Genomic DNA, 57,671 nt, shown 5'->3' with positions numbered 1-57,671 from the left:
TCAGGGCGATAACGAGAAGCTCCCTTTCCAGAGCTCGAGCCAAAACGGCCTGCCATTTGGACACGGGAAGATAGACCAGCACGGCCCCGACCGACGTGCGCTCAAGGGCTTGGGCAAGGGCCTTGCGAACGGCACTTTCCGAAAGCCACCCGTCCAGGAACCGCAGCGCGATCATTTCCCTTTCCTCCGATGTGGCCATCGCCGTTTTCATGCCACGCTGCAGGGCTTTTCCTTCGGCCGCAAAGGGACCCGAAAGGGGCAGCACGGCCACCGCTTCGAGCCGGCTCTGGGCACCGTCCGTGCCCATAGCCGCCGGCTCCTTCCCTTCACCGCCTTCCTTGTCGCCAGGGGCCGTCGCTTTCTCGTTAATGGCCGACTGCGCCCGGTCGGTCCTGTTCACCGAGGAACGCTCGTCCCTTGTGGACAGGCGCCAGTTCACGGCCCACCCCACGCCCACGGCTAGAAGCACAACCACTGCGAGGATGCGGCGTCTTCGACGCCGTCGCCGGATTCTTTCCCATTCCATCCAGGTGCGTCCCGTCATCGGCTTTCGTCGTTTCGGCGGGATCGTTCTCGAAACACCAGTCGTACGGGGGTCTTGTCCATGCCAAAGGCTTCCCGAAACTGGTTGGTGAGAAACCGCTCATAGGAAAAATGAATCTTTTGCGGTTCATTACAAAAAAGCACAAAAGTGGGAGGCCGTGTGGATGCCTGCGTGGCATAGTAGAATTTCAGACGGCGTCCCGACACCAGGGGCGGCTCATGTTTGGCCGTGACGTTCACGAGGACGCGATTCACCATGCCCGTGGTCACCCTTTTATTGAACTGGTCAAAGATTTCCCAAACCATGGGAAACACTCGAGACACCCTCTTTTTCTGCAAGGCGCTCATGGTCACAATGGGCGCATGAGGAAGGAACCGAAACCGTTCCCGCACATCCTCAAGGAACCGGCGCACGGTTCTGGGTTCTTTGGGCATGGCATCCCATTTGTTCACGGCGATGAGGCACCCTCGACCCCGTTCCTGCACGTAGCCGCCAATGTGCAGATCCTGGTCTGTGACGCCTTCCAAAGCGTCCACCATGAGGATGACCACATGGCTTCGATCGATACTTTCCAGTGCCTTGATCACACTAATTTTTTCCAGTTTTTGGCGCGTACGCCCTTTCCGCCGAATCCCTGCCGTATCGATGAGAAGAAACCGCCGCCCCTGAACTTCAACGGGCGTGTCCACGGCATCGCGGGTCGTTCCCGGCACGGGACTCACAATAACCCGCTCTTCTCCCAAGAGCGCGTTGACCAGCGTGGACTTTCCCGTGTTCGGGCGGCCGACCACGGCCACGCGAATTTCCGGGTTTTCGTCCTGGGCATCATCTTCCCAAGCAGGGGGCAGAGATGCGGTCACATCGTCCATGAGATCGTAGACGCCCAGCCCGTGGGCGGCGCTTAGGGGATAGATTTTCTCCACGCCCAGAGCGTAGAATTCGGCGATGTGCTTTTCTTGTTCCCGCCCGTCCACTTTGTTGACGGCATAAAAGACGGGCTTTTGGGACTTTCGAAGAAGCCCCACCAGTTCTTGATCCCCGGGATGCAAGCCCGTTCGCGCATCGGCAAGAAAGATAACGGCGTCGGCTTCTTCCAGGGCCAGAAGCACTTGACGCCGGGTTTCTTCGGCAAAGGTGCCCGCATCGGGGTCCGTGAAGCCGCCGGTGTCCATGAGAAGAAACCTTCGGTTGCCGTATTCTATGGAAGCCGACAACCGATCTCGGGTCACTCCGGGAAGGTCGTCCACCAGGGCGTGCCGTTTTCGACACAGACGGTTGAACAGTGTGGATTTGCCCACGTTGGGTCGTCCCACGATGGCCACCACGGCCATGAGCGCTCACTCCTCGTGCGGCAGCAGGCGAAAGCCTCGGCCGGTTTTCACGGCGCGCCCCATGAAGCGGCCGATTCGCGCACTGAATCGGAGCGGACGGCCCCGGGTACGCGCCAGTTCGTCTTTGAGTTCGGTTTTCACGGTCCGGCATTCGTCTTCTTCAAAAATGCGACATGGGTTGGGCCGATGCGGATGAATGGCACAAAAACTGCGGCCTTCGCGCCGATTCTGCATAAGAAACGGGCAGAACCGATGGCCGTAGCCCAAGCCCTGACCGAAGGCGAACTGCCAGGCTTGGGGAGGGTTTTCTGGATCGGGAAAATCGGGAAACCCACTGCAGATTTCGCAGCACAGCCCGCAATGATCGCAGTAGCTTTCGATGCGGGATCGATCCGGGCTGTCATTCAGGCCATGCAGCGCCGAAGCTGAGTTCTCGGGCCCTGAAGCGCCGTTCTGGGCGCCGATAAGTTCCTGGAACCATTGAATCCGTTCCCAAATCACCGTGACCCACCTGGCCGCACGGCGCGCTAAAGGGCCGCGTGATCCGTTTTCATGCAAAAGCATGCCCAGGTTGCGCTCAAGGGCATAAAGCGGAAAAAGGGGATGGCGAAGGCACCGTACAAGGCGGCGCCCGTGGCGTGGTGTCAACCCTTTGCTCATGTTCCCCGCCCGTTTCACCTCATCGTGCCTTCCTGAGCCATGAAAAAAGCCCCTCAACCTTGTGCCTTCGTGGATCCGCGCTGGGCGGTTTTACCATGAACGATCTGGGTCATTGAACCCTGCCCTGCAGCACGTCTCGCACTTCATGACCCGGCGGTTCCCGAATGGATCTCCGCTTCCGATGGACGCACATAGAGCGGCATGACGTGCATGGGATCGGTGTCCGTGCCGTCTTGAAGACGACGCAGGGCGCATCGGCCCACAAATCCTGCACGAACCGCATGAAAACCGGGTCCCGCATCCACCACATGGTGTCCCGCACTTTGAAAGAAAATGTGGCGATATAGAAGAAAGCCGTCTCCGCAACACAGGGTCTTTTCCGTGATCCACCCGGCCACCTTGTCGGGACCGAGTACGCCCGGAGCCCGTTCTTCCTGCAAGGCCCCTTGCCCATCGGGACGATACAGCGCTGCGTAAACTTCGTGCTTTCGTGCATCAACCACGGCGCACACGGGGCATGAGGCCACGGCCAAAGGCATGGCGAGGGCTTCCAGGGACGGCACACCGATCAGGGGTTTTCCCATGGCCCACGCCATGGCTTTCAGCGTGCTCAAGCCGATGCGAATTCCGGTAAAGCTTCCCGGCCCCGTGGTCACGGCAAAGGCTTCCACGTCTTCCAGATTCCAAGCGGCATCCGCAAGGATGCGGTCCACGCTCTGCAAAAGACGTCGGTTATGGGTGCGTTCCGAAAGCACCGTCCATTCCGCCACAAGGACGTCACCGTCCAGCAACGCCACACTCCCAGATGCCGTGGAGGTGTCCACTGCAAGCACTTTCATCCCAAAGCCTTTCGCCGTCCACCGGGCTTCGACGCCATGTCGAACACCAACACATCCTGCGCTTTTCCTATCCCTTGTCTGTCACACGCAAAAGCATGAATTCGGCGCATTCCCGCATCCCCCTCATCCTTTGGATACTCCTGCGGCCGCTTTAAAAGTCATCCCCGCGACAGCGGGGATTTAGGTTTACCATCGGATTATCGACTGCCGCTCCCTGTTGGAACCGGGGGCAAGCCTAGAGGAAGCAAGGCCGCTGCGTGCACTCGGACGCCGATTTAGGGAGCGGGCACGCCGAGGCCTGTGGGAATCAGGCGCATGATGTCGTTATAGAAGACAAACACCATGAGGGCGATGAGCACGGCCATGCCCACCTTTTGGGCCATTTCCAGCTGGCGCAGGCTGAGCGGCCGCCGCCGCACCGCTTCCAGGAGAAGGAAAAACACGTGGCCTCCGTCCAGCACGGGAATGGGCAAAAGATTCAATACGGCCAAATTGATGCTGATGAGCCCCATGAAGTGCAGAAAATTCATAAGGCCTTCTTGCGCTTGCTGGCCCGCCATCTGGGCGATGAGAATCGGCCCGCCGAGGGTTTCCATGGGCAGGACGCGCTGAATGAGCTTGACCACGGTAAGGAAAAACAGCTTGGTGAGACTCCAGGTCTGCTTCATACTGTAAACGACGGCCATAAACGGGCTGACTTTTTCCACTTCAAAGGACCCGGAGGCCGTGATGCCGATGACCGGTCTTTGAATGGTTTCCCCAAAGATGTTTTTCACTTCGCGAACTTCCGGGGTCACGCGAAAATGCAGCCGTTGGCCTTCCCGTTCCACGACAAGGACCAGGGGCTCCAGCCCTTCCCGCTGAATGGTCTCGGACAGATCGTCCCAGGCCTTGAGTTGACGGCCGTTGATTTCCAGCACCTTGTCATTGGGCAGAAGACCCGCGCGCTCGGCGGGAGAATCTCTGGTCACCGTGCCGATTTCCGTGTTCAGGCGGGGAAGGCCGTAGACGGCAAAGACCACCGTGAAAAGCACGATGCCGAGAACCATGTTGGCCAAAGGGCCCGCAAGAACGATGGCCAGCCTTTTCCTTACGGACTGGTGTGCAAAACTTTGGGCTCGGTCTCCATCGTCCACCGCCTCTTCGGGATCTTCGCCCAGCATTTTCACGTAGCCGCCCAAAGGCACCGCGGACAGGCAGTAGTCCGTTTCGCCGCGCTGTACCCCGAACAGGCGAGGACCAAACCCCAGAGAGAATCGCAGCACGGTGACCCCGAGCTTTCGCGCCGCCAGAAAATGCCCCAATTCGTGGATAAAAATCAGGACTCCAAGGACGATGACCGTGGAGACGATCGTGGTGGCCACAACAGATTCCTCCTTCAACATTTCTTTGGCGCCCTCAAGCCACGCCTCGTTCTTTCAAGCTTTTCCTGGCTTTAAACATCCTGCCTGTGCGTGGCCTGGAGCGTTCTGAGCGTCGCGCCGTTTCAGGCGTTCTGGAACGCTTCGTAAACTTTCTCGGCTCCGTTCACCAGGGCCTTCGCCGTTTCGCGAGCCCATCGGTCGGCTTCCTGAATCCGCTGCACCGTATCCGCCGGCATGACGTCATGGGCGTCCATGACTCGAGCGATGAGAGCCGCAATGTCCGTAAAAGCCAAACGTCCGGATAGGAACGCGTCCACGGCCGTTTCGTTGGCGGCGTTGAGCACCGCGGGCATGGTGCCGCCCATGCGGGCCGCTCGATAAGCCAAATTCAGGCACGGAAAGGTTTCCACGTCCGGGGGATAAAAGGTGAGCGACCGCAGCGCCAACAGATCGAGACTGGGCACCTGCACGGGCAGCCGTTCCGGATAAGAAAGCGCGTAGGCAATGGGAATTTTCATGTCCGGAACCCCCAGCTGCGCTATGACGGACCCGTCCACGTATTCGACCATGGAATGGACAATACTTTCCGGATGAATGTGCACGGCCACGGCATCCACGGGCACCTGAAACAGCCAGTGCGCTTCGATGACTTCCAGACCCTTGTTCATGAGCGTCGCCGAATCGATGGTGATCTTGGGACCCATGGACCAGTTGGGATGGCGCAGGGCCGCCTGAGGCGTGACTGTCGCCAGGTCCTCAAGCGTTTTTCCGAAAAAGGGCCCGCCGGAAGCCGTGAGCAGCAGCCGTTTGACGGCCGTTCGAGGATTGCCCTGAAGAGCTTGAAAAATAGCGCTGTGTTCACTGTCTACGGGAAGCAGGCGGCCGCCGGTCGATTCCAGCATGCGGGTCACCACTTCGCCGGCAATCACCAAGGTTTCCTTGTTGGCCAAAGCCACGTCTTTTCCCGCCGCCACGGCGGCCAGCGTGGGCAAAAGGCCGGCGGCTCCCACGATGGCCGAAACCACCATGTCCACGTCGTCCTGCGACGCCACACGGCAGTATCCTTCCTGGCCCCAGAAAATCTCCAATTTCCCATGCCCTGCGGGAAGTTGTCTTTCCAGGGCGGAGGCCGCGTCCCGGTCCTGCACGGCCACCCAACGGGGTTTAACCCTTTGAATTTGATGGGCCAGCCGTTCCACGTTGCGCCCGGCCGCGAGGCCGACGATTTCAAACCGATCGGGAAAACCGCAGGCCACTTCCATCGTGTTCACGCCGATGGATCCCGTGCTCCCGAGAATGCTCAGTCTCTTTCGACGTCGTGCCATAGAAAACGTCAGTTCAACCCCTGCGCGTACATCCATACGGTGGGAAACGCAAAAAGCAGGCTGTCCAGGCGATCCAGCAACCCGCCGTGACCCGGCAGGAGGGCGCTAGAATCCTTACATCCCGCCATGCGTTTGAGGAGCGATTCCATGAGGTCTCCTGCCTGTGCCACCAGTTCCGTCAGAATCGAGACCATGAGCAGGGCCGGAACCGAAGCCCCCGTGTCTCGAAGAAACGTTATGCCAAACGCCGTACCCATGACGGCCGAGGCCATGAGGCCTCCCAGAGCCCCTTCCACCGTTTTCTTGGGGCTCACCGCTTCGTAGAGCTTTCGCCGCCCCATGGTCTTGCCTGTATAATAAGCGCCCACATCGCCAAAGACGATGACAAAGAGCACAAAAAAAACCCACTCTCGGCCATGGGGCAAGGCTCCCAGAAGCAGGACGAAGCTCGTGGGCATGGCCACATAAAGCCACCCGCTCAGGCTGATGAGGGCTCGCTGCAGGGCGTCCCGGTTCAAAGGGGGGTGGGCCAACTGTTTTGCCCAGGTAGCAAACACCGCGGCGACCGCCGAAACCCCAAGGCCCGCGACACCGTGAATCCAGGCCGCCAAGGGAAACACGGCGCCGACGGCAAGGGAGAAGACCAGTTCCCACCGAGTTAACGCCGGCCGCTGGATCATGGTCTCGTATTCCCAAAGGCCCACCAAAGCCGCGGCAGTTACGACCACCGTCCAGAGCCAAAGTGGTCCGTACGCCAACAAGAGCACCAAAGGAACGGCCAGGGCCAATCCCGTGACCCATCGCTTCGCGTGAGAGCTCCACTGCCCGTCGGCCATTCACCTGCCTCTTTTCAAGACGCGCAGCGCTTCCGCAGCGCGTATCGCGCCTTTAAGCGCTCCTTCACCAACATGGCGCCGCGTATTTGGCTTTACACGGGCGGCGCAAGCCTTTCTTCGCTTAATTGCTCGCTGGTTTTCCCGAAACGCCGCTCCCGTCTTTGGTATTCTCGAAGCGCCTCAACAAATTCCGCTTCTCGAAAATCCGGCCACAAAGTGTCCGTAATGTATAATTCGGCATAGGCAATCTGCCACAACAGAAAATTGCTCACCCGGCATTCACCGCTGGTGCGAATGACCAGGTCGGGATCAGGCATGTCGGCCGTCATGAGGTACGAGCCCAGCACCTCGGGGGTCATCTCTTCGGGAGCGCGCAGCCCAGCCCGCACCTCTTCAGCAAACCGGCGTGCGGCCTGAGCGATCTCATGCCGGCCGCCGTAGTTCAAAGCGAGGTTAACGGTCAGCTTGTCAAAATGCGCCGTGTCACGAATGAGGGCTTGAAATTCGGCGTAGACATCTTGGGGAATGCCGTCGGAATCCCCCATATGACGCACGCGGATTTCGTTTTCTATCATGCGGGGCCGCTCCGAACGCACAAAGCGACGGAACAACTGCCACAGAGCCTGGATTTCCTTTTCCGGCCTTTGCCAGTTTTCCTTTGAAAAGGCGTAAAGGGTCAGGTAGGAGAGACCGATTTTACGAGCGGTTTCGATGACGGCCCGGACGGATTCCGCCCCCGCCTCATGGCCCGCCACGCGGTTGAGCAACCTCTTTTTGGCCCAGCGGCCGTTGCCGTCCATGATGATGGCCACGTGGCGAGGCAATCTTTCCGGATCAAGTCCTTCCATGACATTTTCTTAGATCTCGAGGATTTCTTTTTCCTTGGCGGCGGTCAGCTCATCGATTTTTTTGATGAAATCGTCCGTAATTTTCTGAACTTTTTCCTGCCCTTTGAACTGTTCATCCTCGGAGATCTCTTTATCCTTTTTTAAATCCTTGATCATTTCATTGGCATCGCGCCGAATGTTGCGCACGGCCACCTTGGCTTCTTCCGCCATTTTTTTAACAAGCTTGACCAGATCCCGGCGGCGTTCTTCCGTCAAGGGCGGCACGTGGATGCGGATGACCTTGCCATCGTTCATGGGCGTGAGCCCCAGTTCGGATTTCATGATGGCCTTTTCCACGTCCCCAAGGCAGCTCTGATCCCATGGCTGAATCATGATGGTTCGAGGTTCCGGAACGGTCAGTGTGGCCAGTTGGTTAAGCGGGGTGGGCGTGCCGTAGTATTCAACGCGAATGCCGTCCACCAACGACACCGACGCTCGACCCGTTCGTAGCCTTTTGAATTCCTTTTCTAGGGTCGCAACGGCTTTCTGCATGCGGTCTTTGGCGTCTTCAAAAACTTCGTTAAGCATTCGAGCCTCCCTGCACCAGCGTTCCCACGGGCTCCCCTGCGACAACCTTGAGAATATTGCCGCTCTTTCTCAGGTTAAACACGATCACGGGCAGTTTGTTGTCTCGAGCCATGGAAATGGCCGTAGCGTCCATGACCTTGAGGTCCTTGTGCAGGACTTCATCGAAAGTTACGCGATCGTACTTGCGCGCGTCCGGTACCTTGACGGGGTCCGCATCGTAGACCCCGTCTACCTTGGTAGCCTTGAGAAGCACAGACGCGCCGATTTCCACCGCCCGCAACGCCGCCGCCGTGTCCGTGGTAAAGAAAGGCAGGCCCGTGCCTGCCGCAAAGATGACGATGCGGCCTTTTTCCAAGTGCCGAATGGCGCGGCGGCGAATGAACGGCTCTGCCACTTCCTTCATGTCAATGGCGGACTGCACCCGCGTCGCCACCCCGCGCTTTTCCAAAGCCTGCTGCAGCGCCAACGCGTTCATCACGGTGGCAAGCATGCCCACATAGTCGGCCGTCGCGCGGTCCATGCCCTGGGACGCGGCGGAAACCCCTCGAAAAATGTTGCCGCCTCCAATCACCAGGGCCATTTCCACTCCTAAACGGTGCACTTGAACGATCTCCTCGGCAAATTCTTCCATCAATCGTGGGTCGATGCCGTAAGAGCCATCCCCCATGAGGGCTTCGCCGCTCAGTTTCAGCAGCACGCGACGGTAAATGGGACGCGGCGTGTCGGCCATCGTTTTACGCTCCGAGCTGGTAACGGACGAAACGGCGAATGACAATCCGTTCGCCGGTTTTGGCAACGAGTTCGTTGAGGTAGTCGGCGATGGTCTTGTCCGGGTCCTTCACGAAGGCTTGTTCCATGAGGACGTTTTCTTCGTAGAACTTGCGCATCTTGCCTTCCACCATCTTTTCCACGATGTTGGCAGGCTTTCCCGATTCTTTGGCCTGCTCCACAAAGATGGCCCTTTCCCGATCCACCACGTCCTGCGGCACGTCTTCACGCTGAATCCCCAGAGGGTTCATGGCCGCAATGTGCATGGCCAGGTCCTTAATGAAAGTCTGAAAATCTTCGCTGCGGGCCGCAAAGTCCGTCTCGCAGTTCACTTCCACCAGCACTCCGATTTTGCCGCCGGCATGAATGTAAGCGTGCACCGCCCCTTCTGTGACTTCACGGCCCGCCCGTTTCATCGCCACGGCAAGGCCCTTTTTTCGAAGCAGATCCACGGCCTTTTCCATATCGCCGCCGGTTTCCTGGAGCGCCTTTTTGCAGTCCATCATGCCGGCATTGGTTTTTTCCCTCAGTTCCCGCACCATACTGGATGTGATTTCCACGGACTTCTCCTCCTCATCTTCTTGCGTCGCAACGGCGAATGGATCATCCGCCGCCGTGTTGTGCGCCATGCAGCGCCAATGTTCTCTTCGTGCACGCAGCCTGGACCTGGCCGCATCGAAATCTTTCCCGATCATCCTCTCCGGACCGAAAGCGGCCAAATCCTTCACGCGATAGCTCAATGTCCCCGAGAGCTTATCCCGATTGATTCCCTTTTTTGAGCGGGCCAGAGAGAGGCTCGGGTTTCCGCGAAGGGCCTCTTTCAAGCCCGGCTGCCGACAAGCACCCCTGCGTTCTGTGCCCTCACCTGAAGGAGCGCCGCACGGCGCAAGACCGCATCCCGCGCCGTGCGGCGCTTTCATGCGAGGATTCCACAAAGCCGTTGCGGCACAGGCTTCTACGCGCGATCGTCTTGCGGGGTGTTTTCCATAGGGTTGATGATTTCTACCTCGGGCCCCCCCTCTTCTTCCTGCAGCAGCATGCCCGCCGGCACCTCTTCCAAGGACTCCATGTCCTTGTCGCCCATGGCCTGGCGCGATTCTTCATAACGCGCTCGGCCTTCCACGCAGGCGTCGGCAATGCGGTCCGTGATGAGCTTGATGGATCGAATGGCGTCGTCGTTTCCCGGAATGGGATAGTCGATGACGTCCGGATCACAGTTGGTGTCGACGATGGCCACCACCGGAATGCCTAAACGGTTGGCTTCCTGAACGGCGATCCGTTCCTTTTGAGGATCCACCACGTAAACGGCCCCGGGCAATCGCGTCATGGTCTTGATACCGCCGAGGTTCCGTTCCAGCTTGTCCCGTTCTCGAGCCAGTTTGAGAACTTCCTTTTTAGGAAACCGGTTCACGCTGCCGTCTTCAAACATGGCGTCCAGTTCATTGAGGCGGTCGACTCGCAGCTTGATGGTCTTGAAGTTGGTGAGCATACCGCCAAGCCATCGATGGTTGACGTAATACATGCCGCAGCGTTCCGCCTGTTCTCGAATGATGTCCTGAGCCTGCCGTTTGGTGCCCACAAAAAGCACATTCTCGCCGGCCGAGGTCACATCAACCACAAATTGGTAGGCCGTGCGGAAAAGCTTGACCGTACGCTGCAGGTCGATAATGTAAATGCCGTTGCGAGCCCCGAAGATGTAGGGTTTCATCTTGGGATTCCATCGGCGGGTCTGGTGCCCGAAATGGACACCGGCTTCTAGAAGTTGCTTCATGGAAATGGTGGACATGCGATATCTCCTCCTTTTGGTTTGGCCGCCACCCCGCGCAAAAACCTCGGACGTCAAAGGTCCGGGCACCAAAAGGGACGGGGTGTGTGGGCTGAGCTGAACCGAGGTTCTTTATCACAAGGGTTTTTTCAGGCGCAACCAAAATCCTTTCACGAAAGGGGCGTTCCCCATGCATTTTCCGCTTTCCGACTTGGAAGATCTCATTCGTGCCGCCGGCGACGCCGTCCTGGATGTGTACCACTCCTCGTTTGCTGTCACCACCAAGGAAGACCGCACCCCTCTCACCCTTGCGGACCAAAGGTCCCATGCCCTTCTTGTGAAAGGACTGGAGCGGATCGCTCCCGACATTCCGGTGGTCTCGGAAGAAGGGGCTCACATTCCCTATGAAGAACGCCGGCACTGGCGCCGGTTTTGGCTGGTGGATCCTTTGGACGGCACCAAGGAATTCATTCGAAGAAACGGCGAATTTACCATCAACGTGGCTTTGATCGACAACGGCCGCCCGGTGTTGGGACTCGTGTTGGTGCCCGATCAGAACCGGTTGTTTATCGGCGATGTGCATGACGGCTGCTTGGAAAAGCGCGGCCAGGACACTCGACACGTGGTCATCAAGGATCCCGGCATGGTCGAGCCCCTCGTGGTCGTCGCCACTCGGTCCCATCCCACGCCGCAAATGGAAGCCTTTTTTCGTCACCTTCCGGCCCACAAAAGGCTTCCTCGAGGCAGCGCCCTCAAGTTTTGCGCCGTCGCCGCCGGCGAAGCCCACTGTTACGCGCGGTTCGGGCCCACATGGGAATGGGACACGGCGGCCGGCCATGCGGTGGTGGAAGCCGCCGGCGGCGTGGTGGTGGATCCTCGAGGCCAGCCTTTGCGCTACAACAAACCGGATTTGCTCAACGGATACTTTCTGGCGGGCCCGAGCCGTGCGTGGATGCAAGCCGTCGGGGTTCTTTCCGCCGCTTCCAAGGCCCTCGCCGAATGAACGCCAGGCCGTTTCGGCCCAAAGGATGACAGGATGAATCCGCAAGAGCTGGCCCGAATCGGCGATCTGGCTTAGAAGCCGCTACACGGGACAACGCGGTTTCGAAACTTCTGGGCGTGGATGTGCTCGGCTCGAGGGTTCAAGGAACGGCACAACCCAATTCAAATCTGGATCTCGGCGTCTTGTTTCGGCAGCCCAGCTCTGTGAAGGATTCGCGGCATGGTTTCGCTGCGGATCGGTAAATCGAGGCCCATATCGGCCGCGCTCTGGAATTGGGCACGCATGTTCTGGTTCTCAACAGTGGTTCCTGGAAGCGGCCTACGAAGTCATCTCTCAGGGCGTCTGGTGCTGTTCGCCGGACCCCAACGCGCGTCTTCAAGGGGAAGTGGTTCTTCGAGGAATGTCTTTCGACTTCATGCCGTTTCTGACAAAGCTGCGACGTCGCTATTGGGAACGCCAAAAGGTAGAGGTTGTCGCATGAAATCCATCACCAGGAAAATCGGCGCCCTTCTCCAACGATTGAACCGTCTCGAACACGTCGCCGGGTCCGTTACCACATGGGCCGCCTCTGCCCCATCGCCAGAGCCACGGACATTGTGGAACGCAACCTGCGTCTCGCCATGGAAGCTTGAATGGAAGAAGGCAAGATCATCCGCCGTCAGGGCCCCTAAGAGAACCCAAAGATACAAGGGACGTTTTCTTCGTCTTGGCGAAAGCGGGAATTCTTGATGACGAGAGCCTCGATGTTCTCATCTCCATGGCCGGCGTTTGAAACGTCCTAGCCCATGGCTACGACAAAATGGACAACGCCGTGGTGGACGGCATTTTGAAAAAGCACGTGGGTGACTTTCGACAGTCTTTGGATCAACCGAAACGCTTTGCCGATGTGGTCGGCAAACCGTGAAGGATTCTTTCTTGACATCCCTCGAAAGCCCATGGTATCGAGATTGCACCTTCTTTCTTAAGCGGGTTTTGGCTCGGAACTTAAAAGCGTGGCAAGAGGATGTGCCGTGCAGCGTGAGGTGACAACGATTCGGTGGTCATGGTGGTGGCAGGCCTGGTGATGCGCCTGCCCACCGAGGATCTTTGACGACGCACAAGATCGAGAGCCGTGGGTGAGGCCACCTCCCCATGGCTCTTTTCGTTTTGCAAACAAAGGCCATGGGGCGAACGCCTCATGGCCTTTGTTGTTTTTCAGACGATGTCACAACTCACATCAAGGAGGCGGTATGGAACAGATCAAGGTGTTTTTGGACGAAAGCGAAATGCCTCGGCAGTGGTACAACATTCAGGCGGACCTTCCCACGCCCCTTCGCCCACCGCTGCATCCTGGGACGGGGCAGCCCATCAAGGCGGAGGATTTGGCCCCCGTTTTCCCCATGAACCTTATTGAGCAGGAAGTGTCCACGGAGCGATGGATTTCCATTCCGGAACCGGTCCTGGAAAAATACGCCCTGTGGCGTCCCACGCCTCTGTACCGAGCGCGAGGTCTGGAAAAGGCCTTGGGCACCCCGGCAAAGATCTTCTACAAGAACGAGGGGGTGAGCCCGCCCGGATCCCACAAGCCCAACACGGCCGTGGCGCAGGCCTATTACAACAAGGTCTTCGGTATCAAGAGGTTGTCCACGGAAACCGGCGCCGGCCAGTGGGGCAGTGCATTGAGCATGGCCTGCCAGATGTTCGGGTTGCAATGCCGCGTCTTTATGGTCAAGGTGAGCTACAACCAAAAACCTTATCGACGCAGCATGATGGAAACCTGGGGTGCGGAATGCATTCCCAGCCCCAGTGACCGGACGCAGACGGGCCGAAAAATCTTGGCGGAACACCCCGATTCTCCGGGAAGCCTGGGCATCGCCATTAGCGAAGCCATCGAAGACGCTGTGGGAGACCCGCACGCTCGGTATTCTTTGGGCAGCGTCCTCAACCATGTGCTCCTGCACCAGACCATCATCGGGTTGGAAGCGCAAAAACAGATGGAAAAGCTCGGCCTGTACCCGGACGTGGTCATGGGCTGCGCGGGAGGGGGCAGCAACTTTGCGGGGCTGTGTCTGCCCTTTGTGCGGGACAAGATTCACGGCCGCAACGTCACCATCGTAGCGGCCGAACCCACCAGTTGCCCGACTCTCACCAAGGGCCCATTTCGCTACGATTTCGGGGATACGGCCATGACCACGCCGCTTCTGGCCATGCACACCCTGGGGCACGACTTCGTGCCGGCCCCAATCCACGCAGGAGGCTTGCGCTACCACGGCATGGCGCCCATCGTGAGTCATCTTCTGGAGGAAAAGCTCATCGAAGCCCGCGCCTTTGACCAGGTGGAAACCTTTACCGCCGGAGTGCAGTGGGCTCGCGCCGAAGGCTTCGTTCCGGCTCCGGAAACCAACCATGCCATCGCCGCCGTGGTTCAGGAAGCTCTGCGAGCCAAGGAAGAAGGCAAGGAAAAGGTCATTCTTTTCAACTGGAGCGGGCATGGGTACGTGGACATGAGCGCCTACGACGCTTTTCTTTCGGGAAAACTCACGCGCTACGAACTGCCGGAAGAAGAGATTCGACGGGCTCTGGCTGCCACCGACGCCTTCCCCAAACCTTAAGGTTGGATCCACAACAGGCCTCATTATGGAAAACCACGATATTCTGGTTCGAATGGATGCCCTGGAAACCCGGTGCCCCAAACTGGGGCACCAGGTGCCCTTCGGCTATTGTCGCAAGGAATCCGGGGCTCTGCCCTGTTCCAAGGCGCTGGTGTGCTGGAGCCATCGGCTTCCTGTGGAACTGGTTTTACGAAAATTTCTCGGAGATGAAGCCTATGAGGCGGTTTTTAACGGGACGCCGAAAAGCCGGATTCAGGTCCTTTTGGAAGCCATCGAAGCCGCCAAGGAACGCTGCGGCACCGCATCGGATCGGCCGTAACCGGGCAGCCTGCACGAGCATGGTTGTTCGATGTCCTTTGCGATGTCTTGTGCAGGAGCGCCGCACGGCGCAATGGGACCGAGCGACCCCGTGAGGATTGGCGGCATGCTCCGCCAAAGGTCGACGAGCGGCTCTTAGATGCTCAAAGAATCAACTTTTTCAGCGCTCTTGACCGGGAACGAACCTGAACTCAGAAGAGGAGCCTTGTATGCGCGGAAGAAATTTTATCCAGAAAAAAACGGTCATCACCGTGCAGATCTGCCTTCTGTGTTGGATCGGCGCCATGGCGCCCGCCTCCTCTTTCGCTTACGATCTACCTCCCGTAAACCTTGGATTCACCAGCTTTCTGGACGGTGGGCCTCCTGCCGGCCCCGGGTTTTATTTCACTCAGTATATCCAGTATTGGAGGTCCGATTCCTTTCGCGACAAGGATGGAGACCGTCTGTTTCCCAAGGTGGTGAATGAAGACTTGCGTGTCTGGATCAGCCTCACGCAGTTCATTTACCAAAGCAATCAGCCCATCCTTTTCGGAGGCAAATGGGGATTGGACGTCATCATTCCATATGTTTCCGCCGATCTCGACTACGACATCGACGCTCCGCTACCTCAAGCCAACAGTTCGGGGATCGGAGACGTTCTCGTGGGCCCATTTCTTCAGTGGGATCCCATCATGGGCCCGGCAGGACCTCGATTCATGCACCGCGTGGAATTTCAACTCATCTTTCCCACGGGGAAATATGACGCAGACCGAGAAATCAATCCCGGAAGCCATTTTTTCAGCTTCAACCCCTACTGGGCCTCGACTCTATTCATCACGCCGCGCTGGACGCTCAGCACCCGCATTCATTACCTGTGGAACGCCAAGAACAACGATCCCAATCGCGCCTTTGGGGATGCCGACGACACGCAGGCAGGTCAGGCCATGCACGTGAATTTCGCTTCAGCCTTTGAGGTCATCCCCATGAAATTGCGCCTTGGCCTCAACGGCTATTACCTCAAACAACTCACCGACACGAAGGTGGACGGCAAGGCCCTAAACGGCCGCAAAGAACAGGTGCTGGCTCTGGGACCCGGGTTTGTGCTGCATTTGTCCAAGGACACACATTTCTTTTTCAACCTGTACTTTGAAACGGCCGCGGAAAACCGGCCCGAAGGCGAACGGCTGAACTTCCGCCTCGTCCACCACTTCTAGCACATTGTTTGACAAGGCCGGATTTGCCTTGCGCAGCGTTCCTAGGTCATCCCCGCGCAAGCTACATGTCATCCTCCAAAAACCATGGGGGCATCCCCAAAAAACCCCTGACATCCCCGCGAAAGCGGGAATTCAAACGGGGGAACCATGCTCGCCCATTGATCAGTTTGCGTTATCCCCGCGGGGCTTGTCCCAGCCCCAGCGGGGAGCGGGGATTCAAGACGCTTGGCAACTTATGGGCTCCCGGGTGCGCGGGAGCGACAAAATGTGGAAGGCCGACAATGGCGCCCGATAGCCCACCCTGTAGGAGTGGTGCCCGCCGCGCCCGTCTTTCATGGATCAAGGCCGAGGCGCCCGCAAACCAGCTTTTCGTTTAAGGCATCGACGACCCTACCCCGTTGTGGAAGCCATTCGGCGTTTTTCCGGGGGCACGTACTCGCAGTCCAGCTTGCCGCAATAATCACCCACGTATTCCGCCTGAGGGCGGTAGAGGGCGGGTTTGCCTTGAGCGTCCCCGTATTTTTCTTCGATGATGTGCGCGCACCAGCCGGCAATGCGCGATGCGGCAAAAATGCAGGTCATGAGATCCCCGGGAAAACCCAGAATGTGGTAAACGGAAGCGCTGTAAAAATCCACGTTGGGCTGAATGTTGGTTTTGCCTCGAGCGCTCAATTCCGCCATGGCCGCCTCTTCAATGGCTTGGGTGAGGTCCGGCCAGATGCGCTGTCCGGCCTTTTCTCCCAGATCAAACGCCAAGCGCTTGAGAATCTTCGCTCGAGGATCCATGGTCTTGTAGACGGCATGGCCCATGCCCATAATGCGCTCCTTGCGTTCCAGCCGGTCGCGCACCCAGCCTCGAATGTCCGTGACCCCATCCTGAACGATTTTTTGCAGCATTTCCATGACACGAGCGTTGGCGCCCCCGTGCAGTTCTCCTGAAAGCGCTCCCACCCCCGCGGCCACACCGGCGTACATGTGCGCCCGCGTCGACGCCACTTCCCGACAGGCAAAGGTGGAAGCATTGAAAGTGTGATCGGCGTGCAAAATGAGGCAAACGTCCATCACGCGGGCTGCTTCCGAATCCGGCACGCGGCCGAAGGTTTGCCATAAGAAATTGGCGGCGTGGGATAGGGATTCGTCAGGTGGCAGCACGTCCAAACCTTGCCGAACACGATGCCAAGCGGCCACCACAGCCGGAACGCGAGCCATGAGGCGCACAGCCTTTCGAAGGTTGGCCTGGCGGCTTTCATCAAAGAGTTCCGGATCGGCCATGGCCAAAAGGGGCACCGCCGCCTGCAGCGCGTCCATGGGATGCGCGTTTTTAGGCCATTCTTTCATGCTGTCCACAATGAACGAAGGAAGATGGCTTGCGGCTCGAAGTTCTTTTTCAAAGCCGGCCAATTGCTCCGGCGTGGGCAGGTTCTCATATAAGAGGAGAAAAGCCGTTTCGGGAAAGGTGGAATTGTGGGCCAGATCTTCGATGCGGTAACCTCGATAGATGAGCACGCCGCGTTCACCGTCGATGTAGCTGATTTTGGTGTCGGCAACCGCAATGCCGCGCAGCCCGATGTTTTTGGTGCGGACGGTCCTTTCAGCCATGGAAATCCTCCTGTGTAGGTGGGGTCCAAAGGGTTGACGTAACCGAAACAAATTCGGGTCTGAATCGTTGGCGGCCGTCCGTTGCGCCGCCACCCCGTGGCCGAGACTTTTAAGAGAAGATAAAACGTTCGGCCCACACGGCAAGGAGTTCCCCTACATAGCGAGCATCTCTTTTGTCGGAAAGCAGATGGTCCGCACCAGCCAAGGCCACAAAGCTCTTGGGGTGCCGTGCTGCATGAAAAAGCCGCTCTCCGTTTTCCACGGAAACGACGGTATCTTCCGGAGCGTGCAGAACAAGAAGGGGCCGACGCAGCGCGGCCACACGACGGGTCACCTCATCATCGGGAATTTCCTCTAAGAAGCCACGCCCTACACGAACCGTTTTCCCTCCGAGGACAATCTCCACGGCACCCTGCCGCTGAAGGGTGTCCCGATGAGGGCGCAGCAGGCGCGCCACGTGTGTGGGGTTGAACGGCGCGCCGATGACGGCCACCGCTCGACACGAAGGCACTCTAGGAGCTGCGTGCACCACGGCGGCACCTCCAAGGGAATGGCCCACGAGGATATGGGGAGCCAGCCCTCGCTGCGCAAGAAATTGGGCCGAAGCCTCCACGTCGTCCACATGAGAAACGAAGTCCGTTTGCGAAAAATCGCCTTCGCTTTCGCCAAGGCCCGTGAAATCGAACCGAAACACGGCGTATCCGGCCTCGGTCAAAGCCCGGGAAATGTGCACGACGGCGCTCAGGTTCTTGGAGCAGGTAAAGCAATGAGCAAAAAGCAGCACGGCCCGCGGGGTAACCTCAGAAGGCGTGTCCAAACGTCCGGAAAGCTTTTGCCCAAATGCGTTGGTAAAAGTCAGGGATTCAACCCGCATGGATTCTCCTTATAGCGCCGTTTCAGCACTTTCGGCTTCTATTCTGGCATCGCGGCCCCATGAACATCCATGCATGGAAACCTCCTAGGCCGAAGGTACGGGCCTACCTTTGCATTTCCTTCCGGTTCAGGACCTCGCGCATCACGGCCGCGACGAGTTGTTGCAGGCCCGGGTTTTCGCTTTCGCGAGGGCCTGCCACATTGAGCACGCGAATTCCGTGGCTTTCTCCCCAGCTTCGAATATGGCGGGCCATGGCCTTCAGATCGAGAGCGCCATCGAGGGAAATCACAAGGCACGGCTTGTGGTGCTGGTGTGCCAGGCGAATAGTCAAAGCTGTGCCTCCCGAGGGCTTCCCTCGACAAAAGACCAGCGTGCCGTCCGAATCCAACACATTGGCTTCCGTGCGTGCCCGATAGGCCGAAGAGGCGTGCTCTTGAAGAGGGTACCGGTCGGGAATGCGCCCATCTTCCGCCCGGCGCCCTCGAGGGCACCAGCCACCGCAGGGGTGCCCCAGATCCAAAGCCGCGTCCAGAGCTCCTCGGTCCACGCCGGTTTGTCCTCCGGAGACGACCTTTTCAAAAATGGTGTCGCGATTATCACTCACTGTGTTTCTCTCTCGCTGCGTGGCACACCCGGTCCCAGGACCACTCGAGCCACCGTGACGGCACCGACCCAGGCGGCTCCGGCGTCCTTGAGGGCATCAGCACATTCACTGAGCGTGGTGCCGGTGGTCAAGACATCGTCCACAAGGACGATCCTTTTGCCGCGCACCGCGCTTTCATCGATCACTTCAAAGGCCCCACGCACATTGCGCAATCGTTCCCGACGCGAAAGGCGGGTCTGCGGCCGCGTGGAACGGATTCGTCGAAGGACGGTCACCTTCACCTGCACAGGCCGGGAACAGCTTCGCGCGGCAAACTGGGCCAGCAGCGCGGCCTGATTATACCCTCGCCGCTGCACTCGACGCCGATGCATGGGCACGGGAACCAGCAGTTCGCACTGGTCCAATAGATCCCTTGTAGGGCTATGATACCCAATGAGGCGTCCCAGAGCTGAAGCCCAGTGGAGTCGGGCGCCGAATTTGAGCTGCACGATGCCACGGCGCACCGCGCCTTCATAAAAAGCTGCGGAACGGGCCACATCAAAACGATAATGGCTATAAAGGCATTCCCCGCACAGGTGATCCGGCATGGCTTCCGAAGCGGCGTAAGGGCGGCCGCAGGTGGGGCACAGGGGCGAAGAGACGAACCGCACCTGCTGCAGGCATTGGGAACACCAGCCCAGGGTCGAACCATGCCCGCAGATTGTGCCGCAAGCGGCGCACCGCGGCGGAAACATGACATCGGCCAGCCATTCCAGAATCCATGAAAACACTTTGAGGGAACGCCAAACACTTGACACGTTGCCCCCTTTGAAGACTTTACGGGGCCAGGCGCTCGATGACGGCATCGGCGAATTGGGAACACTTCACTTCACGAGCGCCATCCATCATGCGCGCCAGATCATAGGTGACGATCTTGTCCGAAACGGTGCGTTCCAGAGCTCGTTCCACAAGGCGCGCCGCTTCGTTCCAGCCCAAATGGTCCAGCATCATGGCTCCGGAGAGCAGGACGGAACTGGGGTTCACTTTGTCCAGACCCGCGTATTTGGGAGCCGTGCCATGCGTGGCTTCAAATAGGGCGCATCGGTCTCCGATGTTGGCTCCCGGAGCCATGCCCAAACCGCCAACCTGGGCGGCCAGGGCATCCGAAAGGTAGTCTCCGTTCAGGTTGGGTGTGGCCAGCACGTGGTATTCTTCAGGGCGCAGCAGGGCCTGCTGAAACATGGCGTCGGCGATGCGATCCTTGAGGACGACTGTGCCCTGAGGTGCCTGGCCGTTCCATCGGTTTTCCAATTCTTCTTCCGTGACCGTCTTATCTGGGAATTCTCGAGCCGCCAGTTCATAGCCCCATTGGCGAAAAGCCCCTTCGGTGTATTTCATGATGTTTCCCTTGTGCACCAGAGTCACCGAGGGCAAGCCATGCTGCAGGGCATAACGAATGGCTCGCCGCACCAGCCGTTCCGTGCCGAATCGGCTGATAGGCTTAATGCCGATGCCGGCCTGTTCCCGCACACATACGCCCAATTCTTCACATAAAAAGGCGCGCACCTTCTCCGCTTCACGGCTTCCGGCCGGCCATTCAATGCCGGCATACACATCTTCCGTATTTTCGCGAAACACCACCATGTTCACCCGTTCCGGGTGTTTCATGGGAGACGGCACGCCGCGCACCCATCGCACCGGGCGCACGCAAGCATAGAGGTCCAGCACCTGGCGAAGGGTGACATTAAGGCTGCGCATGCCGCCACCAACCGGCGTGGTCAGCGGTCCTTTGATGGCCACCACGCACTTCCGTATGTCTTCGACGGTTTGGTCCGGTAGCCATTGACCGGTGCGCGCAAAGGCCTTTTCGCCGGCCAAGAGTTCTTTCCACACAATCTCGCGAGACCCTTGATAGGCGGCTCGCACCGCCGCATCCAACACCCGTTGAGCCGCCCTCCAAATGTCCGGGCCCGTGCCATCCCCTTCGATGAACCCGATCACGGGTCGTGACGGCACGCACAGGCGCCCCTGATCATCCACGGTGATCCATTGTCCTTGATTTCCTGTCATCTGCACTCTTTGCATCCTTTCCGTCTTCACACCGCCGACTTACGCGCGGCACCTCATGGCGACCAAAACCCATGGTCCCGCCTGCCGGTGCCTTTCCTTGCCAAAGCCTAAAGCCTCATACCGACGTGTCACTTCCGAAACCTGTTCTTCCAACAATCCGCATAGGCCCAGCCGTCCTCCGGGCTCAACCTTTTGGGCCAGCACGTCCGCCATGGCCATCAGAGGTCCCGCCTGAATATTGGCCACCACCACGGCGAAACGGCCGGGAACGTTTTCCGCCGTGCCCATAAAAAATTGCACGGAGGCCGCCTTGGGATTCAGGATTTGGTTTTTCTGGGCAATCTCGATGGCGTCCGCATCGTTGTCTACGGCCATCACGGGACGAAATCCGAGAAGTGCTCCGGCCAGGGCCAAAATACCGGAACCTGTCCCCACATCCAGCAAAGAGGGCGCCGGCGCACTCGACCATGTGGCCATGACGTCTTCAAGCCATTCCAGACACAACCGCGTGGTTTCGTGATGGCCGGTACCAAAAGCCATGCCGGGATCCAGGGTCAGCACCACATCGTGGGCTTGCGGCGTGTAAGACTCCCACGTGGGTGTAATCACCAATCGCCGTCCCACTCGAAGCGGTTTGAAACCCTCCTTCCACCGGGCGTTCCAGTCGGCGTCCTCGCAGAACCCATAGTTTACGGCCCCGGCCCACGGCAACCCCAAGGACGCATGAAAGTTTTCCACCACCTTTTCCAAGACGGTCTTCCAGTCCGAAGCCGCTTTTTCCGCGGAAAGATAGAGCCGCACCGCATTGTCCTGCACCTGAACGCCAACGCCAAAAAGGTCCGCCAGGACCGCAGCCAACTCATCGCATACCGACTCTGGGCACGGCACGTCTGCCATCCACCATCCCTTACCCACATTCACCTCCTTGAAGGAAAAACATTCCCCGCTTTTCATTAAACCCTTTCGATGCTAACGATCCCCTCGATGTCCGTCACCCTCGCCTGGGGTGAAGAACGCAGCGGGCGATGCCTTTTCGGAAAGCAAAGGGCCTCCTTAGGGTTTGATCCACAGGGTAAGCGCTGTGCCGCCACGCCGGTGAATCCCCGGCTCCTGGATCCTCATGGGCGACGGCGCGGCTCAGGCAAGAGGCAACATAACAAAACAGAGAAACATGTGGGAGGGATTCATGGCTGTCACGGCAATTGTTCCGGCTCGCTACGCTTCCAGCCGATTTCCCGGAAAACCTTTGGCCCTCATCCTGGGAAAGCCCATGATTCAATGGGTGGTGGAGCGGCTTGTGGTCTGTTCGGCACTGGATCGCATCGCGGTGGCTTCCGATGATGAGCGGATTTTGAGCCTCGTGCGTTCGTTGGGTGTGGAAGCCGTGCCCACATGCTCGAATCATGCCAGCGGTACGGATCGACTGGCCGAAGCGGCCAACAAGCTCGCTCTGGCCCCCTCTGACTGGGTCGTGAACGTGCAGGGAGATGAGCCCGAGGTGGATGCGACCATTGTGGAATCTCTGGTTCGCACAGCTTGGGAACATCCCGTCGCACCCATGGCCACCCTGGCCTACGCCACGGACGACATGAAAGCTTATCTGGATCCCAATGTGGTCAAGGTGGTGACGGACCAAAGTGGAAAAGCTCTTTATTTTTCTCGAGCGCCCATTCCCCATCGGCGCGAGGCGGGGCCAAAGCCTATTCCGTTTCTTAAGCACCTGGGGTATTACATCTATCGAGCCGATTTTCTGCACCACTTTGCCTCCCTGCCCCCAACGCCTTTGGAAATGTCGGAAAAACTCGAACAACTGAGGGCTCTGGAACACGGCTATGCGATAGCCGTGGGCCTCTCCCCCAAGGATACCTGCGGCATCGACACGCCGGAAGACCTCATTCGTTTGGAAAACCGGTGGCGGTCACACGAGGGCTGAAGGGCCACCTGGCAATAAATCCGCTCTCGATCGTGGGTGGGTTGGAACACGTTTTTAACGCCTTTTGTCGTCGCGACCGGGCAGAAGAAACGCTTCGCCGTAGGGTTTTTCGGGGGCCTTTGGACGGCCGAAGGCGTCGATGTCTTCCAGAAATTCTAGGTAGGTCATCACGTTTCGAGCGACTCGCGGAAGGCGAAGGGCTTTTTCATGCGCGCGCCACGAACCGGAAGGCCATTCATCTTGCAGCCGAAGCCGTTCGAGCGGATCACGACACGAGCTGCTCATAGCGTTCCTCCAAGCCGTAGTACGAAAAGATTTTTTAGACTTCCTCGAGATCAATGCCTTCCTAGCGAACCAAGGATTCCAGATCGGCCATTTCACAAAACGTTCTGGAGGGATCGTTTTTCATGGCAAAAAACCTTAAGGGCAATCAAGTGCTCGGGCTTGACCACCGGAAGGTCCTTTCTGCCAAAAGCGGCCATGCGTCGAACCGTCGAAAAGATTTCTTCGGCCGCCTCAGGGCCGACATTCACGAAATCCATTCTGTCCAGCCCCTCTAAGAGATGCACGCGATTGAAAAACCCTTAGGACTCGGCGGTGGTTTCATAGGCCAAAGATTCCAAAAACGAGACAATCGCCTCTCGACTTTCGCTTCTTGCAATAAGATCAAGGTCAGCCGTCGCCGCACATAACCGTAGTTTTAAAGGGCAAACGCGCCGATCAGCGCGTAATCCATTCCGCGCTTATCAAAGAACTCCACGAGAAGCTCATGTATTTGCCGAAACTTCACGGTGTCGATCGCTTCGCCCTTGGAGGCCCTGGGTCTGACATTCTGTGGGTCCCTTCCGACCTTATGGCACATTTGCTTACCCTTGGCCACGGAAAGGTACAATGCCTTTGTGATCATGCTCGCTCACTTTCCATGAATGTGCCCCCGTGAGGCGGATCATCGCAGGAACGCCGCAACGGATAAAAGGCCTCTTCGCGTTAAGCCAATTCCAGCACAGACCACGTTTCCTGTATGTTCTTCAAAATCGTTTGCGAGACATGGGCCTTGTCATTGGGAATTTTCTCGATAGAATGGCGCGATTTGATAAGATTTGGCCCCAAAGGGCTCGGGTTTCAGGAACGCTCACGTCACGGTGGACATCGGGCTTGAAGAGCTCCTTGGCCGAAAAGGCGGACCTTCGGGCCGTGCCTGCGCAGAAGGGGATGGCTGCGCTTGGTGGAAAAAGCGAGGAATTTAGACAAGGGTTCGGGAGCACGGTCGCCGACGCCATTCGAAGACACGGTGCGGGCCGCGCCCAAGGGGCTTTAAGAAAGAGAAAGAAAAACCCCATGACCACACCCTGGCAAAGACCACCGGCTGTCATTGTTTTGGAAGACGGCACCGTGTTTCGAGGCCGAGTGTTCACCTCTGCCCATCAGGGCCGTGTACTGGGCGAGGTGGTCTTCAACACGGCCATGACCGGTTATCAGGAAGTCCTCACGGACCCTTCCTACAAGGGGCAGATCGTCACCATGACCTACCCCTTGACCGGCACCTATGGCATCAACGACGAGGACATGGAATCGGCCCGCATTCAAGTGGAAGCCTTTCTGGTCAAGGAATACCAGGATTTTCCCAGCAATTGGCGCAGTCGCCGATCTCTGGCCCAATTTCTGGACTCCCAGGGCGTGTTGGGCGTGGAAGGCATCGACACGCGCCGCCTGACCCGTCACATACGCCTGGTGGGGGCCATGCGCGGCATCATCGCCACGGATACGGACAACGTTGGCGAACTCTTGGACCAGGTGCGGGCCTTTCCCGGCCTGGTGGGCGTGGACATGGTGCAAAAGGTCACGTGTTCCGCACCGTATCGGTGGGAAAACGGCCCTCAGCCCGAAGCGGTCTGGAAGGAGGGCCATGCTGGATTTCGTGTGGCAGCGCTGGATTTTGGAGTCAAGTACAATATCTTGCGAAACCTCGAGCGGTGCGGATGCCAGGTTTTAGTCTTTCCGGCGCACACTTCGGCTGAGACGATTTTGGCGGCACAACCTGACGGCATCTTTCTTTCCAACGGCCCTGGGGATCCCGCGGCCGTCACCTACGGCATCGAGACGGTGCGCAAGCTTTTGGGCCAAAAACCCATGTTTGGCATCTGCCTGGGCCATCAGCTCATGGGCCTGGCCCTGGGAGGCCGCACTTTTAAGCTCAAGTTCGGTCATCGAGGCGCCAACCAGCCGGTCAGGGACCTGCGCACGGGCCGCGTGGAAGTGACAAGCCAAAATCACGGGTTCTGCGTGGACCTGGAATCCATGAAACATGTGCCGGTACAACCGACCCACATCAATTTGAACGACAACACCTTGGAAGGCATGGAGCACTTGGCAATCCCCGCCTACAGCGTCCAGTATCATCCGGAAGCCGCTCCCGGTCCTCACGATGCCACGCACCTTTTCGACCGATTCGTCCAGCTGATGGGCCGCAACAAAGGCCTTTCTTCGTCCGAGACGCCTCGGCACCATGATTCCTGAACCCTGCTCGTGCCATGGAGCTTCTGGTCTATGCCCAAAAGGACCGACATTCACAAGATTCTTATCATCGGCTCCGGCCCCATCATCATCAGCCAAGCCTGCGAATTTGACTATTCGGGCACCCAGGCCTGCAAGGCTTTGAGAGAAGAAGGCTACCAGGTGGTGCTCATCAACAGCAATCCCGCCACCATCATGACCGATCCCGAGATGGCCGACCGCACGTACATCGAACCCATCACGCCGGAAGCCGTGGCCAAGGTCATCGAAAGGGAGCGACCTGACGCCCTGCTGCCCACCCTCGGGGGCCAGACGGCGCTCAATGCGGCCGTGCGTGTGGCGGAAATGGGTGTCCTGGATCGGTTCGGCGTGACCATGATCGGCGCCCGCGTGAATGTCATCAAAATGGCCGAGGACCGGCAACTTTTTCGGGACGCCATGACCCGCATCGGGCTCAGAGTTCCTCGAAGTGGCATCGCCAATTCGGAAAGGGATGTGTTGAACATTGCCGAGGCCATCGGATTCCCGGTGATCGTTCGGCCCTCTTTCACTTTGGGGGGCACCGGAGGGGGTGTGGCTTACAATCGAGAAGAGCTGGTGGAATTGGCTCGAGCCGGCCTGGATGCCAGCCTCATTCGGCAGGTCATGCTGGAAGAGTCGGTGCTGGGATGGAAGGAATTTGAACTGGAACTCATGCGGGACCACATGGACAACGTGGTCGTTATTTGTTCCATCGAAAACATGGACCCCATGGGTGTGCACACGGGCGATTCCATCACGGTGGCTCCCGCGCAAACCCTCACCGACCGTGAATACCAAAAGATGCGCGATGCGGCCATTGCCATTCTTCGAGAGATCGGCGTGGAAACCGGTGGCTCCAACGTGCAGTTCGCCATCCATCCCAGGGATGGAGAGATGGTGGTCATCGAAATGAATCCCCGTGTGTCGCGCTCTTCCGCTCTGGCTTCCAAAGCCACCGGCTTTCCCATCGCCAAGATTGCCGCAAAGCTTGCCGTGGGCTATTCCCTGGACGAACTCGCCAACGACATCACTCGAGAAACCAAGGCCTCCTTTGAACCCACCATCGACTATGTGGTGGTCAAAATTCCTCGGTTCACCTTTGAAAAATTCCCCGAAACCGAGGACCTTCTCACCACGTCCATGAAGTCTGTCGGAGAAACCATGGCCATCGGTCGCACGTTCAAGGAAGCTTTGCAAAAGGCGGTGCGATCGTTGGAAATGGGTCGTTTCGGTCTTGACGAACCATGGGCCCAAAACAGTCCCGAACACCGGGAAGCTTTGCGGCAGGCCTTGTGCCGCCCCAATTCAAAGCGACTTTTTCAGATCGCAACAGCCTTTCGCCTGGGCTTTTCCGTGGACGAGGTGCACGCGCTGACGGCCATCGACCCCTGGTTTTTGGAACACATTCGAGAAATCGTGGAAATGGAAGCCGCACTGCGCTCGAAGCGCCTTACGGAACATGCGGAAGGCATGCGCCTGGTCAAGAGTTGGGGCTTTTCCGATCGCCGAATCGCCGAACTTTTGGGATCGGACGAAGACTCCGTTCAAAAGCTTCGCCAAAGCCTTGGCGTGCGGCCCGTCTACAAGCTCGTGGACACATGCGCCGCCGAATTTGAAGCTTACACGCCGTATTTTTATTCCACGTACGAGGAAGAAGACGAAGCACGACCATCGTCCCGGCAGAAGGTCATGATTCTGGGTGGCGGCCCCAACCGCATCGGCCAGGGCATCGAATTCGACTACTGTTGTGTCCACGCGGCCTTCGCCCTCAGGGAACTGGGCATCGAATCCATCATGGTCAATTCCAACCCTGAAACCGTTTCCACGGATTACGACACCTCGGATAAACTCTACTTCGAGCCGCTCACGCGAGAAGACGTGCTGCACATCGTGGAAACGGAAAAACCTCAAGGGCTCATTGTGCAATTTGGCGGCCAGACGCCCTTGAACCTAGCCGTGCCCTTGGAACGGGCCGGAGCCTCCATTGTGGGAACGTCGCCCAACGCCATCGACCTCGCCGAAGACCGCAAACGTTTTCAGCACCTTCTGCACAGCCTGGGGCTGAAGCAGCCGGAAAACGCCACGGCCCTTTCGACCGATGAGGCCGTGGAAGCGGCGCGTCGCATCGGGTACCCGGTGGTGGTACGACCCTCGTACGTGCTGGGCGGACGTGCCATGGAGATCGTCTATGATGAACCCAGCTTACGCCGTTTCGTGGACGTGGCGGCCTTGGTGTCGCCGGGACATCCCATCTTGATCGACAAGTTCCTGGAAGATGCCGTGGAATTGGACGTGGACGCCATCTGTGACGGAGAAATCACGGTCATCGGTGGCATCATGGAACACATCGAAGCCGCCGGCATACATTCGGGAGACAGCGCCTGTGTGCTGCCACCTGTGAATCTTTCCCGACAGATGCACGAAGAGGTCAAGCGCCAGACGCGCCTTTTGGCCCACGGGCTGGGCGTGGTGGGGTTGATGAATGTGCAGTTTGCCATTCAGCACAACACCATCTATGTGCTGGAAGTGAACCCTCGAGCTTCGAGAACGGTGCCTTTTGTGAGCAAAGCGACCGGTGTGCCTCTGGCCAAGGTCGCCACCAAAGTCATGCTGGGCCACAAGCTTCGAGATCTGGGGTTTGACCGGGAAAGGGAACTGCGCCATGTGTCGGTTAAAGAATCCGTTTTCCCCTTTTCTCGCTTTCCCGGTGTGGATATTCTGTTGGGGCCGGAAATGAAATCGACCGGAGAAGTCATGGGGATTGACAGAAATTTCGGGCTGGCTTACGCCAAGGCGCAGATGGCGGCCGGCTACACGCTGCCCCTTTCCGGGACTGTATTTGTGAGCGTCCACGACAAGGACAAGGAGGCGGTGGTGCCCATCGCTCGTGCGTTTCATGACATGGGCTTTTCCCTGATCGCCACGGCGGGCACGCGCGCCTTTCTCACGGACCACGGCGTGCCTGCCAGGAAGGTTCATAAACTTGCCGAAGGCCGTCCTCACGTGCTGGACTACATCAAAAATCAGGACGTCCATCTGGTGATCAACACGAGCTTTGGCCCGAAAACGTATTCCGATGCCTACCGGATTCGACGCGCGACCGTTTTTTACAATCTTCCTTACGCCACCACTTTGGCCGGAGCCAAGGCCATGGCTCAGGCCGTGGCCGCGCTGCGTCAGGGAGATTGGCATGTGCGAGCGATTCAGGACTATTTGGAAGAAATGTCATCGAAAAGCCCTTGAGCAAGATGGCGGCCTGCAGAGTCATCGCAAGGACGACACATTCATGAAGGCGCACACCATCCCTTTTTTCAACAGGAACCACCAACCGAGCCGTCGTGAGGAATGCGGCGTCTTTGGCGTGTTCGGCCATGAGGAAGCTGCCAAATTGACCTACTTCGGCCTCTACGCTTTGCAGCATCGAGGCCAGGAAAGCGCCGGCATCACCACTTCCGATGGGTGCCACATCTACGACTCCAAGCACATGGGGCTGGTCTCCGAAGTCTTTAAGGAAGACACCCTCAAAAGCCTCAAGGGCCACCTGGCCATCGGCCATGTGCGCTATTCCACCACAGGATCTTCACGGCTGGCCAACGCGCAACCTTTTGTCGTTTTACACAAAAACGAATACTACGCCATCGCCCATAACGGCAATTTGATCAATGCGGCACTTTTACGGCGCGACTTGGAACGGGAAGGGACCATCTTTCAGTCCACCATGGACACGGAAGTGATTGTGCACCTTATGGCTCGAGGGCTTGATGATGGGCTGGAGCAGGCTCTGACCAACGCCCTGGCCAAAGTGAAAGGGGCCTATTCCCTCGTTTTGTGCACGCGAAATACCCTCATTGGAGCTCGGGACCCTCGAGGTTTTCGTCCTCTATGTCTGGGACAGTTGAACGGAAGCTATGTGCTGTCTTCGGAAACCTGCGCTTTGGACCTCATCGAAGCCACCTACATTAGGGATGTGGAACCGGGAGAAATCGTCATCATTGACCGTCATGGGCTGCGATCCATTAAACCCTTTGCGCGGGTTCCCAGTGCCTATTGCATCTTTGAATTCATCTACTTTGCCCGGCCCGATAGCACCATCTTCGGCCAGAACGTCTACAGCTGCCGCAAGCGCCTGGGGCATCTCATGGCCCAGGAAACCCCCATTGCGGCGGATCTTGTGATGCCCTTTCCCGATTCCGGCACCTACGCGGCCCTGGGGTATTCCGAGGAATCGGGCATCCCTTTGGAAATGGGGGTCATTCGAAACCATTACGTGGGTCGAACCTTCATTCAACCCTCCCAGACCATGCGCGATTTCGGCGTGCGCATCAAACTCAATCCGGTTCGCGAAATTCTTCGTGGCAAACGGGTCATTATCGTGGAAGATTCCATCATTCGAGGCACCACGACGCGAACCCGCATCAAGACCCTTCGGGAAGCCGGAGCCCGCGAAGTGCACATGGTGGTGAGCTGCCCGCCGCACCGACATCCCTGCCCCTACGGCATCGATTTTTCCACCAAGGGTGAGCTCATCGCCGCCCAGCACAGTGTGGAAGAAATCCAAGCGTTCATCGGCTTGGATTCCCTGGCCTACCTTTCTCTGGAGGGGCTGTTGAAGGGGGCGGGAGCGTCCCTGCAGAATCATCCCTACTGTCTGGCGTGTTTCACGGGGGATTATCCCGTGGCGTTTCACGAAGAGGTGCGAAAGGACTGCTTTGAATAAGAGAGTGTCAAGTAGGTTGAGATTGGGTTCGCCAACGCCGTCTTCACGGGATGGAAACAGAACCCTGAGCGCTCGAGATCTGGTGCGGATCGCCAAGGATGTTCTGCACATCGAGGCCGAGGGGCTCTTGACCCTCATGGAGCACGTGGATGAAAGCTTCGCTCGGGCCGTGGAATGGATCTATGCCTCCCCAGGGCGAGTTATTGTGACCGGCGTGGGCAAATCGGGCATCGTGGGCCGAAAGATCGTGGCCACTCTGAGTAGCACCGGAACACCGGCTCTTTTTCTGCACCCCGTCGAAGCCATGCACGGGGATCTCGGCATGGTCCGCTCGGAAGACATCGTCCTTGCCCTTTCCAACAGCGGAGAAACGGACGAAATCAACTTCATTCTGCCCAGCCTGCGGGCCATCGGCACCAAGATTGTCGCCTTTACCGGGAATCTGGATTCGACTCTGGCCCGCCATTGCGATTTGGCCATCTTTACGGGAGTGCCTCGAGAAGCCTGCCCCTTTGGCCTGGCACCGACAGCCAGTTCCACGGCTATGCTGGCCATGGGAGATGCCCTGGCGGTGGCTTTGATCAAGAAGCGCGATTTTTCGGTGATGGAATTTCGGCGCTATCATCCGGGAGGACAATTAGGCCAGAGGCTTCAGAGCCATGTGATGGATGTCATGCGCCGGGGCGATGCCATTCCCATGGTGTCGACGGACTGCTTGCTGATGGAAGCCGTGCGCGTTATGTCGGAAAAAGGGTTGGGAGCCACCTTGGTGGTGGATGCCGATGAAAAACTGACGGGAATCGTCACGGACGGCGATCTGCGAAGGGCCCTGGAACGGTTCGTATCGGTGGTGAATGTGCGCGTCTCTGAGGTTATGACGGCCAACCCCAAGGCGTTGGAACCCGACCGAAAGGTAGGGGAAGCCATTGAAATCATGGAAAAGCACCTGGTCACCGTCCTTCCCGTCATCGATGCCGCGCACAGGATCGTGGGCGTTCTTCACCTTCATGATCTGCTAGGAAAGGGTCAGGTTCGCTTTTCTTTATAGGATATCACGATGACCGACTGCCGTCTGCGCGGACTCTGGTGCCGCCTCTACATTCCCGACGATCTAGACGCCATGGATTGGCCGGGGTTCGTCGCGGCCGCGGCGCCGTTCGTGGATGGCTGGGTGATCGATCCACCGTTTTGGAGGCTTTCCGAACGAGGGGTGCCCCTGCGGGCTCAAGACCTTGAAACGATTCCGGAACTCATCCCTCGGCTTCCCGATTATCACCCTGTAGCGGTGCGCATCACGGGACGTGACCGTGCGGAAACCTTGGACAACGTTCACCGGCTCGAACAAGCCCTGGAAAAAGACGCGCACTTCTCGCGCCTTTTGTGGCTGGACACACCTCTGTATTACCACGGCAATCGAGGACTTCCCACTTTATACCAGCAGCTGGCCGTGGTGTCCCATCGGTCCTTCGTCTTGGAAAACGACCCTCATCGCGTTCGGCCGGCCAAGGCCTGGGGACGGCACGTGAACCTGCGCACCAGCGTCGTGAAACTTCTGGCCGCCAATCCTCGCATAACCGGCCTCATTCATCACGGGTCGCTTAAAAGGGTTTTGACCTACGCCAAGGCCGTCGTGAAACGTCCGGACTTCGGCCTCATGGACGGTGAAGAACGACCCTTTCTGGAATACCCCAGCACCACAGGTCTGGTCTCCATCACGGCCAATGTGGTGCCGCGGCTCTGGAAAAAACTCATGGACCGAAAGAGCCTCAGTGCCCGTGCTCAGGACACTCACGGCTACATGGCCGTGATGAAAGGGCTTCTGAAGCTTCTCGACGCCATGGACCCGGAACCGGTGCGCACCGTGCCGTGGGCGCTTCACCACCTGGGGTTTCTTCACGAAGCCTCGCCACTTCCCGATGATCGCGCACGGCGGCTTTTGCGATGCCTTGAAAGTGCAGGGCACTGATGTACGGACAGATCCTCTCGTTCATCGTGGCGCTTACCCTTTTTTCCTTGCACGAACCCGGCCATGAAACCCTGCGCCCTCCCGTGAAAACCCTGTCCTTGACCGTCGCCGTCTTTGCCGCCTTTTTCCTGCTGTGCGCGGTGTTTTTCGGGCGCCTACAGGCGTCCCTGAAAAAAGGCGCCACGCCGGGTAGGGTTTACGCACGATTCATCAAGCTCCAAAGCCATTTGACGGTCCTGGCTTTGGGGTTTCTTGCGGTCCAAGTGTTCGTGTTCAACATCAAAGACTTCTTTCAATGGATACCCGGCTTTGCCCGCTCTACGACTCTCTCCGGCCTGGTGGGCCTCGTGCTTTTTTTACTGCATTTGGCCGCCATCTGGTTTTGGGCCTATCCCCTCCACCGGCGCCTGACCGGTTCCATGGTCAGTCGACGCGCCTACGTTCAAGGTCAGTTCGGTTTTTATACGGCGCTTCTTCTGCCCTGGTTCTTCATCGCGCTCCTTTTGGACGCTCTGCAATGGGTGCCTCTGCCCCCCTTCTTTGCCTCGGACCTGGGACACCTCGTGCTCTTCGGCGCTGTTTTCGCCCTTTTTCTGTGCCTGGCTCCGCCGATCATTGTCCGGCTGTGGCGCTGTTCCTCCGTGCCTGCGTCCCCTTTGCGAGACCGCCTGGAAGCCTTTTGCCAATCCCAGAATTTTCGGCTCGGCGACTTTCTCCTGTGGCCCCCTCGCGGAGGAGAACACCTCTCGGCGGCTGTGCTCGGCATTCTGCCTCGATTTCGCTATATTCTCATCACTCGAGGGCTTTTGCAGCTCCTGAACGAACAGGAACTTAAGGCGGTGGTAGCCCACGAGATGGGTCACGTGAAACGGTTTCACGCCCTTTTTTATCTTTCTTTGTTCCTTGCCTACGCGGCCGCTTCCTACGCCCTGCACGATATGATCCTTCTTATGATCCTTCGGGAAAAATGGGCCCTTCACTGGGCGCTTTCCCAGGACACCTTTTACCGAAACCTTTTCAGCCTGCTCTACAGCCTTCCGGTCCTGGCCGTGCTTGTGCTTTACTTTCGCTATCTTTTCGGATATTTCATGCGCAATTGCGAACGCCAAGCGGACCTTTTCGCCCTGAAAACCCTTGGGGATCCTTACCCTCTGGTCTCGTCATTGCAAAAGATCGCGTTTCACAGCGGCCAGATCGATAATGTGCCCAGCTGGCATCACTACAGCATTCGAGAACGCGTGCATATGCTGCTTGCGGCCGCCGAAAACCCAGAACTCATGGCAGCCCACAACCGCAAACTGTGGCGATCCGCCGCGGTGTTTTTTCTCGCCTTGACCCTGCTGATTCACGGAGCCATTCAGTTTCGCTATTCCAACAAGGCGCAGGCATGGCGGCAGGAAATCCAGCTGCACATTTTGGAAGCGGAACTGCAACTGGACAAAAAAAAGCCGGAACTGTACATGGCCTACAGCGCTCTGCTCCTGCAGCGGCAGCGCTATCATCACGCTCGATTGATCCTGGAAGAGGGCTTGAGGCTGGCCCCGAATCACTCCGGCATACTGAACAACCTGGCATGGCTGTACGCCACGGCGCCTCCACCCTACCGGCATCCTTCAAGGGCTCTTGAACTGGCTTTACGTGCCGCCGCCATACAGCCGGATCCCTACGTGCTCGACACCTTGGCCGAAGCCTATTACGTCAACGGCCGCTACGCCGAGGCTTTGGAAACAATTCGGCGCGCCATCGCGCAAAAGCCCGAGAGATTGCGTTATTACGTGGAACAAGAAGAGAAGTTCAAGGACGCCCTAAAAAAGGTGCCGCCTTAAAGAACGGGTTGGGTCCCCAAAAGGGGCAACGACAAGGCGCCCCCTGCGCCAAAAGGGAGCGCCCGAAAGGGTTTAGAATCGAGTCACGATGGTGATCAGGTGCGCCACCTCGGACAAGGGGGCGTTGAGATTGGCTCGATGGTTGGCGAGAAACCCGCCCAGGTCTCCATCCAAAACCAGCCATGGATCCATCTGTTCCGCCCGATGCAATTCATGAAGAATTTCATCCATAATATCCACGGCATCCAGAGTCACCAGCTGTTCGTAAAATCCCACACGGCACACCTTGAGAATTTCATACATCACATGGGCGACCCCTTTGGCGTAATAAAAGTAGTCGTCCACATCAAACCAACTCACCGAGCTTCCGTCAGGATACCGATCGATGATGAGGCTCTTGTTCACGTTGCCTAGAAGGTCGCCATAGGACTTCAAGAGCGACAACAGGTTGTCCACACGGTAGTAGAAGCTGCGCCGGCCGGTTTTGAGCTTTTCCAAGAATTTCTTGAGGTGATCCACGGCCTCGCTGTAGGAGGTCTCCGCCGAAGGAAACCAAAAGAGCGTGGCCTTGTTCATGAAAAGATTCAAGGCGTCTTCCAGGTCTCGATCATAGGTGTCCGCTTCGCCCATGCGGGTTAGGCTGTCTTTGAGGCGCAAGGTGGTGAAACGCATGGCTTCTAGAACACCTAGTTGGTAGTTGTTGATGTTGTCGGTAAACCGGCCCAAAATCAGGTCGTTGGGGCGCCATCCCAAAAAACGGCCCTTCAGTTCATGCTCCATGAGCTTGATCATGGTTTCCACAAAGGTCACGCCGGGTATCGGTGAAATCTCAGGGAGCACCACGCCGTGTTCTTCGCCCTTTTCCTCTCCAGCATGTCCGGGAAGAGCCGGCGGGTGAAGCTCTACCTTGGCTCCAGGCGCGGCTTCTTTGCCTCCTGGCGTGGATGCCGGCGCATGGAGCGTCGGTCCTGAAGGGACCGGCTTCACTTCCAGGGTAGGATGTGACGAAGGCGCTTTGTGCTCTTCCGTCGAAGGGGTCCCTGCTGGCGCCTGCTGCGAAGAAGGCTCGGGAGCCGCCTTGACGGAGGGAGCCTGAGACGGGGTCGACGAAGCGCCTTCCAAGGTGTGCTTTTGCAGCGCCAAGGCGTTTGCGGCCATGAAAAACACTGCGCCGATCAACAAAACTCCAAGGCTCAAAGGTCTCACCCGTTTTCCCGTCGCACAGCGCGAAGGGGCGGAAGGGGTCCGTGCGCATCGGCTCATGATCTGCTCCTTTTCTCCTAAAGGCGGCTAGCGCTCACCGTAGTATGTGGCACATGAATCCTTGGACTCCCATGCGGACACACTGTGCACTCGCCGGTGCGGACCGTCTATGACGGCCGAAAGGGTTTCAAAGAGATACCGAGCAATAAGTTCTGATGAAGGATTTTTGTCCTGAAAATAGGTAAGATCGTTCAGATATTGATGGTCCAGCTGATGCAGAGCCTTTCGCAACGCGTCCTTGACTTCGCCGAAATCCACAAGCACGCCGCTTTCTTCCAAGCGGTCTCCTCGCACCGTCACTTCCACTTTCCAGTTGTGGCCGTGAAGGTTCTCACACCGCCCTCGAAAATTGCGCAGGTTATGCGCCGCGGCAAAATCCGCCATCACCTTGACTTCATACATGGGCACTTTGTCCTTCCCGCATCTCGTTCAGGCCGCTCCGCACACCCCTTCGACGCCCTTGTGTCAAATCCCATCTTCCTTCAAGCGCTTAGTCATTAAACTCAAGACCTCTTTTTTTGTCAATCGTCAGAACAGGCGCAAGCCCCTGGGGCACGGCGCCCTTTTTGACTATTGACAGGCTGGGTCGAATTCTTTAGAAAGGGCCAAAAAATGGCGGTGTAGCTCAGTTGGTCAGAGCATGCGGCTCATATCCGCAGTGTCCGGGGTTCGAAGCCCTGCACCGCCACCATTTTCGAAAGATTGGGACCGCCACGACCAAGGCGGTCCTTTTTTTGTATTGAAATCCGATGGATGTTCCGATAAAGAGTCGAGAATGAAAGAAGAGATTGGGTCTTTGGTCCGCGTGCGCTCGAGGTTCTCGAGCGCCCCTGATCCATGTCAAAGGAAAGGACGAAAGATGACTTTGACCAAAGCGCAGATCGTCGACAACCTCTTTGCCGAAAACGTGTTCACCAAGGCCGAATCCGCTCAAATTGTGGAGACACTTTTTGAGATTATCAAACAGACCCTGGAAGACGGAGAGGACGTGCTCATCAGCGGATTTGGTAAATTTAGTGTGAAGCAGAAGAATCAGCGTCGCGGGCGCAACCCGCAAACCGGCGATCCCATTCAGTTGCCTCCGCGCCGCGTGGTGACCTTCAAGTGTTCCGGGGTTCTGCGCGACCGCATCAACCATGGTGGGTGAGCCGCGTGAAACGCTTGGTCCTTCCATGAAGGTCCCGCATGCATCCATCGACGTCAGGGAACCTGGGCACGCCACATGGGCTCCCACGGGTCCACTGACCCTCAAGACCGTCGCCGACCATTGGAAAACCCTTCAGAACCTGTGGATCCATCCATCCCTTCGGCATGTGGTGGTGGATGTGTCCGGCCTGGACGCCGTGGACAGTGCCGGGTTGGTGCTGTTAAAGAGCGTGCGGGACCGTTGCGCTCAGCGTGCCATCGCCTTTGAACTGAAGGGGGTTCCCGAGCGGTTTCAAGCCTTTTTCACCTTTGGGGGTCTCCAGCGCACGCAGGGCACAAAGGTTTCGGCACCAAGGCCTGCTCGGGGCTTTGTGACGCGGCTTGGTGAAGCATCTCTTGAGGCCTGGCAAGATCTGCGAGACATGGTCCTTTTTGTCGGAAACGTCACGGTCGCCTTTTTCCCCTGCTGTCTTCATCCCAAACGGTTTCGAATCAAGGAAGTGCTCTATTATGTGCAGCGGGCCGGATCGGAAGCCATGCCCATCGTGTTTCTCGTGAGCTTTCTCATGGGCTTGATCATGGCCTTTCAAGCCGCGGTGCAGCTTCGGCAATTTGGTGCCAACATCTTTGTGGCGGACCTGGTGAGCCTGGCCCTCACGCGAGAATTGGGCCCTCTCATGACGGCCATCATTCTCGCAGGCCGCTCCGCCGCGGCCTTTGCCGCCGAAATTGGCACCATGAAAGTCAACGAAGAAGTGGATGCGCTGACGGTCATGGGGTTCAACGTCACCGAATATCTCATCATGCCCAAGGTGAACGCTTTAGCCATTTCGGGTCCTTTACTCACCGTCTTTGCCAACACCTCGGGAATCCTTGGCGGCCTGGTGGTGGGCACGCTCGGCTTGGACCTCACCCCTGCCAGCTTTATTGTGGAAGTGGGGCAGATTCTTACGGTCACCGATGTGCTTTCGGGTCTGGCCAAAAGTTTCGTCTTTGCGGTGTTGGTGGCTTTAGTGGGGTGTCTGCGAGGGCTTCAAACGGAAAAATCGGCGGACAGTGTGGGCCGCATGACCACATCGGCCGTGGTCACATCTATTTTCATGATCATTTTGGCCGATGCAGCCTTTACCGTGCTCTATCATGTTTTTGACATATAAAAAGGGGCTGCGAACGGAAGGTGTGAAAGGGGCTGCCACAGCACGTGGCGAGGCCTGCGGTGTTTGCTGACCATGAGGAAAGGACTTTCACGAAATGGAGGCGCAAAGAGAGCGTCGTTGCCCTGGATGTGAGGCGTGAGATGGGTGCCATGGAACCCACCATGCCTTTTTCGGGCGACGTCATGATTCACACCGACGATTTGACCCTGGGCTACGGGGACCGCCTGATCCTCCGAGATGTGACATTTTCCGTTTACACGGGGGAAATCGTCGCCGTACTGGGCGGCAGCGGGTGCGGTAAGAGCACCCTGCTCAAGGCCCTGATCGGGCTTCTTCCGCCTCTTCGCGGATCCGTGTGGATCGGCGGCCGGTGCATCACGGGCCCGCAAGGGGATATGGCCCTTGAAGCCGTTCGCCGGCACATCGGCGTGCTGTTTCAGTACGGCGCTCTGCTGGGATCCCTTTCCATCGCCGACAACGTGGCCATGCCCCTTGAAGAATTTACCGACTTGCCCCGGCGATTGATTGAAGACATCGTGCATTTCAAATTGGAAACAGTGGGTCTTGCTGACTACGCGCACTTCATGCCGTCCGAATTGAGCGGCGGCATGCGTAAGCGGGCGGCCCTGGCTCGAGCCATGGCGTTGGATCCACAGATTCTTTTTTGTGATGAGCCGTCCGCAGGTCTGGACCCCATCACTGCCGCCGAATTGGATGAACTTCTCATGGAATGCAATCGCGCCCTGGGCATCACCATGGTGGTCATCACTCATGAGCTGGCCAGCATTGAAACCATCGCCACGCGCTGCATCATGCTGGACAAATCCGCTCAAGGCGTCATCGCCGTCGGAACGCCGGAGAAACTGAAAAACGAAAGCACAGACCCCCGGGTGCGCGCTTTCTTTCACCGCCAACCGGCCATGCTGCGGGCGGCGGAGCTTGGGGGCAGCGTGCCCAGTTGAGGAGGATTTCTGTGGGTCGTCCGTTAAACCCTTTCCGCATTGGTCTCTTTGTACTCTCCTGTGGGCTCTTGGGCCTCATCGCTGTTCTATGGCTTGGAGCCTCTCATTTCTTTGAAGAGACTCGACCCTACGTGACCTATTTCGCAGAGTCGGTCAAAGGGCTGCAAAAGGATGCCATTGTCAATTACCGGGGCGTCGCCGTCGGCCGAGTCGTTTCCATCGGCTTGGGTCCCGATGGGCGCCTTATTGAAGTGGTCATGCATCTTCGACCCGACTTTCTCATTGATGATAGCTTGGCCATTCGCTTGCGAGAACAAGGCATCACGGGTCTGCGTTTTCTTGAAATCGACACGGCCCCTCCCAACATCCCTGAGGTCACGCCCAAGCTGGATTTTCAACCACCGCACCCCGTGATTCGTTCCTACCCTTCGGAAATTCAGGAACTGAAAATGGCCCTGGAAAGCCTTTATGGAAAAATTCTGGCCATGGATTTGGAAGGCCTCACGGAACAATGGAAAGAGGTGGGCGCATTGGTGGCCGAGGTCGTGGGTGGAGAAGATCTTGCGGAAACCCTGAAAAACCTTCGCCACGGCACGGAAGCTCTGGCACACCTCGGGCAAATCCTGGAAGCCACTCTGAATCGCAATGAGCTGGAAATCATCACAAAACATGTGCGCCGCGGCATGAAAGACTTGTCCAGGACGGCAGCCCATCTTGAAAAAGCCATCAAATCCAAGGACCTTCACGAAAGCCTCAAAAACCTTATAGCCAGCTTGGCCTCTGCCAGGGACGCCACGCAGACCCTAGCCGCTTTGTCCCAAGAAACCCATGCCGCCATGACTCAATGGAAAGCCCAGTCCCAGGAAACGCTGATCCTTTTGACCCAGGACCTCTATGCTCTGAAAAAACTTTTGGACCAGCTCACCGCCACCGTGCGCGCTTTGCGGGAAGAACCGCAAAAAATTCTGTTTCCCGGACGCTTTCAAGACCCTCTGGAGAAGCCAAAGCCATGAAAATGAAATTCTTTTTCGGCCTCCTTGTGATGATGGCCTTCGCCGCTGCGGGATGCGGTGCCCTCCTTCCTACGGCAACCCCTCCCGTGTATTACCAGGTCCAGGCGCCCGACGCATCGTCATGGGGCTGCGCCAGCTCAAAGCCCGAACCCTTGCGGGTCTGGGCATTGGACGGCGCCGCGCCCTATGACCGCAACGAACTGGTGCTGGTCACAGGCGATCATGCGCTGCAGCTTTCATCGCGATACCGTTGGATCAGCACGCCGGGAGAAATGCTCGGACAGGCCATTGTGGAAACGGCATCCCAAGTTCGGGCCTTTTCTGTCGTCAATGTTCCGGGCAGTCCGGGTTTTCTTCCGGAACTACACTTGGGAGGTCGCATCCGTGAATTCAATTTTCAGCTTTCCCCAGGGCGCGCAGAAGCCGTCTTGGACGTGCGGATCATCGTTTGGCGGGAAGCCAACCCCAAAAAGCTGGTCTTTCAAAAAACCTATCGCGCCACTGAAACCGTCGTTCAGGAGACCTCTCCGGAAGAACTCACCCGAGCCATGAACCGAGTGGTGGCTCGATGGATGCAAGAACTTATGAACGATCTGTGCCAGGCTTCCTTTGACACCGCCTCGTAGGGCTAGGCTGTTATCAGGGTCCTTCGAAGGCGCCTTGACTGAGCGCACAGCCCTCTGGCCGCATGGCCGGCCGAGGAGACGCTCACGCTCCAGAAAACCGTCGCCTTTTTTGAACACACATCCTTTTCAGAGCCTTTTGCGGGCTTGTTCTTTGAGAGGGGCCAAAGGTTCAAGATTCGCGTCTTATGGAACGGATTTCAAGGCCCCCCTTCACTCCGAGCTTATTCGTCCAGGCACCGGGTCTCTATTCTTCGAGACACATGTTCCAGATACTTTCTCATGGTGCTGTTTTTACGACTCAGTTCGTGATCCACTTTTTTAACCGCGTAGATCACCGTGCTGTGGCTTCGGTTAAAGGCTTGGGCAATCACGTTCAGAGACTCTTTGGTGTATTTGCGACACAGGTACATGGCCAGCTGGCGAGCTTCAGAAATGCGTCGGCTGCGCGCCTTGGACCGCAAGTCCTCTTCCTGAAGGCCAAAGCTCTTGCAGACCGCTCCGGTCACATGCGCAATGTCCAACGTGGGCAGATAATCCAAGATGGTCTGTGTCACCTCCCGAGCCAAGCTCACCGAGATGGGAATGCCCAAAATGCTGCTCTTGGCCATCAGACCCACAAGACAGCTTTCCAATTGCCGCACATCGGTGGTGACGCGATCCGCGAGAAACTCCACCACCTCCATGGGCAGATGCACATTGTCATAGGCCGCTTTACGACGAATGATTTCCTTGCGCATTTCAAAATCCGGCCGATCGATGGGCGCGACCAAAAGTCCCCCAAGACGAGATCGCAGCTCTCGGTTGAGTTTGGGAATGTCTTTGGGTGACGTCTTTCCCGTGCAGATGATGCGCCGGCCTCGATCCAACAATTCATCCAGCGTGTAGATAAGCTCATCCTGAATCTTGCGTTTACCGGCGAAAAATTCCACCTTTTCCAGTAAGAGAATATCGCACCCATCTCGGTAGGTTTTCTTGAAATCCTCGATGCGGTCGCGCCGCAGAGCCGCCACCATTTCGTTGGTGAACTGTTCCGCCGTGACATAGCGCACGCGCAGGTTAGGGGCTTGACGGGTCAGAAGATTACCGACGGCATGGGTGAGATGACTCTTGCCCAAGCCGGGGTCGGCCATGAGATAGACGGACTGATGATGAAAACCGTGCTGGGCCGTCATGGCCCTGCACGTGGCGTAGGCGAATTGGTTGGATTGGCCGACGACGAACTGATCAAAGGTAAATCGCGGATTAAATACCGAGCGCACGGGTTGGCCGATGTCCATAAAGGTCAGCTGGCCGGATGGGCGCTCTCGAATCTCCTCTTCCTCCTTCTCCTGAGGCTCGTCTTCCGAAACCTGCGGAAGGATTTCAAACCGGCATCCCTTCAGCTGAGGAAAGCGCTCCTGAGCCGCTTCCAGGATGCGGCCAGACAAGTGCGCACGCACCCAATCCGCATGGAATTTGCTCCGGCATCCCAAGGTAAGGCAATGTCCGTCAAAGCGAACGAATGAAAGGGTGGCCACATAAAATTCGTATTGCCCATTGGATAGGCCCTGCCGAAGCTTTTCGCAGACGGCTTTCCATTCATTCTCCATGACCTCAGCCTCCCCAAACAACTTGCTCCCATGCCCTTCACCCCCCCCACGCCCACACCTCGCCGCCTGGCCCAGGACCTTAAGGCGATTGCGCGCAATCAGGGGGGACGGGGAAAGAGCCTTAACGACTGGATGCAACCGGAATTATCTTAGAAACCTCAAATTGCCAGTGCGAGCCTTGCGTCTCCTCGGGTGCGTAGTTAGCGGTTTTTTGGCGGTCGGTCAAAGTCCGTCTTCCTTCGTCTGCCGTCGTCGAGGAGGGCCTGCGAGGTTTGAAAAACTTTCGGAATGCACAGATGTTAGGCGAGCATCTCATGCAACTGACGGATTCAAGAGGCATTTACCCATGAAAGGTTTTCCTTCGGGATATCGTTCTTTTGGGCTTTGACGCGTGGGAGTGTGTCACCCCGTTTGATCATGGAACCTCGTGCAATCTCTTTCTTTCATAGAAATTCGTCGATTTTCATCTTCGACTCCCGTGAACCCTTGCACGTCTTGAATCTTTTGAAGGTTATGCTAGGCTGAAGCCACCTGCGAAGACGGAAAAGGGGAAGCACCTTGAAAATCCCGACCATGATTGAATGCTTGGAAATTTTGCAAAGGGTGAACCTGCCCGCTCACATCGTGGCCCACAGCCTTCAGGTGGCCCGATGCGCCGTGACTCTGGCCCGCCATCTCAACGGCAACAGCCATCGGCTTCACCTGGACTTGGTCTGCGCCGGCGGGCTTCTTCACGACATCGCCAAGGACATCTCGCTCAAGACCGGAGAAAACCACGCTCATCTGGGCGCTTCCATGCTGGAAGAGATGGGCCTGAGCCTTGTTGCCCCCATCGTGCGCGACCACATTTTTTTGGATGAAAGCATGCTGAAGGCCCCTTTTTCCGAGTCCATCGTGGTCAACTACGCCGACAAGCGCGTCAAGCACGAAGCCATTGTGCTGCTGGACGAAAGGTTTGAGGACTTGCTGGCCCGCTACGGCACCACACCCGAAAAACTGGCCCATCTCAAGCGCCGCTGGCAGCTCTACAAGACCCTGGAACGCACGCTTTTCGCCCATACGTCGCTCAAACCGGAACAGCTGGCGCAGGAAGCCGCTCACTTGAGCGTGGAGTCAAATCTTGATTTGTGAAAACCGCATGGAGGAGGGGAACATGGCCGGGAACAGGCTGAGGGTTGCGCTGTTGGCCGGAGGGGTATCCGCCGAAAGGGAAGTGTCGCTCAAGAGCGCCCAACAGGTCTTTCACGCCTTGGACAAGGAAAAGTACGACGTGGTTCGCTACGACCCACGGGAAGATCTTCCGCGCCTGGTTCAGGACGCGCCGCACATCGACGTGGCCCTCATTATCCTTCACGGTCGTATGGGAGAAGACGGCACCATTCAAGGTTTTTTGGATTCTTTGGGGATTCCGTACCAAGGGAGCGGCGTTCTGGGAAGCGCCGTGGCCATGAACAAGATCGTCAGCAAGCGCCTTTACCAGCAGGCCGGCATTCCTGTGGCTCCGTATGTGGTAGTCGATCGGGCCAAACCGCCGACCTTTGAGCGCATTGTTCAGGAGCTGGGTCTGCCCGTGGTCGTCAAGCCGGAACATGAAGGATCCAGCATTGGGTTGAGCATTGTGCGTTGCGAAGATGACTTACCTCAAGCCCTGGCGAAAGCATGGGGTTACGATCGGCGATGTCTGGTGGAAAAGTACATCGCCGGCATTGAAGTCACCGGTAGTGTTTTGGGCAATGACGATCTACAGGCTCTGCCCCTGGTGGAAATCGTTCCAGGAGACCGTCATGAATTTTTTGACTATGAAGCCAAGTACACGCCGGGAGCCTCCAAAGAAATCTGCCCGGCGCGCCTCTCCTCGCCGCTGACCCAAAGGGCGCAGGAACTGGCGCTGAAGGCTCATCGCGCTCTGTGCTGCCGAGGCTACAGCCGAACCGATATGATGGTGGATCTTGAGGCGAAAGAAATATATGTCTTGGAAACCAACACCATTCCGGGCATGACGCCAACGAGCCTTTTTCCGCAGGCCGCGGCCGCCGCGGGGCTTTCCTTTTCTCAATTGTTGGACCGACTCATCGCTCTGGCTCTGGAAGACAGAAGGTAAGTGCCAAGGGACAGGCACCAGGTGATACAGATCGCCGTGACAAGGCGCGGCACCCACAGCCAGAAAGGCGGCAATCCCAGAGGCAGAAACAACATGGGATCTTCCACCATGGAATGATTGACCCCGATGGACAGATGCAGCGCCTCCAGTTCACGTCGTGTCAAGGCGGCATTCTTGGCTTCTTCCACGATGACCGCTCCGCCGTAAGCCAACCCGAAAACCACCGCGGTCATCCACAGAACGCCCACCCGATGGGATAGGCCCATGACCCTCAACAGGGGGCCAAGCGCCTTGACGATCCATTGAATCCAATTGCGGGCCTTGGCCACTTCCAGCACGATCATGATGCCCATGATGATGACGAAAATCTTAAGACACAGTTGAGCTGTGGCCACAATCCAAGCCAGCGTCATGTCCATGAACCCTTGTGACGCCGCTCGAGGCACCTCTCCCGCTGCCACGTCATGAGGGGTGGTGCCGACGAAAAACTGCAACACATAAACCGTGGCCACAGCCGCTCCCACGCGCACCAGCACGGCCTTCCAGGCTCGAGTGCCCGATTTGGACTGAATGATGGTTTCCTGAATCATGTTGTGACAAATGAGAATAAAATTGGCCAGAAGGATCATCTCCCCCGTGGTGAGGGGCAAAACCGACATGGCGGCAATTCCACCGTAGACACTGGTCAGGCCGCCCACGATCAGAGGCACGGCGCCGATGGCCGAAAGGCCCAAGTGATGCATGAAGGGTTTGAGCTGCACCGTGATGGCATCCAGCACGCCGGTCCATGCCAGCAGCGCGGTGCCATAGGAGACGGGAATGACGATCTTGGCCATCCATAGAAATCCGGACAGACCCTTGAGAGCCCCCTGCTTGAAGACTTCACGCGTGGTTGCCATGTTTGCCTCTTCCCGTGCCCCTTCCTTTATGCTTGGGTGAAGTAGCCTCGAGGGGCCCCCACGTTGTCAAAGGCGGAATTGAAATTGCGGTACAGGGAATGGTGGTCCCGAATGCGGTGCCACTTTTTAATGTATCCGGGAGGAAGGTCCTTGACCATCTGCACGCCTTTCCATTGTTCCGGCATGGGAAAGGCGTAGTAAGGGAGGTCCTCGGGAACGCCTCGCACCAAAACCACTTGAGGTACCACCCATTCCAGATAGGCCAGATAGAGGCGGTGCATGCCGTCATTGATGAGGTTCACCAATCGGCCGTTGCGTTCCACGGATTCTTCCACTACAGGAGGCAGCAGATCAATGGCTTCGTCTTCTCCCTCCAGCCAAATCTTTAGATAACCATTGAGATGAAACAGATCGAAACCAAACCGCTCCAGTTCCCACTTGAGGTGACGCACCTTTTGCAACTCTTGAATCAGAACGTAACGCTGGGCCGGATACAGGTCTTCCACGGGAATTTCTTCCAAACTGATGGCCGCATCGCGGTACACATAAACGTCGGGTCTTTTGAGCAGCGTCACCCGCCGCAACCGCTCCAGCAACTCCTCTTCACCACGATATTGCACTTGCACAACGCGCGGTTCCATAAGCCTGCCTTCGCTCAAAAGAGGAAAGCCCGCTGTTGGCGGGCTTTTCTGTGGGTGGGGTGGTAACCCCAGAATAAATGGTGGTTGTGGTGGCGAGGCCCAGAATCGAACTGGGGACACGAGGATTTTCAGTCCACTGCTCTACCGACTGAGCTACCTCGCCAAAACCGTGCGCGAACTTACAGGATCACTCTTGTCCTTGTCAAGGACTTTATCGTGGCTCCTCTTCTTCGTCTTCGTCAGGCTCGATGTAAAAGCCGTCTTCCAGTTCCAAGACCAAACCATCCACCGCCAGATCTTCGTCCGCGGCCGCCTTCTGCTGACCTTCCTCAGGCTTGAGTTCCTCCGTCAAAGCGTCCAGATCCAGGATGAATTCCCCATCCTCCGGAGTTTGTGCGGATGGCACTTCCTTGGACACCCCTTCTTCCAAACTGAATTCCTGCACGGCCAGCCCGCCATCGCGCTCTTCCATGAGGATGAACACATCCTCATCCTTGTCGTCCTGGGCGGATTCATCAACAGTTTTCAGATCCTTCTCATCCAGAACATGGCCCTCTATGGACAAGACTTCCTCCACAGGCGCCTTCACCTCGGATGGGGACATCGGCTCAAGCTTCAAGGGGGTCTCGTCAGGGGCTTCTTTTTCCATGTCTTTGAGAAGACCGTCGGCCGACTCCAATTCGCGGCGAAGTCTTTCCAGAGCCTCATCGCTCAGGCTTTCTTCGTTTAAGGTTTCCATGAACTCGGGGGCATCTTCCACATCGGCCAGGTCAAACACTCCGGCCTTCTCTTGCCCTTCATCGTCGCCCTCGATCTTCAAGTCCACGTCCTGCAACCCCTGTTCAAAACTTGGGAGCTGTTCTTCCAAAATGGATTCTTCGCCCGAACCCTGCTCCGTTGAAGCCGCCTCGGAGGGCTGTGGCGCAATCAGCACCTCTTCGCCTTCATCTAGCAATTCCAGGGTGATTTCCTCTGGCTTTTCGTCCAGGTCCACCTTGAGGTCAATTTCAGCCAATAGATCCAAGGCTTCCCCAGACTCAGGGGACGACGTTTCCAAGGCGGCCGCCGCAGCCTTGCTTTTTTGACTCTTCCTGAGCATGGCCTCCACGAGAAAGGACGGCACCGCCGGAGCAAAATCCAACAGATTGAGATCGTGGCGCACTGCTTCCAAGTCCTTTCCGCACTTGGCGCAGGACCGCACGTGATCAAACCCGATAAAACCACACTTTGTACATTTCATGGCGTCTCCATCCTTGCTTCATTTTGGGCCTATTTGTGAAACGCCTGTTTCCAGAGAACCTCGACGGCGGCCAACACCGCTGTGCAGGCTGTTTCAAAGCGCAACACATGCTTGCCTAAGGATACTGGGATAAAACCTCGCGCTTGAAAGGCTTGACGTTCACCATCCGTCCACCCGCCTTCGGGCCCCACCGCCGCCACAATGCGGTGAGCCAGCGGATAGCGATCATGAAGGGCTAGAAGGTTTTCTCGAGGTTCCGCTTCACAGGCGAGAAGCCGGATTTCGTTGACCGCATTCGGCGGCCTTTCTTCCAACCGAACCCACACGTCTTCTAAGGAATCTTCACTGCACACGATGGGAAGCCACGCGCCGCCACATTGGCACAGAGCCTCTAGTGCGATTTTATGGTACCGTTTCAACCTTTTTTCTTTCTGAGTCCCGTGGACGCTGTATTGGCTGCGTTCCGACGCAAAGAACCACAGTTCGCCGACACCCAGTTCCACGGCCTGTCGCACCACAAGATCCATGCGGTCCGACCGTGCCCATGGAATGAGCAGCACCGTGTTGATGGCCTCCCGAGGCTCCTGCCACACCTGCATGATCTCCAAGACAACTCGCCCCTGTCGATACTCACGAATGATGGCTCGAGCTTTTCTCCCCTGGCCGTCGCAGAGTTCCACCGCGTCATGGGGGCGATGTCGAAGAACTCGCCAGACGTGATGGGACACTTCGGGATTCAAGCAAACCGTCACTCCCGGAGCTTCCAAGGATTCATAGAAAAACCAACGGCGCGTCATCTCATTTCAGCTTATCACAGAGCCCCATGCCCAAAAGCGGCGCTTGAGCCCGTTCTTTCTGGGTGGATCGAGGGCCTTGCAGCGTAAGCCTCAATGGGCCTGCCCTTCTTAAAGGCCCAGACTTTCAAAATACCATTGCGAAAGGCGTTCTCCCCAAAACACGTAGCAGATAGCGCCCAGCGAGAGAAACGGGCCATAGGGAATGCGCGTCACCAACCCCTGTCGGGATCGCGCCATGACCAAAAGCCCCACGGCAGCACCTACGAGTGAGGAGACGAAAACGGTGAACAACACCCCCTTCCACCCGATGAAAGCTCCGATCATGGCCAGCAGCTTGATATCTCCACCGCCAAGCCCGTCCTGTTTGCGCCATCGCTGATAGCCCCAGGCCACCGCAAAAAACAGCCCGCCGCCCAGCACCGCACCTCCAAAGGACTCGACCCACGTCATGTGAGGCAACACAGCGGATGCCCCTAGACCCAGTATGAGACCGCCGAGAGACAACACGTCGGGGATGAGATAGGTGTCCAGGTCGATGAAAGTAATAAGCAATAGCAGACTTCCAAACGTGAAAAAGACGAAAAAGGACGCGCTCCATCCAAACAGCCGCCACAGCCCCGCAGTCATGAGTCCCGTCAAGAGTTCCACGGCGGGATAGCGCCAGGAGATGCCCTGTCGGCACTGACGGCATCGGCCTCGAAGCATCACAAAACTGATGATCGGGAGATTGTCGTACCAGCGAATGAAGGCGCCGCAGGCAGGACAACGCGATGGCGGGGACACAATGGATTCGCCTTTGGGCCACCGGTGAATGACCACATTGTAAAAGCTTCCTAGGCAACACCCTACCAGGAACGTGGCGGCAGATCCGAGCCAGGAGGGCAATGGTTCATAGTCCATACACCGGTTCCTTCCACTTCCTAGGATTCCACAGGGGCTTTGTAACGACAACCTGCACGGGCGCAGGTGATGTATTTATCGCCTTTCTTACCTGCCTTTTCCAGCAATGCCGGAGAACCGCAGTGAGGGCAGGTGCCGGCAATGGGTCGATCCCACAATACCACATGGCATTCCGGATAGCGCGTGCATCCGTAAAATTTCTTCCCCTTCTTGCTGTAGCGCTCCACAATCTCCCCATCGCAGCCTTCTCGAGGGCACGCCACCCCCAGACTTACAGGCCGCGTGTGCTTGCACTGAGGGTACGCGCTGCAGGCAAGGAATTCACCGAACCGGCCTTTTTTCAACACCATGGGACTGCCACATTTGTCACACATTTGGCCCGAGAATTCCCGCTCCTCCAATTGGATTTGGCCTTTTTCGTCCCGGCGATAGTTGGACGTGAATCGGCACTGTGGGTAATTGGCGCAGGAGAGAAAGGGCCCGTTGCGGCCGAACCGTATGTGCAAAGGCCCATCACACTCCGGACAGTTGACCCCCGTGGGCAGGCCGGCCACCTTGAGGTTTAGCATGTTCTTTTGGGCTTCGCTCAGTGTGGTGCGAAAGCGTTCGTAGAATTCCTCCAGGACTTTGAGATACGGGCGTGTGCCGTTTTCCACCTCGTCCAGACTGTGCTCCATTTTGGCCGTAAATTCCACATCGACGATCTCGGGAAAATGGGCCGTCAGGAGATCGTTGATCAGCAGGCCCAGTTCGGTGGGCGCCAGGTGTCTGCGGTTTTCCTGCACGTACTCGCGGTCCACAATGGTGGTGACAATGGTCGCGTAGGTGCTGGGACGGCCAATACCTCGTTCCTCCAGTTCCTTGATCAAACTCGCCTCCGAATATCGAGGAGGGGGCTGCGTGAAGTGTTGTTTGGGAACGAGTTTGTGAAGATTCAAAAGTTGTCCTTCCACAAGCGCCGGAAGGCGTCCTTGAGCCGTTCCGTTCTTTCCTTCGGCCTCATCGTCGTCACTTTCCGTATAAAGGACCATGAAGCCTGGAAAATCCACAACGGATCCCGTGGCACGAAACCAGTGGACACGGCCGCCTCTTTTTCTCGCTCCTTCGCACGATATTCCATCCCCTTTGTCCTGTCCCTTGGCTCGGGCTTCAATGGTTACGGTGGTTTGAGCAATCTGTGCAGGGCTCATTTGACAGGCCACGAACCGCTTCCAGATCAGGCTATAAAGAGCCAGTTCGTCTCGGGACAGGAACTTTTCCAAGGATTCCGGGGTTCGCGCCACATCGGTGGGCCGAATGGCCTCGTGAGCGTCCTGCGCTCCGGCCTTTGTCTTGTACACATTGGGCTTGGAAGGCAGATACGGAGCACCGTAGCGCTCGCCGATGTAGGCTCGAGCGGCTTTGAGCGCCTCGTCTGAAAGGCGTGTGGAGTCCGTGCGCATGTAGGTGATCAATCCCACAGCGCCTTCATGGCCGATGTCGACGCCTTCGTAGAGTCTTTGGGCCACGCGCATGGTTTTTTTTGCCGGAAAGCGCAATTTTCGCGCCGCTTCCTGTTGCAGCGTGCTGGTGATGAAGGGTGGGGGAGCGTTCTTGCGGCGCTGCTTTTTTTCCACCTTGAGCACGTGAAAGGTATTCCCTTCCAGGGCCTTGAGCACCGCCTCCGTCTGCTCTTTGGAGCGCAGTTCGCATTTCTTGGCCCCGATGCGCCACAGCTTGGCTTCAAAGAGCTCCGCCGTGTCCGTGACACCCTCATCCCGCTTAGGGGATAGCTCGGCCGTGATGCTCCAATATTCTTCCGGAACGAACTGCTGAATTTCTCGCTCACGTTCGCAAATGAGTCTCAGGGCCACGGACTGAACTCTTCCTGCACTGAGCCCCCGTTTGACTTTTTCCCAAAGAATGGGAGAGATGAGATAGCCCACAAGCCGATCCAGAATGCGCCGGGCTTGTTGCGCATCATAGAGGTTTTGATTGAGTCGCCCCGGATTTTGCAAAGCCTCTCGAATTGCCTTGGGTGTCAGTTCGTAAAAGAGCACCCGGTAAAGGGGCTTTCCGTTGATTTTCAATTCTTCGGCGATATGCCATGCAATGGCCTCCCCCTCCCGATCCGGGTCGGGCCCGAGATAGACGGCTTGGGCCTTGGCGGCCGCTTCGTTCAGTTCCTTAAGCACCTTTTTCTTGGCGCGCAGGACCTGATACTCGGGCTTGAATTGGTTTTCCACGTCGATGCCCAGCTTGGTTTTGGGCAAGTCCTTGACGTGGCCCACGGAGGCCTTCACGATGAAATCCTTTCCCAGGTACCGGTTCAGTGTCTTGGCTTTCGTGGGACTTTCCACGATCAAAAGCGATGGCGCCATGCTTCCCCCATTGATTCTCGATCATTTCTCCATTCGGCATTTCCGATGAAGTGCTGAAGAGAATTTGTCAGGTGTTTTCAGAAAGCCGCATAAAATACTTACCTGGCATCTGGCGCACAAGCCCTTTGAGTTCCAGAGAGAGCAAGGTTGCCGTGACCACGGAGGCATTCAAGCCGCTCTCACGGCACAGTCGGTCCACATGGACGGGTTCATCGCCGAGACATTTCAAAAGAGCCACTTCGGCACCGGACAAATTCGAGGGCGTTGATTTGGGCGCGACGGCTTGGGCCTGGATGGGCCGTGCCATGGGACGAATCATGGGTTGGATCTGTTCCAGAATGTCGTCGGCCGTTTCCACCAGGGTGGCACCCTGGCGAAGCAAAAGATGAGGTCCCAGGCTTCTCATATTCCGCGCCATGCCCGGGACGGCAAAAACCTCACGGCCCTGCTCCAACGCACATCGCGCTGTGATAAGCGAGCCGCTTTTTGCCGTGGCCTCCACCACCACGACCCCTAGGGCCAGACCGCTGAGAATGCGGTTCCTTTGAGGAAAATGCCCGGCCAAGGGCGGTGTACCCAACGGAAATTCCGTTAGTAGCGCACCGTGAACCATCACATCGGCTCGAAGGTCGGCGTTGGGGCGAGGGTACAGCACATCCAATCCGCAGCCCAGAACCGCTAGAGTGCGCCCTCCTCCTTTGATGGCCCCACGATGCGCGGCACTGTCGATTCCCAAAGCCAAGCCGCTCACCACCGTGACACCCCGCCGTCCCAGATCGGCACAAAGCCTCTCCGTAAAGACAAGTCCCATGGGTGAAGCAGACCGGGATCCCACAACGGCAATGGCCACAAGGTCTCGAGGTTCCGGAGCGCTCGTGGCGTAAAGAACTGCGGGAGGGTCGGGAATGTTTTTCAGGTTTTGTGGGTAATCCGAATCCCCTAGGCAGATGAGTCCCCAGCCGCGATCTCGCAGGGCACGCCATTCCTTTTCCACGGGGCGAATCGTGCGGCCAGCTCGCAGAGCCGCCTTCGCTTCCCTTCGCAGCCCGGAAACGGAATCCAGATCCGCCGTGGCTCGCGCCGCCCAAGCCGCCTCGGCAGACCCAAAACGCTCCAAAAGCCTCAAGATGGAAGTGTTGCCCAATTCCGGGGTGAGCTTGAGCGAAAGCCACGCTCGCGTATTCTTGTCCAACTCGGCTCGCACGGTAGGGTGACCCTCAAAAATCTTCTTGAGGATTGCTCCTTAGTGCACGCCGTCTTTTTTGTCAAACCATGATCCTTCTCGAGAACCCCTTGGGACTTCGACGGTGTCAGATGCCGTAAAGTCATGAACCGATTTCACAAAAAGATCTAGTCTTTTTTGTTGCCATTTTTTTCAGTGCCTGAATCGGGGTTATGAGGCCGATATTTTCTGAGGGATGTGGTGATGAGAAAGCCCGCCGTAGTGAGTCAAAGCTTCTTTTGGTTGAGCTGCCGTATGGAACCAGGTTTGCGACAATACCTCTTTGATTCGGCCGTAGAATCGTTCGACCATTCCGCTAGTTTCAGGGTGGTTCGGTTTCATGAGGCGGTATTGGATGTTGTCTTGGGCACAAACGTGGTCCAAAAGATAATTGCCCGTGGGCCTGCGTGAGCCGGTGGCGCAGAAGCGGTTGGTGAACTCTTTGCCGTTATCCGTGAGCCCGTTAGCCATCTTGAAAGGCGCTTTTTTCACGAGGTTTTTGAGGAAGGAACTGGCCGAGGCGGCGGATTTGTCGGCCCTGATTTCAAAAAATCCCAAAGGGTGGCTCGTTCCATGGTGACGAAGACGAATTTGTGGGCGGCTTCATCGGGCATGTGCGGCAAATACTTAACGTCGACATGGACTTAGCCCAGCTCGTATATTTGAACGATTTGATAACGGCCCTTTCAGCACCTTGTTCCTGCAGGGCGAGCTCGTAGAGGTTAGTCGCCCCGTGTCGGCGAAGGCCGCGATGGAGTCCGGAACGCGAGACCTTTAGGCAGATGTTTCCACGGGTAGCGGCCAGGAGGTCATCAAGTGGCAGCAACAGAGTGGTTCGCAACTCCACCACAACACGTTCTTGGATGGCCGACATCGTGGCATGTAAAGTCGTGGGCATCGTGGGGCGGTTTTCACAACTGTCGCGGTGTTTCCATCGACGCACGGTGGCTCTGGTGATCCCGTACTGGCTGGTAAAAACCCACTCTGATAGGGGGACTCCTGCATCTCCTTGCGGATGCCCGAGGTGGTTCCAGCTCTTTTGTGTATACCTACAAGCACGTTGCCGTCCATGTTGCGTTTGAAACCGGGACGGTCAGCGCCTCGCAGGCACGAAACAGATATAACACGGGACCCGACAACTCTTCAGGCTCGACCCGAAGTCTAAAGTCCGGCCCGAAAGATTCCACCAACTTTCTTAACCAGCCCTAAACAGACCGCTCGTCAAATGCACTGCTAAGAGCCACGGCGAAGCGCTTTGGGGAGCGGGGATTTTTTCAGCTTTGCAGGATGGCTTTCGGCCCCGAGGGCTCGTCGGGGCCGAAAGGTCATGTGGGTCTTATAGCCGAGCGGCGAAAAACTTCAAGGTCGGCTTGTCTTCCGGGAGCGGTAGCCGGTCCGTGCCGGACCCGTCTTCTTGAACAGGCCAACATGGGCCTTTCTTACCCAGATCCGCATATCGCAGGGCATTCATGTCCTTGATCAGTTGCACCGCTTCATCAAAGGCCTGGGCTCGGTCGGCCGGCGCCAGATTGGCATTCAATCGGCGAAGCAGTTCTTGAATGAGATCAAAGTCCGGCTTGGCTTCACCTGGAGGGGCCATGACAGGCATGAGCTTTTGGACACGCCGCTCGCAATTGACGGCTGTCCCTTCCTTTTCCATGAAGGGAGCTCCGGGCAGCACCACGTGGGCGTAATCCACCGCTCGCGTTTTGACACAATCCTGGACGATAAGGAGGGATAACTTGGCCAAAGCGCTTTCCACTGCACGTTCCGGCAAGCCCAATTCAAAGGGATCCACACCGACCACATACAGGGCCTTGAGATCCCCCTTTTCCACCGCTTCAAACATTTTCGGCCAGCTCAGGCCGGCGTCGGCCGGAACATCCACGCCCCACAGATTGCTTACCGTCTTTCGCGCCGCCGCCTGCGCCACACTGCGATATCCCGGCAAATACTTGGGCCATGCGCCAAAGTCCGCGGCTCCTTGGCCGTTTCCGGTCACGCCCATGGCCGCAAAGCCGCCTCCCGACACGCCCACGGATCCCAAAAGCATCTGCAACGCCGCTCCCATGCGGTACAGGGTTTCACTGGCGGGTTCCTGAGCCATATCCGCCCCGTAGATCAAAAAAGCCGGCCTTTGCGAGGCATAGAGTCGAGCGGCTTCTTGAATTTCTTGTTGGGAAAGGCCCGTGCGTTCCGCCACGTCCTGCAAGCTGATCTTTTCCAAACTGCGTTCCAGTTTGTCAAATTCCTGCGTGTATTTTTCCACAAAGGCGTCATCGTAAAGCTTTTCCGTTACGATGACTTTAAGAAAACCGCACAGAAGACTGGATTCCGATCCGGACCGAATGGCCAGATGGCGCTCCGCATTTTTCGTCAACCCCACACGATCCGGATGCGCCACAATCATCACGGCGCCTTCCCGCACCGCCTTGCGAGCGCGCAAGGCTGCGATGGCATGCTTTTCCAACGTGTTGGATCCTAGAACGAGCAAGCTTTTGGCCAATGCGATGTCGTCCAGAGGATTGGTCATGCCGCCCAAGCCCAGAGCACTGCTCAGCCCTTCATAGAGTGGCAGCTGCCACGGCCCGCCCACGTTGTCCACATTGTTGGAGCGCAAGGCACCACGGGCCAACTTCTGCAGCAAGTAATATTCTTCGTTGGTGAGCATGCCGCCAGCCACAATCCCGACAGCCGAGCCTCCATGCTTTTCAACAATTTCGGCCAGCTTGGTCGCCGCCAGATCTAAAGCCGCCTCGGTGGACGCCGGGGCGTGTTCGCCTGAAGATTCGCGCACGAGTGCGTGCCGAAGCCGATTGGGTGTGTTGACGAAGTTGTAGTTGAAACGCCCTATCTTACACAGGGCCCCTGTGTTGGCCGGAGATTCAAAGTCCCCGTGGACCGTCACAACTTTGCCTTTGTGCGTATCATAGATGGCCCCGCATCCCATGGGGCATTGCAGACAGATGGTCGCGCCTTTGTGCAACTCCCATGCGCGCACTTCATAACGGCCCGACCGAAATCCGATGGCATCCACGGGACAAAAGTCCGCACAATGGCCGCAGAATTCACAGCCGGCATCCTGCAAGGGTAGTTCAAAGGCTGTGGAGATGCGCTGTTCAAAGCCGCGCCCCACCTTGGTCCAAATGTCGGCTCCTTGCACGTCGTGACAGGCGCGAATGCATCGGCGACACAGCACGCACTTGTTCATGTCGATGTGCAGGTAGGGATTGGGATCCGAATCCACGGGATGTTTGTGCCGCTCTCCAGGATAAGCGTCAGGTTTGACGCGATGCCGATAAGCCAACTCCTGAAGCTCGCAGTCCCCTGTGGCTTGGCAAGTCATACAGGCATTGGGATGATCCGACAGCAGGAGTTCTAAAATGGTCTTTCGCGATTCCTGAACCTTTTCCGAATCGGTTTCAATGACCATACCCTGGCGGGCCGGAAAGACACAGGCGGCAACAAGCGTCGACCACCCTCGACGCACATCCTCCACGACACATATACGGCAGGCTTCTTCCAGAGGCAGATAAGGGTGGTAGCACAACGTGGGTATGTACACTCCGGCCTTCTTTGCCGCATCGAGTATGGTCGCGCCCTCTTCCACCTGCACTTCCTGGCCATTGATCTTCAACGTGATCGTTGCCATATGTCCCATCCCTCTTCCGGTGCTTTCCTTTCGTTTCACGGATCCGCGCCTTGCAAAGCCGCCTCACTTGGCTTTTTTTTCTTTGCCACCATGCGCTCGCGAAATGCCTTTTTCCTCTGAAATTCCACCAGAGCTTGACAGACTCCGGCGCGGCATTCCTTCTTTTCAATGTGCTCCAGAAACTCCTCCTTAAAATACGTGATCGCGCTCAGCACCGGTTTGGTGCTCGCCATGGCGAATTGACAGAACGGAGCATAGATCATGGTCTCGCACAGAATGCCAAGCTGCTCCAGATCGTCCATGGTTGCCCGCCCGCCCACAATGCGCTCAAGGCTCTCTGCCATCCTTCTAATGCCCAAGCGGCAGGGAACACATTTGCCACAGGAGAGGCCTTCTTCAAAATCCAGAAAGTACTTGGCCACCTCTACCATGCACACGCTTTCGTCGATGGCGGCCAAAAGCCCGCTGAAGCGATCGTACAGGATATCGGGGCGATAGGAACGGTCCGGATTGATGGAAAGGTAGGGAAAAAGAAGGCGTCCCTTGACCAGGGTCTCACGGACAACTTCTGCGGCCGCCTGCGGAGGCACACCCAGATAGAAAAACCCTTTCTGAGGAAATCCAAGAAAAGGTCCCTGGCTGCATGTGCCCGAACACCCCGTCTTGGCCTCTCCGACCTTGATTTCCAGCCCGTGTTCCTGCAAAGCCTTTTCCAGAGATTCCCTCAAGGCAGCAGCATCGCACGAACAGTCCCCTCGCGGAGTGCACACGGTCACGCACGCCTTCTTGGACGCGGGATCACAAAAGGCCCGCCCACTCGAAAGCGGTCCGCGGTCCAGTTGCTTTGGCGCTGGCGTCACCATCTCCACCGCCGCACGAACACTGACCCGAACCTTTTCCCGAATATCCTGCTTGAGATCTCTTAACCGTTCCAGCATTGTTCTATCCTTGTTCCGTTTCAGAAGGCAGCGGCGCTGTGGCTAGGGCAGCACCGCCACGGTCGCCTCCGCAAGCGCCACAAAGCGATCGGGAAAGATACCCACGTACACCATGGCGATGACCAGCGCGGCACTCATAACCCGCGTCCAGGGATCCACGCGCACGGGAGGGTATTCTCGAACAGGTTCCAGAAGATAGGCAGCTTTGATGACAATAAGATAGTAGTAAAGGGAGATGGTGGCATTGATCATGCCGATGATGACCAGCATAAGGTATCCCTTTTCCAAGGCAGCCGCAAAGACCAGAAACTTTCCTGTAAAGCCCAGCGTGGGCGGAATGCCGGCCAAGCCAAAGAGCGCCAGCATGAGGGTCATGGCTAGTATGGGGGAACGCTTGTGCAGGCCCGCCAATTCACGGATCTGCAGATTGTGCCCATCGGGGGCCACTCGAATGATGACCATGAAGCAAGCAAAGTTCATGATCAGATAGGCCAGAGCGTAGTACACCGCGCTGGAATAGCCCCGCTGGGTCATGCACAGAATGCCGATGAGCATGTAGCCGGCATGCGCGATACTGGAGTAGGCCAAGAGCCGCTTGATGTCCTTTTGCACAATGGCCACCAGGTTGCCAAAGGTCATGGACAAGACCGAGAGCACCACGAGGATCTGCACGAGGAGTTCCGACTGCCCCGTGCTCATGCCCACAAACCGAATGACCATGGCCGCAGCCGCCATCTTGGATGCTGTGGCAATGTAGGTGGTGACTTGATTGGCCGCGCCCTGGTAGACGTCCGGAGCCCAAATATGAAACGGGAACAAGGCCTGCTTGAAGAAAAAGCCGCCAAGCGCCAGCAATAGGCCCACAAGAGCTGCGGGTTGATGCAGAACGTGCGGAAGTTTCTGCACGATGTCCGCCACATAGGTGGTGTGGGTGACGCCGAAGAGATAACCCATGCCAAAGATCATCAGGGCCGAAGCCGTTGCGCCCACCATGAAATACTTGATGCCCGTCTCCACGTATTCATCGGCCCGGTGCCGCATGGGAACAAGCAGGTAGAGCGAATAGGATGACAGTTCCAAGGCAATGTAAATGGTGAGCAGTTCCACGGC

General features: G+C 57.4%; 51 protein-coding genes, 2 tRNA genes and 1 pseudogene (2 of these 54 running past the window's edge). 19 read left to right on the top strand and 35 right to left on the bottom strand.

Translation table 11 applies throughout. The features are described 5' to 3' along the window. From EDC27_RS07810 to rpsB, 12 genes are all read right to left on the bottom strand, one after another. Window positions 1–544 carry the beginning of an ABC transporter substrate-binding protein gene (locus tag EDC27_RS07810; protein WP_123290036.1) on the bottom strand. The gene continues 773 nt to the left of window position 1, outside the view, so 544 of the gene's 1,317 nt are visible here — the first part of the coding sequence; its start codon is at window positions 542–544; its stop codon lies beyond the left edge, outside the window. Further along, window positions 541–1,875 carry a ribosome biogenesis GTPase Der gene (gene der / locus EDC27_RS07805; protein ID WP_123290035.1) on the bottom strand — a complete coding sequence of 445 codons (1,335 nt, stop codon included), beginning with the start codon at window positions 1,873–1,875 and terminating at the stop codon, window positions 541–543. Before der ends, EDC27_RS07810 begins: the two co-directional genes overlap by 4 nt. 6 nt (window positions 1,876–1,881) lie before the next feature. Continuing rightward, entirely contained in the window at window positions 1,882–2,535 is a 654-nt protein-coding gene (locus EDC27_RS07800; RefSeq protein ID WP_148045709.1) for a YkgJ family cysteine cluster protein, read from the bottom strand. Between the two features lie 143 nt (window positions 2,536–2,678). Further along, entirely contained in the window at window positions 2,679–3,374 is a 696-nt protein-coding gene (tsaB, locus tag EDC27_RS07795; protein WP_123290033.1) for a tRNA (adenosine(37)-N6)-threonylcarbamoyltransferase complex dimerization subunit type 1 TsaB, read from the bottom strand. A 275-nt stretch (window positions 3,375–3,649) separates the two neighbouring features. After that, the gene (gene rseP / locus EDC27_RS07790) at window positions 3,650–4,738 is read right to left on the bottom strand and encodes an RIP metalloprotease RseP (protein ID WP_245994340.1); all 1,089 of its coding nucleotides are present in this window, start codon (window positions 4,736–4,738) and stop codon (window positions 3,650–3,652) included. 122 nt (window positions 4,739–4,860) lie between these two features. After that, window positions 4,861–6,063 carry a 1-deoxy-D-xylulose-5-phosphate reductoisomerase gene (locus EDC27_RS07785; protein WP_123290031.1) on the bottom strand — a complete coding sequence of 401 codons (1,203 nt, stop codon included), beginning with the start codon at window positions 6,061–6,063 and terminating at the stop codon, window positions 4,861–4,863. 8 nt (window positions 6,064–6,071) lie between these two features. Then, window positions 6,072–6,899 carry a phosphatidate cytidylyltransferase gene (locus EDC27_RS07780; protein ID WP_123290030.1) on the bottom strand — a complete coding sequence of 276 codons (828 nt, stop codon included), beginning with the start codon at window positions 6,897–6,899 and terminating at the stop codon, window positions 6,072–6,074. Between the two features lie 92 nt (window positions 6,900–6,991). Continuing rightward, complete coding sequence (locus EDC27_RS07775; protein WP_123290029.1) at window positions 6,992–7,747, bottom strand: isoprenyl transferase; 756 nt, start codon at window positions 7,745–7,747, stop codon at window positions 6,992–6,994. Between the two features lie 9 nt (window positions 7,748–7,756). After that, complete coding sequence (frr, locus tag EDC27_RS07770) at window positions 7,757–8,314, bottom strand: ribosome recycling factor (RefSeq protein ID WP_123290028.1); 558 nt, start codon at window positions 8,312–8,314, stop codon at window positions 7,757–7,759. Continuing rightward, complete coding sequence (pyrH, locus tag EDC27_RS07765) at window positions 8,307–9,044, bottom strand: UMP kinase (RefSeq protein ID WP_123290027.1); 738 nt, start codon at window positions 9,042–9,044, stop codon at window positions 8,307–8,309. The genes frr and pyrH overlap by 8 nt, the downstream gene beginning before the upstream one ends. A 4-nt stretch (window positions 9,045–9,048) precedes the next feature. Continuing rightward, window positions 9,049–9,642, bottom strand: a complete 594-nt coding sequence (tsf, locus tag EDC27_RS07760) for a translation elongation factor Ts (protein WP_245994338.1) — start codon at window positions 9,640–9,642, stop codon at window positions 9,049–9,051. A 395-nt stretch (window positions 9,643–10,037) separates the two neighbouring features. Then, the gene (rpsB, locus tag EDC27_RS07755; protein ID WP_123290026.1) at window positions 10,038–10,868 is read right to left on the bottom strand and encodes a 30S ribosomal protein S2; all 831 of its coding nucleotides are present in this window, start codon (window positions 10,866–10,868) and stop codon (window positions 10,038–10,040) included. Between the two features lie 169 nt (window positions 10,869–11,037). Here rpsB and cysQ point away from each other — a divergent pair, with 169 nt between their 5' ends. The 4 genes from cysQ (at window position 11,038) to EDC27_RS07730 (ending at window position 15,952) form a co-directional block, all read left to right on the top strand. Further along, on the top strand, window positions 11,038–11,850 hold the full coding sequence (gene cysQ, locus EDC27_RS07750; RefSeq protein ID WP_123290025.1) for a 3'(2'),5'-bisphosphate nucleotidase CysQ: 813 nt from the start codon (window positions 11,038–11,040) through the stop codon (window positions 11,848–11,850). Window positions 11,851–13,079: 1,229 nt separating this feature from the next. Next, window positions 13,080–14,441, top strand: a complete 1,362-nt coding sequence (locus tag EDC27_RS07740; RefSeq protein WP_123290023.1) for a TrpB-like pyridoxal phosphate-dependent enzyme — start codon at window positions 13,080–13,082, stop codon at window positions 14,439–14,441. A gap of 25 nt (window positions 14,442–14,466) precedes the next feature. Continuing rightward, entirely contained in the window at window positions 14,467–14,760 is a 294-nt protein-coding gene (locus EDC27_RS07735; RefSeq protein WP_123290022.1) for a hypothetical protein, read from the top strand. Window positions 14,761–14,968: 208 nt separating this feature from the next. Further along, window positions 14,969–15,952: a SphA family protein gene (locus tag EDC27_RS07730; protein WP_211334816.1), complete on the top strand. Its 984-nt coding sequence runs from the start codon at window positions 14,969–14,971 to the stop codon at window positions 15,950–15,952. Between the two features lie 390 nt (window positions 15,953–16,342). On the opposite strand, the gene EDC27_RS07725 is transcribed toward EDC27_RS07730, so the two are convergent. The 6 genes from EDC27_RS07725 to EDC27_RS07700 all read right to left on the bottom strand — a co-directional run bounded on the left by EDC27_RS07725 (window position 16,343) and on the right by EDC27_RS07700 (window position 21,993). After that, a complete protein-coding gene (locus tag EDC27_RS07725; protein WP_123290021.1) occupies window positions 16,343–17,551 on the bottom strand; it encodes a citrate/2-methylcitrate synthase in 1,209 nt (402 codons plus the stop codon). Between the two features lie 109 nt (window positions 17,552–17,660). Continuing rightward, window positions 17,661–18,425: an alpha/beta hydrolase family protein gene (locus EDC27_RS07720; protein WP_123290020.1), complete on the bottom strand. Its 765-nt coding sequence runs from the start codon at window positions 18,423–18,425 to the stop codon at window positions 17,661–17,663. Between the two features lie 103 nt (window positions 18,426–18,528). After that, a complete protein-coding gene (locus tag EDC27_RS07715; RefSeq protein WP_123290019.1) occupies window positions 18,529–19,029 on the bottom strand; it encodes a putative molybdenum carrier protein in 501 nt (166 codons plus the stop codon). Next, window positions 19,026–19,826 carry a ComF family protein gene (locus EDC27_RS07710; protein WP_170161686.1) on the bottom strand — a complete coding sequence of 267 codons (801 nt, stop codon included), beginning with the start codon at window positions 19,824–19,826 and terminating at the stop codon, window positions 19,026–19,028. Before EDC27_RS07710 ends, EDC27_RS07715 begins: the two co-directional genes overlap by 4 nt. 19 nt (window positions 19,827–19,845) lie before the next feature. Next, window positions 19,846–21,078: an isocitrate dehydrogenase (NADP(+)) gene (gene icd, locus EDC27_RS07705; protein ID WP_123290017.1), complete on the bottom strand. Its 1,233-nt coding sequence runs from the start codon at window positions 21,076–21,078 to the stop codon at window positions 19,846–19,848. Between the two features lie 39 nt (window positions 21,079–21,117). Then, window positions 21,118–21,993 carry a 50S ribosomal protein L11 methyltransferase gene (locus EDC27_RS07700; protein ID WP_170161685.1) on the bottom strand — a complete coding sequence of 292 codons (876 nt, stop codon included), beginning with the start codon at window positions 21,991–21,993 and terminating at the stop codon, window positions 21,118–21,120. Window positions 21,994–22,264: 271 nt separating this feature from the next. On the opposite strand from EDC27_RS07700, the gene kdsB reads away from it, so the two are divergent. Further along, window positions 22,265–23,011 carry a 3-deoxy-manno-octulosonate cytidylyltransferase gene (kdsB, locus tag EDC27_RS07695; RefSeq protein WP_123290145.1) on the top strand — a complete coding sequence of 249 codons (747 nt, stop codon included), beginning with the start codon at window positions 22,265–22,267 and terminating at the stop codon, window positions 23,009–23,011. A gap of 54 nt (window positions 23,012–23,065) precedes the next feature. Here kdsB and EDC27_RS07690 read toward each other — a convergent pair whose 3' ends face one another. Together EDC27_RS07690 and EDC27_RS15980 are read right to left on the bottom strand one after the other, a co-directional pair. Then, a complete protein-coding gene (locus EDC27_RS07690; protein ID WP_123290015.1) occupies window positions 23,066–23,296 on the bottom strand; it encodes a hypothetical protein in 231 nt (76 codons plus the stop codon). A gap of 92 nt (window positions 23,297–23,388) precedes the next feature. Continuing rightward, entirely contained in the window at window positions 23,389–23,553 is a 165-nt protein-coding gene (locus EDC27_RS15980; RefSeq protein ID WP_170161684.1) for a hypothetical protein, read from the bottom strand. A 796-nt stretch (window positions 23,554–24,349) separates the two neighbouring features. Between EDC27_RS15980 and carA the strand changes: the two genes are divergently transcribed. From carA to EDC27_RS07655, 6 genes are read left to right on the top strand one after another with little or no spacing between them, the layout of a single operon-like run. Further along, a complete protein-coding gene (gene carA, locus EDC27_RS07680) occupies window positions 24,350–25,528 on the top strand; it encodes a glutamine-hydrolyzing carbamoyl-phosphate synthase small subunit (protein ID WP_123290144.1) in 1,179 nt (392 codons plus the stop codon). A gap of 30 nt (window positions 25,529–25,558) precedes the next feature. After that, window positions 25,559–28,789: a carbamoyl-phosphate synthase large subunit gene (gene carB / locus EDC27_RS07675; protein ID WP_123290013.1), complete on the top strand. Its 3,231-nt coding sequence runs from the start codon at window positions 25,559–25,561 to the stop codon at window positions 28,787–28,789. Window positions 28,790–28,832: 43 nt separating this feature from the next. Further along, the gene (gene purF / locus EDC27_RS07670; RefSeq protein ID WP_123290012.1) at window positions 28,833–30,263 is read left to right on the top strand and encodes an amidophosphoribosyltransferase; all 1,431 of its coding nucleotides are present in this window, start codon (window positions 28,833–28,835) and stop codon (window positions 30,261–30,263) included. After that, entirely contained in the window at window positions 30,256–31,311 is a 1,056-nt protein-coding gene (locus tag EDC27_RS07665) for a KpsF/GutQ family sugar-phosphate isomerase (protein ID WP_245994336.1), read from the top strand. Before purF ends, EDC27_RS07665 begins: the two co-directional genes overlap by 8 nt. A gap of 9 nt (window positions 31,312–31,320) precedes the next feature. Further along, window positions 31,321–32,229 carry a dihydrodipicolinate synthase family protein gene (locus tag EDC27_RS07660; protein WP_123290011.1) on the top strand — a complete coding sequence of 303 codons (909 nt, stop codon included), beginning with the start codon at window positions 31,321–31,323 and terminating at the stop codon, window positions 32,227–32,229. Beyond that, the gene (locus EDC27_RS07655; RefSeq protein WP_123290010.1) at window positions 32,229–34,055 is read left to right on the top strand and encodes a M48 family metallopeptidase; all 1,827 of its coding nucleotides are present in this window, start codon (window positions 32,229–32,231) and stop codon (window positions 34,053–34,055) included. The genes EDC27_RS07660 and EDC27_RS07655 overlap by 1 nt, the downstream gene beginning before the upstream one ends. Window positions 34,056–34,127: 72 nt before the next feature. On the opposite strand, the gene EDC27_RS07650 is transcribed toward EDC27_RS07655, so the two are convergent. Continuing rightward, the gene (locus EDC27_RS07650) at window positions 34,128–35,318 is read right to left on the bottom strand and encodes a DUF2333 family protein (RefSeq protein WP_123290009.1); all 1,191 of its coding nucleotides are present in this window, start codon (window positions 35,316–35,318) and stop codon (window positions 34,128–34,130) included. A gap of 27 nt (window positions 35,319–35,345) precedes the next feature. Beyond that, window positions 35,346–35,720 (bottom strand): 6-carboxytetrahydropterin synthase QueD, encoded by a 375-nt coding sequence (gene queD, locus EDC27_RS07645; protein ID WP_123290008.1) that lies wholly within the window; start codon window positions 35,718–35,720, stop codon window positions 35,346–35,348. 212 nt (window positions 35,721–35,932) lie between these two features. Here queD and EDC27_RS07640 point away from each other — a divergent pair. From EDC27_RS07640 to EDC27_RS07615, 6 genes are all read left to right on the top strand, one after another. Next, a tRNA-Met gene (locus tag EDC27_RS07640) sits at window positions 35,933–36,009 on the top strand. A gap of 168 nt (window positions 36,010–36,177) precedes the next feature. Further along, on the top strand, window positions 36,178–36,465 hold the full coding sequence (locus EDC27_RS07635) for an integration host factor subunit alpha (protein WP_123290007.1): 288 nt from the start codon (window positions 36,178–36,180) through the stop codon (window positions 36,463–36,465). Window positions 36,466–36,490: 25 nt separating this feature from the next. Continuing rightward, window positions 36,491–37,621, top strand: coding sequence for an ABC transporter permease (locus EDC27_RS07630; protein ID WP_170161683.1), 1,131 nt, complete (start codon window positions 36,491–36,493; stop codon window positions 37,619–37,621). A 161-nt stretch (window positions 37,622–37,782) separates the two neighbouring features. Beyond that, window positions 37,783–38,583, top strand: a complete 801-nt coding sequence (locus EDC27_RS07625; RefSeq protein WP_123290142.1) for an ABC transporter ATP-binding protein — start codon at window positions 37,783–37,785, stop codon at window positions 38,581–38,583. A gap of 11 nt (window positions 38,584–38,594) precedes the next feature. Next, window positions 38,595–39,596, top strand: a complete 1,002-nt coding sequence (locus tag EDC27_RS07620; RefSeq protein ID WP_170161682.1) for an MlaD family protein — start codon at window positions 38,595–38,597, stop codon at window positions 39,594–39,596. Then, window positions 39,593–40,222, top strand: coding sequence for an ABC-type transport auxiliary lipoprotein family protein (locus EDC27_RS07615; protein WP_170161681.1), 630 nt, complete (start codon window positions 39,593–39,595; stop codon window positions 40,220–40,222). The genes EDC27_RS07620 and EDC27_RS07615 overlap by 4 nt, the downstream gene beginning before the upstream one ends. A gap of 221 nt (window positions 40,223–40,443) precedes the next feature. On the opposite strand, the gene dnaA is transcribed toward EDC27_RS07615, so the two are convergent. Continuing rightward, the gene (dnaA, locus tag EDC27_RS07610; protein ID WP_123290003.1) at window positions 40,444–41,811 is read right to left on the bottom strand and encodes a chromosomal replication initiator protein DnaA; all 1,368 of its coding nucleotides are present in this window, start codon (window positions 41,809–41,811) and stop codon (window positions 40,444–40,446) included. 558 nt (window positions 41,812–42,369) lie between these two features. Between dnaA and EDC27_RS07605 the strand changes: the two genes are divergently transcribed. Both EDC27_RS07605 and EDC27_RS07600 read left to right on the top strand, forming a co-directional pair. Then, window positions 42,370–42,942, top strand: coding sequence for an HD domain-containing protein (locus tag EDC27_RS07605; RefSeq protein ID WP_148045708.1), 573 nt, complete (start codon window positions 42,370–42,372; stop codon window positions 42,940–42,942). A 22-nt stretch (window positions 42,943–42,964) separates the two neighbouring features. Beyond that, window positions 42,965–43,912 carry a D-alanine--D-alanine ligase family protein gene (locus EDC27_RS07600; protein ID WP_123290001.1) on the top strand — a complete coding sequence of 316 codons (948 nt, stop codon included), beginning with the start codon at window positions 42,965–42,967 and terminating at the stop codon, window positions 43,910–43,912. Here EDC27_RS07600 and EDC27_RS07595 read toward each other — a convergent pair. The 12 genes and pseudogenes from EDC27_RS07595 to EDC27_RS07540 all read right to left on the bottom strand — a co-directional run. Then, window positions 43,864–44,811 (bottom strand): iron transporter, encoded by a 948-nt coding sequence (locus EDC27_RS07595; RefSeq protein WP_123290000.1) that lies wholly within the window; start codon window positions 44,809–44,811, stop codon window positions 43,864–43,866. The two genes, EDC27_RS07600 and EDC27_RS07595, sit on opposite strands and share 49 nt — an antisense overlap. A gap of 26 nt (window positions 44,812–44,837) precedes the next feature. Further along, window positions 44,838–45,452, bottom strand: a complete 615-nt coding sequence (locus tag EDC27_RS07590; protein ID WP_123289999.1) for a hypothetical protein — start codon at window positions 45,450–45,452, stop codon at window positions 44,838–44,840. Between the two features lie 87 nt (window positions 45,453–45,539). Further along, window positions 45,540–45,615: transfer RNA gene (locus EDC27_RS07585), tRNA-Phe, on the bottom strand. A 48-nt stretch (window positions 45,616–45,663) separates the two neighbouring features. Continuing rightward, entirely contained in the window at window positions 45,664–46,692 is a 1,029-nt protein-coding gene (locus tag EDC27_RS07580; protein WP_123289998.1) for a hypothetical protein, read from the bottom strand. Window positions 46,693–46,721: 29 nt separating this feature from the next. Continuing rightward, complete coding sequence (locus EDC27_RS07575; protein ID WP_123289997.1) at window positions 46,722–47,489, bottom strand: RsmE family RNA methyltransferase; 768 nt, start codon at window positions 47,487–47,489, stop codon at window positions 46,722–46,724. A 108-nt stretch (window positions 47,490–47,597) separates the two neighbouring features. Further along, a complete protein-coding gene (locus tag EDC27_RS07570) occupies window positions 47,598–48,389 on the bottom strand; it encodes a prepilin peptidase (RefSeq protein ID WP_123289996.1) in 792 nt (263 codons plus the stop codon). 20 nt (window positions 48,390–48,409) lie between these two features. Continuing rightward, window positions 48,410–50,749, bottom strand: a complete 2,340-nt coding sequence (topA, locus tag EDC27_RS07565; protein WP_123289995.1) for a type I DNA topoisomerase — start codon at window positions 50,747–50,749, stop codon at window positions 48,410–48,412. A 67-nt stretch (window positions 50,750–50,816) separates the two neighbouring features. After that, window positions 50,817–51,953: a DNA-processing protein DprA gene (gene dprA, locus EDC27_RS07560; protein WP_211334815.1), complete on the bottom strand. Its 1,137-nt coding sequence runs from the start codon at window positions 51,951–51,953 to the stop codon at window positions 50,817–50,819. A 39-nt stretch (window positions 51,954–51,992) separates the two neighbouring features. Beyond that, window positions 51,993–53,030, bottom strand: a pseudogene (locus EDC27_RS17145) (IS481 family transposase). A 277-nt stretch (window positions 53,031–53,307) separates the two neighbouring features. Continuing rightward, window positions 53,308–55,623 (bottom strand): molybdopterin-dependent oxidoreductase, encoded by a 2,316-nt coding sequence (locus tag EDC27_RS07550; RefSeq protein ID WP_170161679.1) that lies wholly within the window; start codon window positions 55,621–55,623, stop codon window positions 53,308–53,310. A 35-nt stretch (window positions 55,624–55,658) separates the two neighbouring features. Continuing rightward, window positions 55,659–56,561, bottom strand: coding sequence for an NADH-ubiquinone oxidoreductase-F iron-sulfur binding region domain-containing protein (locus EDC27_RS07545; protein ID WP_123289992.1), 903 nt, complete (start codon window positions 56,559–56,561; stop codon window positions 55,659–55,661). A 42-nt stretch (window positions 56,562–56,603) separates the two neighbouring features. Next, window positions 56,604–57,671: the 3' portion of an NADH-quinone oxidoreductase subunit N gene (locus EDC27_RS07540; RefSeq protein ID WP_123289991.1), read on the bottom strand. It continues 354 nt past the right edge of the window; 1,068 of the gene's 1,422 nt are visible here — the last part of the coding sequence; its start codon lies off the right edge, out of view — the gene reads right to left on this strand; it ends in the stop codon at window positions 56,604–56,606.

The organism is Desulfosoma caldarium (assembly GCF_003751385.1).
GTDB classification, from domain to species: domain Bacteria; phylum Desulfobacterota; class Syntrophobacteria; order Syntrophobacterales; family DSM-9756; genus Desulfosoma; species Desulfosoma caldarium.
This window is presented reverse-complemented; position numbering and strand designations above follow the sequence as displayed.

Bases quoted from the DNA above. Each gene is read 5' to 3' on its own strand.
- der (WP_123290035.1), bottom strand. From the start codon at position 1,875: ATGGCCGTGGTGGCCATCGTGGGACGACCCAACGTGGGCAAATCCACA.
- EDC27_RS07800 (WP_148045709.1), bottom strand. From the start codon at position 2,535: ATGAGCAAAGGGTTGACACCACGCCACGGGCGCCGCCTTGTACGGTGC.
- tsaB (WP_123290033.1), bottom strand. From the start codon at position 3,374: ATGAAAGTGCTTGCAGTGGACACCTCCACGGCATCTGGGAGTGTGGCG.
- EDC27_RS07785 (WP_123290031.1), bottom strand. From the start codon at position 6,063: ATGGCACGACGTCGAAAGAGACTGAGCATTCTCGGGAGCACGGGATCC.
- EDC27_RS07780 (WP_123290030.1), bottom strand. From the start codon at position 6,899: ATGGCCGACGGGCAGTGGAGCTCTCACGCGAAGCGATGGGTCACGGGA.
- EDC27_RS07775 (WP_123290029.1), bottom strand. From the start codon at position 7,747: ATGGAAGGACTTGATCCGGAAAGATTGCCTCGCCACGTGGCCATCATC.
- frr (WP_123290028.1), bottom strand. From the start codon at position 8,314: ATGCTTAACGAAGTTTTTGAAGACGCCAAAGACCGCATGCAGAAAGCC.
- pyrH (WP_123290027.1), bottom strand. From the start codon at position 9,044: ATGGCCGACACGCCGCGTCCCATTTACCGTCGCGTGCTGCTGAAACTG.
- rpsB (WP_123290026.1), bottom strand. From the start codon at position 10,868: ATGTCCACCATTTCCATGAAGCAACTTCTAGAAGCCGGTGTCCATTTC.
- cysQ (WP_123290025.1), top strand. From the start codon at position 11,038: ATGCATTTTCCGCTTTCCGACTTGGAAGATCTCATTCGTGCCGCCGGC.
- EDC27_RS07740 (WP_123290023.1), top strand. From the start codon at position 13,080: ATGGAACAGATCAAGGTGTTTTTGGACGAAAGCGAAATGCCTCGGCAG.
- EDC27_RS07735 (WP_123290022.1), top strand. From the start codon at position 14,467: ATGGAAAACCACGATATTCTGGTTCGAATGGATGCCCTGGAAACCCGG.
- EDC27_RS07730 (WP_211334816.1), top strand. From the start codon at position 14,969: ATGCGCGGAAGAAATTTTATCCAGAAAAAAACGGTCATCACCGTGCAG.
- EDC27_RS07725 (WP_123290021.1), bottom strand. From the start codon at position 17,551: ATGGCTGAAAGGACCGTCCGCACCAAAAACATCGGGCTGCGCGGCATT.
- EDC27_RS07720 (WP_123290020.1), bottom strand. From the start codon at position 18,425: ATGCGGGTTGAATCCCTGACTTTTACCAACGCATTTGGGCAAAAGCTT.
- icd (WP_123290017.1), bottom strand. From the start codon at position 21,078: ATGACAGGAAATCAAGGACAATGGATCACCGTGGATGATCAGGGGCGC.
- kdsB (WP_123290145.1), top strand. From the start codon at position 22,265: ATGGCTGTCACGGCAATTGTTCCGGCTCGCTACGCTTCCAGCCGATTT.
- EDC27_RS07690 (WP_123290015.1), bottom strand. From the start codon at position 23,296: ATGAGCAGCTCGTGTCGTGATCCGCTCGAACGGCTTCGGCTGCAAGAT.
- EDC27_RS15980 (WP_170161684.1), bottom strand. From the start codon at position 23,553: ATGGATTTCGTGAATGTCGGCCCTGAGGCGGCCGAAGAAATCTTTTCG.
- carA (WP_123290144.1), top strand. From the start codon at position 24,350: ATGACCACACCCTGGCAAAGACCACCGGCTGTCATTGTTTTGGAAGAC.
- carB (WP_123290013.1), top strand. From the start codon at position 25,559: ATGCCCAAAAGGACCGACATTCACAAGATTCTTATCATCGGCTCCGGC.
- purF (WP_123290012.1), top strand. From the start codon at position 28,833: ATGAAGGCGCACACCATCCCTTTTTTCAACAGGAACCACCAACCGAGC.
- EDC27_RS07660 (WP_123290011.1), top strand. From the start codon at position 31,321: ATGACCGACTGCCGTCTGCGCGGACTCTGGTGCCGCCTCTACATTCCC.
- EDC27_RS07655 (WP_123290010.1), top strand. From the start codon at position 32,229: ATGTACGGACAGATCCTCTCGTTCATCGTGGCGCTTACCCTTTTTTCC.
- EDC27_RS07650 (WP_123290009.1), bottom strand. From the start codon at position 35,318: ATGAGCCGATGCGCACGGACCCCTTCCGCCCCTTCGCGCTGTGCGACG.
- queD (WP_123290008.1), bottom strand. From the start codon at position 35,720: ATGTATGAAGTCAAGGTGATGGCGGATTTTGCCGCGGCGCATAACCTG.
- EDC27_RS07635 (WP_123290007.1), top strand. From the start codon at position 36,178: ATGACTTTGACCAAAGCGCAGATCGTCGACAACCTCTTTGCCGAAAAC.
- EDC27_RS07630 (WP_170161683.1), top strand. From the start codon at position 36,491: ATGAAGGTCCCGCATGCATCCATCGACGTCAGGGAACCTGGGCACGCC.
- EDC27_RS07625 (WP_123290142.1), top strand. From the start codon at position 37,783: ATGCCTTTTTCGGGCGACGTCATGATTCACACCGACGATTTGACCCTG.
- EDC27_RS07615 (WP_170161681.1), top strand. From the start codon at position 39,593: ATGAAAATGAAATTCTTTTTCGGCCTCCTTGTGATGATGGCCTTCGCC.
- dnaA (WP_123290003.1), bottom strand. From the start codon at position 41,811: ATGGAGAATGAATGGAAAGCCGTCTGCGAAAAGCTTCGGCAGGGCCTA.
- EDC27_RS07600 (WP_123290001.1), top strand. From the start codon at position 42,965: ATGGCCGGGAACAGGCTGAGGGTTGCGCTGTTGGCCGGAGGGGTATCC.
- EDC27_RS07595 (WP_123290000.1), bottom strand. From the start codon at position 44,811: ATGGCAACCACGCGTGAAGTCTTCAAGCAGGGGGCTCTCAAGGGTCTG.
- EDC27_RS07590 (WP_123289999.1), bottom strand. From the start codon at position 45,452: ATGGAACCGCGCGTTGTGCAAGTGCAATATCGTGGTGAAGAGGAGTTG.
- EDC27_RS07580 (WP_123289998.1), bottom strand. From the start codon at position 46,692: ATGAAATGTACAAAGTGTGGTTTTATCGGGTTTGATCACGTGCGGTCC.
- EDC27_RS07575 (WP_123289997.1), bottom strand. From the start codon at position 47,489: ATGACGCGCCGTTGGTTTTTCTATGAATCCTTGGAAGCTCCGGGAGTG.
- EDC27_RS07570 (WP_123289996.1), bottom strand. From the start codon at position 48,389: ATGGACTATGAACCATTGCCCTCCTGGCTCGGATCTGCCGCCACGTTC.
- topA (WP_123289995.1), bottom strand. From the start codon at position 50,749: ATGGCGCCATCGCTTTTGATCGTGGAAAGTCCCACGAAAGCCAAGACA.
- EDC27_RS07550 (WP_170161679.1), bottom strand. From the start codon at position 55,623: ATGGCAACGATCACGTTGAAGATCAATGGCCAGGAAGTGCAGGTGGAA.
- EDC27_RS07545 (WP_123289992.1), bottom strand. From the start codon at position 56,561: ATGCTGGAACGGTTAAGAGATCTCAAGCAGGATATTCGGGAAAAGGTT.